This window comes from Nonomuraea recticatena, assembly GCF_039533245.1.
Classification (GTDB): Bacteria; Actinomycetota; Actinomycetes; order Streptosporangiales; family Streptosporangiaceae; genus Nonomuraea; species Nonomuraea roseola.
Genome location: NZ_BAAATE010000010.1, coordinates 1 through 55036 on the forward strand (window position 1 = coordinate 1; position 55036 = coordinate 55036).

At 63.2% G+C, this 55036-nt stretch carries 60 protein-coding genes and 13 tRNA genes (1 of these 73 cut by a window edge); 22 read left to right on the forward strand and 51 right to left on the reverse strand.

What is annotated here, in order from left to right:
- Positions 1 to 29: 29 nt before the first annotated feature.
- Complete coding sequence (locus tag ABFX50_RS20455; protein ID WP_346148595.1) at positions 30 to 260, reverse strand: GntR family transcriptional regulator; 231 nt, start codon at positions 258 to 260, stop codon at positions 30 to 32.
- Between the two features lie 270 nt (positions 261 to 530).
- Here ABFX50_RS20455 and ABFX50_RS20460 point away from each other — a divergent pair, with 270 nt between their 5' ends.
- The 15 genes from ABFX50_RS20460 (at position 531) to ABFX50_RS20530 (ending at position 10952) form a co-directional block, all read left to right on the forward strand.
- Positions 531 to 788: a hypothetical protein gene (locus ABFX50_RS20460; protein WP_346148597.1), complete on the forward strand. Its 258-nt coding sequence runs from the start codon at positions 531 to 533 to the stop codon at positions 786 to 788.
- Positions 785 to 1231: a hypothetical protein gene (locus ABFX50_RS20465; RefSeq protein WP_346148599.1), complete on the forward strand. Its 447-nt coding sequence runs from the start codon at positions 785 to 787 to the stop codon at positions 1229 to 1231. The genes ABFX50_RS20460 and ABFX50_RS20465 overlap by 4 nt, the downstream gene beginning before the upstream one ends.
- 2573 nt (positions 1232 to 3804) lie before the next feature.
- Entirely contained in the window at positions 3805 to 4212 is a 408-nt protein-coding gene (locus ABFX50_RS20470) for a hypothetical protein (protein WP_346148601.1), read from the forward strand.
- Positions 4213 to 4599: 387 nt separating this feature from the next.
- Complete coding sequence (locus tag ABFX50_RS20475) at positions 4600 to 4827, forward strand: hypothetical protein (RefSeq protein ID WP_346148603.1); 228 nt, start codon at positions 4600 to 4602, stop codon at positions 4825 to 4827.
- A gap of 14 nt (positions 4828 to 4841) precedes the next feature.
- Complete coding sequence (locus ABFX50_RS20480; protein ID WP_346148605.1) at positions 4842 to 5333, forward strand: hypothetical protein; 492 nt, start codon at positions 4842 to 4844, stop codon at positions 5331 to 5333.
- Positions 5334 to 5427: 94 nt separating this feature from the next.
- Positions 5428 to 5712, forward strand: coding sequence for a hypothetical protein (locus ABFX50_RS20485; protein ID WP_346148607.1), 285 nt, complete (start codon positions 5428 to 5430; stop codon positions 5710 to 5712).
- Between the two features lie 15 nt (positions 5713 to 5727).
- On the forward strand, positions 5728 to 6054 hold the full coding sequence (locus ABFX50_RS20490; RefSeq protein ID WP_346148609.1) for a hypothetical protein: 327 nt from the start codon (positions 5728 to 5730) through the stop codon (positions 6052 to 6054).
- An 85-nt stretch (positions 6055 to 6139) separates the two neighbouring features.
- The gene (locus ABFX50_RS20495) at positions 6140 to 6466 is read left to right on the forward strand and encodes a hypothetical protein (RefSeq protein WP_346148611.1); all 327 of its coding nucleotides are present in this window, start codon (positions 6140 to 6142) and stop codon (positions 6464 to 6466) included.
- 135 nt (positions 6467 to 6601) lie between these two features.
- Complete coding sequence (locus tag ABFX50_RS20500) at positions 6602 to 6745, forward strand: hypothetical protein (protein ID WP_346148612.1); 144 nt, start codon at positions 6602 to 6604, stop codon at positions 6743 to 6745.
- Positions 6746 to 6931, forward strand: a complete 186-nt coding sequence (locus tag ABFX50_RS20505) for a hypothetical protein (RefSeq protein WP_346148614.1) — start codon at positions 6746 to 6748, stop codon at positions 6929 to 6931.
- A 95-nt stretch (positions 6932 to 7026) separates the two neighbouring features.
- Complete coding sequence (locus ABFX50_RS20510) at positions 7027 to 7548, forward strand: hypothetical protein (RefSeq protein ID WP_346148616.1); 522 nt, start codon at positions 7027 to 7029, stop codon at positions 7546 to 7548.
- 139 nt (positions 7549 to 7687) lie between these two features.
- Positions 7688 to 8233 (forward strand): hypothetical protein, encoded by a 546-nt coding sequence (locus ABFX50_RS20515; RefSeq protein WP_346148618.1) that lies wholly within the window; start codon positions 7688 to 7690, stop codon positions 8231 to 8233.
- Between the two features lie 132 nt (positions 8234 to 8365).
- Entirely contained in the window at positions 8366 to 8941 is a 576-nt protein-coding gene (locus ABFX50_RS20520; RefSeq protein ID WP_346148620.1) for an Lsr2 family DNA-binding protein, read from the forward strand.
- 100 nt (positions 8942 to 9041) lie between these two features.
- Positions 9042 to 10544 carry a DUF3987 domain-containing protein gene (locus ABFX50_RS20525; protein WP_346148622.1) on the forward strand — a complete coding sequence of 501 codons (1503 nt, stop codon included), beginning with the start codon at positions 9042 to 9044 and terminating at the stop codon, positions 10542 to 10544.
- A 12-nt stretch (positions 10545 to 10556) separates the two neighbouring features.
- Positions 10557 to 10952 carry a hypothetical protein gene (locus ABFX50_RS20530; RefSeq protein WP_346148624.1) on the forward strand — a complete coding sequence of 132 codons (396 nt, stop codon included), beginning with the start codon at positions 10557 to 10559 and terminating at the stop codon, positions 10950 to 10952.
- A gap of 96 nt (positions 10953 to 11048) precedes the next feature.
- Here the strand turns inward: ABFX50_RS20530 and ABFX50_RS20535 are convergent, their stop codons facing one another.
- Genes ABFX50_RS20535 through ABFX50_RS20635 form a run of 21 tightly spaced genes read right to left on the reverse strand, consistent with a single transcriptional unit; the run spans position 11049 to position 30964 of the window.
- Positions 11049 to 11270, reverse strand: coding sequence for a hypothetical protein (locus tag ABFX50_RS20535; RefSeq protein WP_346148626.1), 222 nt, complete (start codon positions 11268 to 11270; stop codon positions 11049 to 11051).
- A complete protein-coding gene (locus ABFX50_RS20540) occupies positions 11270 to 11959 on the reverse strand; it encodes a C40 family peptidase (protein WP_346148627.1) in 690 nt (229 codons plus the stop codon). Before ABFX50_RS20540 ends, ABFX50_RS20535 begins: the two co-directional genes overlap by 1 nt.
- Before the next feature lie 17 nt (positions 11960 to 11976).
- Positions 11977 to 12255, reverse strand: coding sequence for a hypothetical protein (locus ABFX50_RS20545; RefSeq protein ID WP_346148629.1), 279 nt, complete (start codon positions 12253 to 12255; stop codon positions 11977 to 11979).
- Positions 12256 to 12264: 9 nt separating this feature from the next.
- Complete coding sequence (locus tag ABFX50_RS20550) at positions 12265 to 13359, reverse strand: hypothetical protein (RefSeq protein WP_346148631.1); 1095 nt, start codon at positions 13357 to 13359, stop codon at positions 12265 to 12267.
- Between the two features lie 10 nt (positions 13360 to 13369).
- Entirely contained in the window at positions 13370 to 14539 is a 1170-nt protein-coding gene (locus tag ABFX50_RS20555; RefSeq protein ID WP_346148633.1) for a hypothetical protein, read from the reverse strand.
- A complete protein-coding gene (locus tag ABFX50_RS20560; protein WP_346148635.1) occupies positions 14539 to 15573 on the reverse strand; it encodes a hypothetical protein in 1035 nt (344 codons plus the stop codon). Before ABFX50_RS20560 ends, ABFX50_RS20555 begins: the two co-directional genes overlap by 1 nt.
- A gap of 13 nt (positions 15574 to 15586) precedes the next feature.
- A complete protein-coding gene (locus tag ABFX50_RS20565) occupies positions 15587 to 16609 on the reverse strand; it encodes a hypothetical protein (protein WP_346148638.1) in 1023 nt (340 codons plus the stop codon).
- Positions 16609 to 18210 (reverse strand): Gp37-like protein, encoded by a 1602-nt coding sequence (locus ABFX50_RS20570; protein ID WP_346148640.1) that lies wholly within the window; start codon positions 18208 to 18210, stop codon positions 16609 to 16611. The genes ABFX50_RS20565 and ABFX50_RS20570 overlap by 1 nt, the downstream gene beginning before the upstream one ends.
- Positions 18203 to 19162 (reverse strand): phage tail family protein, encoded by a 960-nt coding sequence (locus tag ABFX50_RS20575; protein ID WP_346148642.1) that lies wholly within the window; start codon positions 19160 to 19162, stop codon positions 18203 to 18205. The genes ABFX50_RS20570 and ABFX50_RS20575 overlap by 8 nt, the downstream gene beginning before the upstream one ends.
- Positions 19163 to 19174: 12 nt before the next feature.
- Positions 19175 to 23641: a hypothetical protein gene (locus tag ABFX50_RS20580; protein WP_346148644.1), complete on the reverse strand. Its 4467-nt coding sequence runs from the start codon at positions 23639 to 23641 to the stop codon at positions 19175 to 19177.
- A 9-nt stretch (positions 23642 to 23650) separates the two neighbouring features.
- Positions 23651 to 24043 (reverse strand): hypothetical protein, encoded by a 393-nt coding sequence (locus tag ABFX50_RS20585; RefSeq protein WP_346148646.1) that lies wholly within the window; start codon positions 24041 to 24043, stop codon positions 23651 to 23653.
- A 56-nt stretch (positions 24044 to 24099) separates the two neighbouring features.
- Positions 24100 to 24378, reverse strand: a complete 279-nt coding sequence (locus ABFX50_RS20590) for a hypothetical protein (RefSeq protein ID WP_346148647.1) — start codon at positions 24376 to 24378, stop codon at positions 24100 to 24102.
- Between the two features lie 31 nt (positions 24379 to 24409).
- Positions 24410 to 25000: a phage tail tube protein gene (locus tag ABFX50_RS20595; protein WP_346148649.1), complete on the reverse strand. Its 591-nt coding sequence runs from the start codon at positions 24998 to 25000 to the stop codon at positions 24410 to 24412.
- An 8-nt stretch (positions 25001 to 25008) separates the two neighbouring features.
- The gene (locus ABFX50_RS20600) at positions 25009 to 25374 is read right to left on the reverse strand and encodes a hypothetical protein (RefSeq protein WP_346148651.1); all 366 of its coding nucleotides are present in this window, start codon (positions 25372 to 25374) and stop codon (positions 25009 to 25011) included.
- 28 nt (positions 25375 to 25402) lie between these two features.
- Positions 25403 to 25738 carry a hypothetical protein gene (locus tag ABFX50_RS20605; RefSeq protein WP_346148653.1) on the reverse strand — a complete coding sequence of 112 codons (336 nt, stop codon included), beginning with the start codon at positions 25736 to 25738 and terminating at the stop codon, positions 25403 to 25405.
- Positions 25738 to 26055 (reverse strand): phage head completion protein, encoded by a 318-nt coding sequence (locus ABFX50_RS20610; protein WP_346148655.1) that lies wholly within the window; start codon positions 26053 to 26055, stop codon positions 25738 to 25740. The genes ABFX50_RS20605 and ABFX50_RS20610 overlap by 1 nt, the downstream gene beginning before the upstream one ends.
- Positions 26045 to 26392, reverse strand: a complete 348-nt coding sequence (locus ABFX50_RS20615; RefSeq protein WP_346148657.1) for a head-tail connector protein — start codon at positions 26390 to 26392, stop codon at positions 26045 to 26047. Before ABFX50_RS20615 ends, ABFX50_RS20610 begins: the two co-directional genes overlap by 11 nt.
- Positions 26393 to 26422: 30 nt before the next feature.
- Complete coding sequence (locus tag ABFX50_RS20620; protein WP_346148659.1) at positions 26423 to 27295, reverse strand: phage major capsid protein; 873 nt, start codon at positions 27293 to 27295, stop codon at positions 26423 to 26425.
- Positions 27296 to 27311: 16 nt separating this feature from the next.
- Positions 27312 to 27893: a hypothetical protein gene (locus ABFX50_RS20625; RefSeq protein WP_346148661.1), complete on the reverse strand. Its 582-nt coding sequence runs from the start codon at positions 27891 to 27893 to the stop codon at positions 27312 to 27314.
- A 30-nt stretch (positions 27894 to 27923) separates the two neighbouring features.
- A complete protein-coding gene (locus tag ABFX50_RS20630; protein WP_346148663.1) occupies positions 27924 to 29357 on the reverse strand; it encodes a phage portal protein in 1434 nt (477 codons plus the stop codon).
- An 11-nt stretch (positions 29358 to 29368) separates the two neighbouring features.
- Entirely contained in the window at positions 29369 to 30964 is a 1596-nt protein-coding gene (locus ABFX50_RS20635; protein WP_346148665.1) for a hypothetical protein, read from the reverse strand.
- A 105-nt stretch (positions 30965 to 31069) separates the two neighbouring features.
- On the opposite strand from ABFX50_RS20635, the gene ABFX50_RS20640 reads away from it, so the two are divergent.
- Positions 31070 to 31897, forward strand: a complete 828-nt coding sequence (locus ABFX50_RS20640) for a TIR domain-containing protein (protein ID WP_346148667.1) — start codon at positions 31070 to 31072, stop codon at positions 31895 to 31897.
- Positions 31898 to 31907: 10 nt separating this feature from the next.
- On the opposite strand, the gene ABFX50_RS20645 is transcribed toward ABFX50_RS20640, so the two are convergent.
- The 18 genes from ABFX50_RS20645 to ABFX50_RS51335 form a co-directional block, all read right to left on the reverse strand.
- Positions 31908 to 32312, reverse strand: a complete 405-nt coding sequence (locus ABFX50_RS20645; RefSeq protein WP_346148669.1) for a hypothetical protein — start codon at positions 32310 to 32312, stop codon at positions 31908 to 31910.
- Between the two features lie 25 nt (positions 32313 to 32337).
- Positions 32338 to 32409: transfer RNA gene (locus tag ABFX50_RS20650), tRNA-Gln, on the reverse strand.
- A 4-nt stretch (positions 32410 to 32413) separates the two neighbouring features.
- Positions 32414 to 32486, reverse strand: a tRNA-Asn gene (locus ABFX50_RS20655).
- Between the two features lie 195 nt (positions 32487 to 32681).
- Positions 32682 to 32754 (reverse strand) — tRNA-Asp (locus ABFX50_RS20660).
- A 1-nt stretch (position 32755) separates the two neighbouring features.
- Positions 32756 to 32831, reverse strand: a tRNA-Phe gene (locus tag ABFX50_RS20665).
- A 113-nt stretch (positions 32832 to 32944) separates the two neighbouring features.
- A tRNA-OTHER gene (locus ABFX50_RS20670) sits at positions 32945 to 33017 on the reverse strand.
- A 142-nt stretch (positions 33018 to 33159) separates the two neighbouring features.
- Positions 33160 to 33231 (reverse strand) — tRNA-Glu (locus tag ABFX50_RS20675).
- A 41-nt stretch (positions 33232 to 33272) separates the two neighbouring features.
- Positions 33273 to 34409 carry a hypothetical protein gene (locus ABFX50_RS20680; RefSeq protein WP_346148671.1) on the reverse strand — a complete coding sequence of 379 codons (1137 nt, stop codon included), beginning with the start codon at positions 34407 to 34409 and terminating at the stop codon, positions 33273 to 33275.
- 30 nt (positions 34410 to 34439) lie between these two features.
- A tRNA-Val gene (locus tag ABFX50_RS20685) sits at positions 34440 to 34511 on the reverse strand.
- Positions 34512 to 34515: 4 nt separating this feature from the next.
- A tRNA-Leu gene (locus ABFX50_RS20690) sits at positions 34516 to 34588 on the reverse strand.
- Positions 34589 to 34746: 158 nt separating this feature from the next.
- Positions 34747 to 34817: transfer RNA gene (locus ABFX50_RS20695), tRNA-Pro, on the reverse strand.
- Between the two features lie 4 nt (positions 34818 to 34821).
- Positions 34822 to 34894: transfer RNA gene (locus tag ABFX50_RS20700), tRNA-Thr, on the reverse strand.
- 4 nt (positions 34895 to 34898) lie between these two features.
- Positions 34899 to 34971 (reverse strand) — tRNA-His (locus tag ABFX50_RS20705).
- 2 nt (positions 34972 to 34973) lie between these two features.
- A tRNA-Met gene (locus tag ABFX50_RS20710) sits at positions 34974 to 35044 on the reverse strand.
- Between the two features lie 239 nt (positions 35045 to 35283).
- Positions 35284 to 35496, reverse strand: coding sequence for an Acb2/Tad1 domain-containing protein (locus tag ABFX50_RS20715; protein WP_346148673.1), 213 nt, complete (start codon positions 35494 to 35496; stop codon positions 35284 to 35286).
- Complete coding sequence (locus ABFX50_RS20720; RefSeq protein ID WP_346148675.1) at positions 35486 to 35710, reverse strand: hypothetical protein; 225 nt, start codon at positions 35708 to 35710, stop codon at positions 35486 to 35488. The genes ABFX50_RS20715 and ABFX50_RS20720 overlap by 11 nt, the downstream gene beginning before the upstream one ends.
- Positions 35707 to 36150 (reverse strand): phage terminase small subunit, encoded by a 444-nt coding sequence (locus ABFX50_RS20725; protein WP_346148677.1) that lies wholly within the window; start codon positions 36148 to 36150, stop codon positions 35707 to 35709. The genes ABFX50_RS20720 and ABFX50_RS20725 overlap by 4 nt, the downstream gene beginning before the upstream one ends.
- 110 nt (positions 36151 to 36260) lie before the next feature.
- Entirely contained in the window at positions 36261 to 36602 is a 342-nt protein-coding gene (locus tag ABFX50_RS51335; protein ID WP_379505466.1) for an HNH endonuclease, read from the reverse strand.
- 421 nt (positions 36603 to 37023) lie between these two features.
- Between ABFX50_RS51335 and ABFX50_RS20730 the strand changes: the two genes are divergently transcribed.
- Positions 37024 to 37665, forward strand: a complete 642-nt coding sequence (locus tag ABFX50_RS20730) for a hypothetical protein (RefSeq protein WP_346148679.1) — start codon at positions 37024 to 37026, stop codon at positions 37663 to 37665.
- A gap of 523 nt (positions 37666 to 38188) precedes the next feature.
- Here the strand turns inward: ABFX50_RS20730 and ABFX50_RS20735 are convergent.
- The 3 genes from ABFX50_RS20735 to ABFX50_RS20745 all read right to left on the reverse strand — a co-directional run bounded on the left by ABFX50_RS20735 (position 38189) and on the right by ABFX50_RS20745 (position 40521).
- Positions 38189 to 39337: a tyrosine-type recombinase/integrase gene (locus ABFX50_RS20735; protein WP_346148681.1), complete on the reverse strand. Its 1149-nt coding sequence runs from the start codon at positions 39335 to 39337 to the stop codon at positions 38189 to 38191.
- A gap of 99 nt (positions 39338 to 39436) precedes the next feature.
- Positions 39437 to 39616, reverse strand: a complete 180-nt coding sequence (locus ABFX50_RS20740) for a hypothetical protein (RefSeq protein WP_346148683.1) — start codon at positions 39614 to 39616, stop codon at positions 39437 to 39439.
- A gap of 53 nt (positions 39617 to 39669) precedes the next feature.
- Positions 39670 to 40521, reverse strand: coding sequence for a spermidine synthase (locus ABFX50_RS20745; protein WP_346148685.1), 852 nt, complete (start codon positions 40519 to 40521; stop codon positions 39670 to 39672).
- A gap of 53 nt (positions 40522 to 40574) precedes the next feature.
- Between ABFX50_RS20745 and ABFX50_RS20750 the strand changes: the two genes are divergently transcribed.
- The 4 genes from ABFX50_RS20750 to lat all read left to right on the forward strand — a co-directional run bounded on the left by ABFX50_RS20750 (position 40575) and on the right by lat (position 44736).
- Complete coding sequence (locus tag ABFX50_RS20750) at positions 40575 to 42110, forward strand: penicillin-binding transpeptidase domain-containing protein (protein ID WP_346148687.1); 1536 nt, start codon at positions 40575 to 40577, stop codon at positions 42108 to 42110.
- 20 nt (positions 42111 to 42130) lie between these two features.
- Entirely contained in the window at positions 42131 to 42784 is a 654-nt protein-coding gene (gene trhA, locus ABFX50_RS20755) for a PAQR family membrane homeostasis protein TrhA (RefSeq protein WP_183656827.1), read from the forward strand.
- Between the two features lie 71 nt (positions 42785 to 42855).
- Positions 42856 to 43380, forward strand: a complete 525-nt coding sequence (locus ABFX50_RS20760) for an HdeD family acid-resistance protein (protein ID WP_346148689.1) — start codon at positions 42856 to 42858, stop codon at positions 43378 to 43380.
- A gap of 84 nt (positions 43381 to 43464) precedes the next feature.
- Positions 43465 to 44736: an L-lysine 6-transaminase gene (lat, locus tag ABFX50_RS20765; protein ID WP_346148691.1), complete on the forward strand. Its 1272-nt coding sequence runs from the start codon at positions 43465 to 43467 to the stop codon at positions 44734 to 44736.
- Between the two features lie 175 nt (positions 44737 to 44911).
- Here the strand turns inward: lat and ABFX50_RS20770 are convergent, their stop codons facing one another.
- On the reverse strand, positions 44912 to 45094 hold the full coding sequence (locus ABFX50_RS20770) for a helix-turn-helix domain-containing protein (RefSeq protein WP_379505471.1): 183 nt from the start codon (positions 45092 to 45094) through the stop codon (positions 44912 to 44914).
- A 1062-nt stretch (positions 45095 to 46156) separates the two neighbouring features.
- On the opposite strand from ABFX50_RS20770, the gene ABFX50_RS20775 reads away from it, so the two are divergent.
- Positions 46157 to 46510, forward strand: a complete 354-nt coding sequence (locus ABFX50_RS20775; RefSeq protein ID WP_346148693.1) for a hypothetical protein — start codon at positions 46157 to 46159, stop codon at positions 46508 to 46510.
- 285 nt (positions 46511 to 46795) lie between these two features.
- Here ABFX50_RS20775 and ABFX50_RS20780 read toward each other — a convergent pair whose 3' ends face one another.
- From ABFX50_RS20780 to ABFX50_RS20810, 7 genes are all read right to left on the reverse strand, one after another.
- Positions 46796 to 47305 carry a C40 family peptidase gene (locus tag ABFX50_RS20780; protein WP_346148696.1) on the reverse strand — a complete coding sequence of 170 codons (510 nt, stop codon included), beginning with the start codon at positions 47303 to 47305 and terminating at the stop codon, positions 46796 to 46798.
- Between the two features lie 584 nt (positions 47306 to 47889).
- Positions 47890 to 47965: transfer RNA gene (locus tag ABFX50_RS20785), tRNA-His, on the reverse strand.
- Positions 47966 to 48029: 64 nt separating this feature from the next.
- A complete protein-coding gene (gene orn, locus ABFX50_RS20790) occupies positions 48030 to 48626 on the reverse strand; it encodes an oligoribonuclease (protein ID WP_183656840.1) in 597 nt (198 codons plus the stop codon).
- 72 nt (positions 48627 to 48698) lie between these two features.
- On the reverse strand, positions 48699 to 49952 hold the full coding sequence (locus ABFX50_RS20795) for a DUF2510 domain-containing protein (protein ID WP_346148698.1): 1254 nt from the start codon (positions 49950 to 49952) through the stop codon (positions 48699 to 48701).
- Between the two features lie 39 nt (positions 49953 to 49991).
- On the reverse strand, positions 49992 to 51329 hold the full coding sequence (locus ABFX50_RS20800) for a protein kinase family protein (protein WP_346148700.1): 1338 nt from the start codon (positions 51327 to 51329) through the stop codon (positions 49992 to 49994).
- 24 nt (positions 51330 to 51353) lie between these two features.
- A complete protein-coding gene (locus ABFX50_RS20805) occupies positions 51354 to 53024 on the reverse strand; it encodes a serine/threonine-protein kinase (protein WP_346148702.1) in 1671 nt (556 codons plus the stop codon).
- A 52-nt stretch (positions 53025 to 53076) separates the two neighbouring features.
- Positions 53077 to 55036, reverse strand: partial view of a serine/threonine-protein kinase gene (locus ABFX50_RS20810; RefSeq protein WP_346148704.1) — the 3' portion only. It continues 380 nt past the right edge of the window; only the last 1960 of its 2340 coding nucleotides appear in the window; the start codon falls outside the window, past its right edge; the stop codon is at positions 53077 to 53079.

Consider the following 55036-nt stretch of genomic DNA (forward strand, 5'->3'; position numbering starts at 1 on the left):
ACCCGTCTACCAGGGGCTCTGCTACGTCATCAGGCGAACACCGGACCCGCGATCATGCCGTGATCAGCACCCGCCGCCGGAGGATGAAAAGGGGTCACTCTTTGAGCCGTGTTGTTGCTGATTCCGTAGATCTCGATCAGCGCATTGATACCGGGCACCTGGTCACCAGGAGCGAGTTCGCCCTCTTCGATCTGGCGCGTGAGTTCCCTCACGATCTGGGGCCAGATGGGTTTGCGCCTGTCGATTTGATCACCGCTCACGGGGACAGGCTAGGTAGCTGGACCAGGCCAAAGGTAGCGAGGGCTCGCCTGAGCTAGACAAGCTTTGCCCTGGCTAGATTGAGCTAGATAGGGCACTATGGACCCCATGGATCAGTCCCATGGGGCACAGGCCCCACACCACGACGAGGACCAGGACGAGGTAATTCACCTCTGTCTAGAGTCACCGACCCACCTGAGTGCATCGGCTGTCGCACTCCTGGACCAGGCCCGCGCCGACTACCTCGACAGCCTTCGGCTTCGGGAGGCGCTGTGACGCACCCTGCGGACGGATGGGAGCTGTCAGACGACAGGCAGTGGGCCGTCCTCAAGCGAGACAACCGAGTGCGCATAGCCGTACCTACGGGCGTGGACCTCTCGCAGCCCGAGCACCTGGTGCTGAAGGCGGCCCTCGAAGAGTTCCGGGACGCAACGCCGGACGTCGACGAGGCCGGGAGGCTGGCGCCCACGGTCACCGAGTGGGTTAAGGGCCAGAACGAAGCACCATTCAGCACGGGGGAGCTGCGATGACCCTCAGAATCAAGCGAGCGGCGCCCGCGAAGTCGAGCTTCAGTCAGGGCAACTCGAACTGTGTCTATGTGGGCACGCGTGGCGTCGGCCCGTGGGTCTACATCTGGGAGTCGGAGAACGGCCCCGGCACCTCGCACGGCATCGATTGGAGGGTGATGGAGTCCTGGCTAGACGACGTCGCCAACGACCGCTACGAGCCGACCCGCCTCGATGGTGACCGCCTCATGGTCCACATCGTGACGGACGAGGACGGCCGCAACTGGCTGGACCGCCCGCACGGGTGGAGGCCCGCACGGTTCGAGACCACTCAGGAGAACTGGGAGGCGTTCGTGGCGGGCGTGAAGCGCAAGGAGTTCAGCCGGTTCATCAGGGAAGCCCAGGACAACGAGGAGGCCAGCCTCAAGCGGATGGCCGCCTACAAGAAGGCGAGACAAGTCGCCTGACCGATCTCCCTCCTGAGGTCTGAGGCAAGAGAGTTGCTGGTGCCACTGGTCCGAAAGGGTGACCGGGACAGACCTCAGGAGGGTTCGAATCCCCTGGATGGATACGCCAAAGGGCTGTTCGTCCAGGGGACTTTTTGTTTCAATGCTCAAACACTTGATTCATCATTCGCAGCGGCTTCGACACATGCTTCGACGGCTCCGAATCAACAGGCCGGCGACCCGATCGCCGTATGTAATGCCCCATCACCCCGCGTAATGCCCAGATTTGCGCGCAAATCGAAAGACCTCCACCGCCGGGGTTAAGCCATTTGGCATTTAGGGGTATACCCCACCCCCTTTGTGCTGGGTAATGACGCAATGGACGCATTGATGGTTTGAATGGCTGTATTGGGCCTATTCGGCGTATGTGATGGGTGTTCGTGGTGATGGCGCGTATGGGTGTTCGTATTCGCGGTTGATGTGTGATGAATCATTTGGTTGATGTGCATCAATGATCGTTGTTTCGTTGGCGAATGATTGTGTGAATGTGATTGACCAATGGGCGCATTACTGGTCAAGGGCAGGCGTTCATCACCATAGGTGGTGGTGCTACCTATGTGGGTGTGCCGGGTATGGGGCTATGCGTCAGTGTGACGATAAGAGGTCTATATAGGGAAGCTGTGTAGGGCCCTGTGGGGCAGGGGTTCCGTGGGGGTATCGAACTAGCGTTCTATAGTGGGAGCTGTTTTTCGAATGGCTTTCGAGCCGGGGCCGTTGATTCATCATTCGCAGGGCCCCCGTGGGGATTCGCCCATTGGGGGATCTTTTCGGACATTCCTCTAGAAGGTTGTTCTGTTAGGCGCTGACAAGTTTGTCAAGGCCGGTGGTATGTCCGTTTAGAACAGACTCGAATGTGGGTCAATCGAAGTCTTTATTAGGTCCCATGTGGCAGGAACGGGTACGAACCGGACAGACAGGGTCTAGGGACGCATGGCGACACATGGGGACAGGAACCACAGCCTCTTTGTAACGGCAAGGTAACAACCTCAAACAGAATTATGTTTCGTTTCCCCAGGTCAGAGCGTTACCGCTGTGGGACCTACTAAAGATCCGCAGGTCACAGGGGTTCTGACCTGGAGGGAAGAGATTTGGTGGGGCAAAACCGCAGGTCAGGCTACGGGACCTACTAAAGAATGCCTGATCACAGGGTTATCTGACAAAACACCCTGACTGGCTAATGTTCTGGTTGTCGCCACGACGCCCCGGCCGCAAGGCAGGGGGGACGTGAAGCCGACAGGTTGCTTGATTCATCTACATAGCGTTGCGCGTTCTGTGAACGGTCGCCGTTCTGAACCCGTTTCTGGGACCTACTAAAGGTTTCGCGGGTTAGGCCACCTAGTAAGGCGCAACGTTCGCCGAATCCGAAAGGTGAAGCGGGAAAAGAGGCCGTGACCTTACGACCCTAGCCAAGGCTAAGTGAGGGTCACGAACAAAGCGCAGAGTCTTGCGTCGCACTCGTCCGCCTGCACTTTCGGTGAGATACGGCTCACAAATGGGTGCCGTTCCCTTGGTTGCTTGCAACCTTCCCCGAATGCCTTGGCAGGACGGGAATCCGTAAGGGATGCAATCCCGCCCATGATGCGAGCGCGTCTCAGTGTGCATCCGATGCTTGAGAACTCAATAGTGAAACGAATCAGGGTAAAGGGACTTAGCTGATTCGGGAGCTGGCCAGCAACACGGGAAGGCCAAAGCGTAAGGGTTCAAATCCCTCCCGAGATCAGGGGCGCGACAGTCTGGCGATTGTCACCCACGCGTTCTATGTGGTGTCGGGTTCGATTCCCGACGTGCCCACGACCGCACAACAGTGCGGTTGTCCCTCCTACCCGAAAGGGGAATTCGTGGTCAAGTTCATGATGGCTACGGCCGTCATGTTGGGGCTGACAACCCCAACGCCATTCCCTCCAGGCGATACGGCTACGCCTAGTCCCGTCATTACTGTGACGGTCACGGCGGACCCGACCGTTACACCAACCGTCATAGTCCATACGACGTCGACGGCGACGGTTACGGCGACTCGCACGGAGTATTCCGCAACCCCTTCCCCGTACCCGGTGCCAACCGTCCAGTACGTGCCTACGCCCGTTGCAGGGCCCACGGTCACGGTGCCTGGACCAACGGTCACCACGGAGGTACGGACAACCGTGATGACGACAGTGTCCGCACTGTCAACGGTTCGCGAAACGGCAACCGAATGGAGGAGCCACACGGTTTCTCCGATGTCGGTAAGCGCGCCTGTAGTCGATTCTGGGATGCCTATGCCTCCGTCCGGGGGATTGGTGCCCGTGCCGACTATCACGGTCACAGAGACGCCTACAGCGACTCCTTCCACCACTGATCAACCGGTGAATGTCGCACAGACCGGTTGGCCAGGAAGGGCCGTCGAAGTTGGGCTACTGGTGATACTCGCCGTGATCATGGCGGCGATGACACCACATCTCGTGAGGAAGGCGCGGAGAAAGTGGCGTGAGCGTCACTTCAGGCGAATGAACGCCTGATGAAAGCGGGAGGGGCGGAATCATCCCACCGTCCCTCCCGTGACCACGAACGCCCCTGGAAAGGGGTTCAACGTGCGCAACTCCGTGACTTACAAGTCTCAGAGTGACGACAAGTTCGACGACGTTAAGGAAGCCGTTCTATCCCTCCGGGGACGTCTAGACGACGTCGACAACTCGTATTACGAGATTGCCACACGCCTTACGTCCTTTCACGCCCACTGTTCGGAGTGCTTTCAGAACGAATGGTTCTGGCGGCTGCACGTCATCAACGTGACGGACAATCACCGCATCTTCGTGGATGCCTGGTGGCATTCGGAAACGCATCCGGTCGTGGTTATCCGCGACCTGGACCGAAAGGAACTTTACCGGTCCACGATGCGCCGTATCGGCGGCGTCTACCCGGCTTATCGGTTCGTCGAACGCATTCTGGAAACGGTGGGGTCCTAATGGGGATCATCATTAGCGTCCGTTCGACGTTCGGGCACCAATTCACCCCTAAGGGTGACGGCCTCCAGGAATGCGACTGGTGCGGCGGCACGTGGCGAATCGAGGCAGAGCCCGACCAGGAAGGTTCGGAATACCTGGTGGGCCATTACGAGACATGGAACGGCGACGACCCTTCCAGTTGTCCCGGTACGTCTCGCATGCATGGTGAAGCGCCATGCCAAGTAGGCCGCGACGGAAATCGGTGTGAGGCCGCGCAGGAAGGCCCATGCCAGCACACACAACACGGCTGCAACTGCCTGTACTGCACGGGTTGACAGGAACGGACGAGCCCACCAGACACAGGGGCCTGGTGGGCCGTCTCCGTACCGTCAAACGAAAGGAGAGTTCATGACGGTCAAGGTGGTTAAGCCATGGAAGTACGGCTACCAGCTCGAATTCGAAGGGGTTCAGTTCGACGTCACCAGTCCTCCCGGCTGTACCCCCAATGGCATCTCATGGATGTCCGATTGGGGCGTGCTCCGCGACTGGATTAACCGGGGCCTGGTCACCGAAAAGTTCATACCCAACAGCTATAACGACGCAGACCAGATCTGGTCTGGCCCGATGCCCGAATAGGAAGGTAGAACGGCATGAGCGAAACCGTCCTGTATCGGAGGAGCGTTCCGGCTCTGGAGCTGGAACCCGGAATGGTTCTGAGATCAGCCATGGCATACCTGATCGAAAAGATCGGGGTGATAGGCGGGTCGACTGAATGGAAGGTGCGCCGGTACGACGAAGAGAAGCAGTCCTTCGTATACAGCGAGTTCTACATCCCGCACGGCGCGGTAATCGACATCGTCGATCAGGTCGACGTCAGCGGCCTGGTTCGGCCGACCGCGAATCATGAGATGCGCGTCGGTGCGGTTCTCGAATTCGATCGGGGACCGTTTCAGGTCCTCGACTTCCGCACCCTCGACGGCGTCCACATCGCCCTACTGTTCGGCGAGATCGGCATCTCACAGTTCGTGGTGTGCATGTTCAAGTCCACCGACCGCGAATGGTACGGGGGCGTGTACGGGAGCAACATCACTAAGGCTGTCGAACGCTTCAACCTCGCCTTGAAGCGGAACGGCCTGGAGTAGGACTAACCCACCTGACGGGTTCCCCGAATTCCGTAAGCACGAGATCGGGACGTGCCGGGGGCGCAGCCATGCCCAAAACGAGAAAGGAAAGCAAGTGGGAGCAAGCGGAGCAAAGTTCGTCGTCGGCACGCTGATTTACCGCGTCGCCCTCATCAGAGCGCGCAACGTCAAAAAGGATGACCTCCTGATCAATGACCACCTGTACAAGGTGTCGCGTTTCCCGAAGGTGTGGCAGGCCGTCACCGGCCGCCGCCCGGAGGCGAGCGCAGCCGACCGCTGGACGCGAATTCTCGACGAAAACGGTGTGGAGCTGGCCGCCGCACACGCTGATGTCGAGTTCCTGGTCCTCCGCCCCTACAGCGTCGTACCCGGCAACTAGGAAGGGAAAAGGCCAATGGACTACCTCATCGAAGAGACGTGGGTTCCGTCTTCCTGCCGTTGCAAATGGGAGGAACACAAGGACGCCTATCGGTTGACCGTCCGGAACAAGACGTGCCCCGACCATCGATGCCGAATGTTCGGCACAGTCGACGCGTGCGAAGGAGAAGTCAGCCACAGGCTTTCGTCCGGTGAGACGTGCTTCATCTGGGAGTGCAGCAAGCACGCCGACGAATCGGCCGAACGGCTGAACCGGCTCAACCGCAACTATCCCGACTCTGATACTCCGCCCCACTGGTTCGACCCGTCGTATGCGGGCGAGTCCTGGAATGACGACTACTAGGAGACGGCGAATGGCGAACATGGAAAGCGGGCCCTGCCCTAAGTGCAGGAAAAGGCCCTGCGCTGCGCTCCGCACGGATGCGCGAGTGAAGTGCGCCGAGTGCGGCCTAGAGCTGGTCCGCGAATGGGTGCCCGGCAAGGGATTCACCCTGTGGGCGCGAGTCCAGTACTTCATCGTCACGCACAAGATGAAGGTCAATGGCCGCTGGCACGAATACTTTCGGCGGATAGAAGGCAAGAGTGCCGCCGAAGATGTCGCGGCCTTCCTCCGACACTTCGGCTCGAAAGACATCAACATCGAGCCGGAAGAAGACGGAGGGGAGGTGAAAGCGGATGAACCCGCAATGCGAACGGAACTTGAGCGACGGATACCCGATCGTGCAGTGCCCGAAGACAGCAACGCAGGAGATTGACGGCGACTGGTACTGCGACGAACACGCCGCAGAGCTTGACGACTAGGTAAGTGGTTAGCCCGCATCTGGTGATCGTAGGCAGGGTTCGATTCTCTGCGCGGGCGCGCTCCATCCCCCCGAAAACAAGGAGCCATCATGAGGCCAAACATGTTCTTGCCCGTTGTCTGGCTATTGGTCTACCGGGAAGCGCTCGCATTCGCCGCCTGGTCCGCGATCTCTGCCATGTTCGCCGTGCGGCTGCTCGCGCCCACCCTGCGGGTACTCAAGGAAGGAAATTAAATGAAGCTCGCGGAAGACCTTGTGAAGGGTGACCTCCTCGACATCGGCACCGATGAGACGGGCCTCGTCGTACGGCGCAAAGTCGAGGACGTCCGCCTCAAGAGAAGGTCGGTGTGGGTCCACGTGGAAGACATCTACTTCCCCATCGTTCTCATGCCAGCTCAGCGAGTGTCGGGCGTGTTCTGACGGTTGACCTTCGGCCCCCGAATGGCGTGATGCTGCCGGATCGAATCCGGCCGGGGGCTCTTTCATGCCCTCAACCAACCAGGAAGGAGCTGTTAGTGGCCGAGAGGGTGCCGACGCGCATCATCGAGAGTCGGCAGATAGACGAAAGCCGGTGGCAATACATCGTCGAGGCGATGAATACCGGCCAGCGTCGCGTGTGGGACCGCGCAATCCGGGAGTGGGAGCCCCGCGAACGCCTCGATCTGAAGATCGGATACATGCAGAGCTGGGACGCCGAAGGATGGTTTGCGCTGCCCATGCATGAGGTTCAGGGCGAATACGACTGGTCGCGAACGAAGACGAGTCGGCATCTCTTCGAAGTAGGCGCGGAGATCGAGGGCGAGCTAACCATCGTCCACACGTTCTCCACCAAAGAGACCCGCGACCCGTATTGGGGATACCTGTTCGTCGACGACTTCGACAACGTCCTGAAGTGGTTCGCGCCTGAACCGATCCCCAAGTTCAAGAGGGGCAGACGGGTCCGCATTAAGGCGGTCGTGAAACGGCACGACGTCAACCCGAAGACGGGCGTGAAGGTGACGGTCCTTAAGGACGTGTGGGGCGGTGTCATCAAATGACCGCGATGACGCTCTCAGGCAGGAGTAGGTCCGCAGCCGGCCTCAAGCCGTTCTGTTCATGCTGCCCCCTCCTAAACATGAACAATCCGCGGGATCGGCGCATCCTGCGCCACGTCATCAGGCGGCGCGAGGAGCGCCAGTGGAGAAGGGAAATGCTGTAATGCTCGAATTCCGTAAGGGCCTGGGGACCGGCCTCACCGAAGTGTGGGAGGACGGCGACCAGATCGGCGTTCGCCGACAGCGGTTCAACTGGTCCATGGACGTGATGTGGACAGACACCTGCCACGCCTGCGGGTGGAGCGAAAACACGTTCTGGTCCAAGTCCGCCGAAGAGGTTCCCGACCTTCCCGACCATTGGATGAAGAAGCACGCGGGCAAGCCGGTACAGCCGTTGCTGTACCCGTATCACGGGCGGTACGCATCCCTGCCGGAAATCATGGGCGAACTGGCCGAATGCCTGAAGGGCGAAGGGTTGAATCCGACTCTTTCGAGCCAGGTTTTCGTGACTGACAAGGGTGTCGACATTAAGCCCGTGATCTACATGTTCGACGGGCGGACAGTTCTCTACTGGGACGAAGGTCACGGCGTGTTTGTCGGCACGCACGGCGGCGAGCCATTCCGGTCGCTGCCCTTTACGTCGAATCCCGCCTATATCGCCCGACAGGTAAGGATGTTTGGCCAGTAAGCAGAACGGCCCTCGTGAACGTCAGGCGTGCAATCCGCTGCGAGAGCGGACGAGGGCACGACGCGATCGACATACACGAATCGCGTTCCCCCAATGTGATCGATTGGTCACACCCCCTCGAAGGAGAACATAGTGAAGATCGAACTCAAGGTGTGCGCTATCTGCTACCTCGGTGGCGAAGGGGTGGTCACCCCTGTCCAGGACACACCGCCGCTGAACTTCTCCTACTCCTACGACGAGGAGACGGGCGAATTCAGCGTCACCTTCGCCCCTATCAAGCAGGTCGACAAGTCGCAGCTCGGCGACAGGTCGATGGCGATGTGCCAGAAGCACGGCGACAACTTCGGCGGACTGTTCGAGACGTTCCGTCAGAAGGTGGCCGCGCTGGAGCTGCTGGCCAGTAAGCAGGACGGCGACTATGTCGAGCCCGAGCAGGACGACGAGGCCGACGAGTACGACCAGGCCGACGAGGGAACCGACCCGCTGGCCGCTGTCGCCGACCTGGTGAACGAGCCCGAGCCGCAGCCGGAGCCCGAGCCGGAGCCCAAGCCGGAGCCGGTCCGCACCAACCTGCGGAAGCGGCGGAACAGGTCCTCGGAGACGACCGAGATCCGTGCGTGGGGCAAGGCGAACGGGTGGGACGTCGCCGATCGTGGCGCCCTGCCGATCGACCTGGTCGAGCGGTACAAGGCCGCCCACGACCTGTAAAGCGCACAACCACTAAGGCACCCCCCATCCGGGGGGTGCCTTTCCCCTGGTCGGGTGGGTGGGTCAGATGCCAGGGGTTCCGACTAACGAAAGGGAGATCATGAAGAAGCCGGTACCGGACGAGATCATTTATCGCGGCATCATCGGCGATGCTGTGCGCCTGATCGATCCGCACACCGAAGCGGACCCGGCCGCAGTATTCGCCTCCGGGCTCACCTACTTCAGTCAGGCTGTCGGCCCCAGGCCGTACGTGAAGCAGGGCGGTTTGAAGCATCCGTTGATCCTGTGGGCGCTCATCGTTGGCAACTCGTCTAAGGGCAAGAAGGGTGAGTCGCGCCGCAGCATTCACAGCCTGTTCAGGCAAGCCTTCGAAGAGTACTTCGAAGATGACGACAGCCCTTTCATGATGGACGGCATCCCGCAGTCGGGGGCGACGCTGGTCCGTACCCTTGCGGAACAGCAGGAGATCGCCACCGAAGAACTTTGCGTGTGGGACCGGCCTGACGGCTTCCCCGTTCTCGCTTTCGACGAGGAGTGGGCGACCGTCATGCAGGCGACGAAGAAGGACAAGCCGCTAGCGACGTACCTTCGGAAGCTGTGGGAGGGCAAGAACAAGATCTCTCACCGCATCTCGCAGAACGGCAAGACGGTAAGGGCGACCATCGACAAGCCGCACATGTGCATCCTCGGGCACATCACCCCGGAGGAGATGCGGCTCACGCTCGGACAGGCAGACATCGCCGGTGGCACGATCAACCGGTTCCTGTGCTTCGCCTCCGAGAAGTCGAAGAAGCTGCCCTTCGGCGGCGGCCTGGACGAGAAGGAACAGGCGAAGTTCGCCCTGCGGTTGCGCCGGTTCATCGAACGCGGTCAGCGCGTGGCCGCCGTCGAGATGACAGCCGAAGCAGCCAAGTACTGGGTTCAGCTGTACGACGAGCTGGACGCCATGATGGAGCAGGGCCAGGAGATGGAGAAGTGGATTGGTCGCGCCCATCCGCAGGTGCTCCGGATCGCGGGCCTGTACGCCCTGACGACGCATGAGGGCGTGGACCCGCCCAAGGTGACCGTCGACAACTTCAAGTCGGCGATGGCTCTCCTTCGCTACTCGATCGAGTCCGTGAAGTACGCCATGGGCGACATCGGCGGGAACAAGCGCGGCCAGATCGCCGCGAAGATCCTCGACCTTCTGTCGGAAGGCCCGATTAACTCCGCCGACCTGAACAAGGGTCTGGGTGGCCGCACCCCGAAGACGGTCATAAGAGCCGCCATGGTGGAGCTGCGCGGAAGGGCGTTCGTGTACAACAACCCGAAGCCGTCAGGTGGCCGCCGCGGATTCATGTACTGCCTCGCAGACGACCTGCCCGAAGGGGTTGAGGTGCTTTCGTATGACGACGTCGAAGACGAGCCGGGCGGGCCGGTGTACGAAGGGGAGGTTGTGAAGGACACGGGCCTCACGGTGAAGGTGCGCCCCTCCAGGACGAGGGAGCCCGAGCCGCCCCAGGAGCCCGCACGCGGCCCCCTCAAGGTCATCATGGGGGCAGTCGAACCCAAGCCAAAGCCCAAGCCTGACAGCCCCTTCGGGGCGCTCGACGGCCTGATCTAGAGGGGGAACCGAATGACGGGCTACAAGGTGAAGCGACCCGCGCTCATCAACGCGGGGGACGTGATCGAGATCGGCCAGGCGGGAGATGATCCGATCCTGGCGACTGTCGAGTCGGCATGGATTCGGCACCGAAAGGTGAACCCTCGCACACTCAAGCATCAGATCGTTGAAATCGCGCTGAAGCTGAAGGATCACCACTGGAAGTTGCAGCTAAGCAACACGAACGATTGGGTGAGGGTCTACAAGGAAGTGGACCCGTTCGCGGGAGCGGATCGAGACGGCGTCGTCCGCTACGCCACCCAGCTCGGGTTGAGCCTCAAGCCGGAAGACATCACGGAGGACGGCGACAGCTTCACGATCGACGGCATGCCAGCCGTCGAGTGGATCGAAGCCATGACGATGGACTGACCTACCCTGTAACGCAAAAAAGCCCCCAGGCGATCGCCTGGGGGCTTTTTTGTTTCCCATCCCAAGGAAACTTGATTCATCCTTCGCAGGCGTCGCCTACAGGGCCGGACGCACCTTGTTGTGGGCGTACGTCACGACAGCGGTAAGAACCGCCTGGCCGCACGACACCAGCACACCCTTCCAATCGGGTTCAGACCCGAGCGTGGTCAGCACAGTGCCGACAGACACCAGAGCGGCCACAGCCGCACCCTGACCAAACGTCCGCCAGGCGCGCACCAGAGCGTCAGACGCCATGCCGGAATCAGCGTTGTGAACCATCAATCCTTCTCCTTCAGTTCGGACAGCACCTCATTGGCCTTCGCCCGCGTGGCGGGGCCGACAATGCCGTCATCCTTCAAACCGTGCTTGCGCTGGAACGCCCGCGTCTTCGTGTGCGTCACCGAGTCGAACTCGCCATCAACCGGGAGCCGGAACCCGGCCTCGTTGAGGACGGTCTGCCAAGCCTTCACCGCGGCGCCCTTGTTGCCCTTCTTGAGCAGGGGAGAGGCGCGGCCGGCCGAACCCTTCTGGTCGTACTTCGGGTAGCCGAAACCGTGGATGCGCGGGGAGTCCTCGTCGACCCACTTGACCGCTACGGCGTCGCCTTCGGCATACTTGCCGTCCATGTAGCCGGACGTGTTCCCGCCGACCGTCTTGAAGCGGCCCTTCTCGACCGCGACCACCAGCTCGACGTGAGTGCCGCCAGACGGGCCGTAGTAGACGACCGCGCCCACGCGAGGAGTCGACCCCCACTGCTTGCGTGCCTTGAACCAGTTCGCGCCACGCACGCACGACGCCGTCAGCGGCACCAGGTCGCGGGCGTCAGCCTTCATGAACACCCACGAAATGAACGTGCTGCACCATGGGTCGTCTTGCGCCCACGCCAGGCCGGGCACCTGCGGCGCGTACTTCTGATGGTTGTTGCCAGTCTCCTTGTATCCCTCCTCCCGGAGGGCCACGTTGATCACGTCTTGTTCAGTAGCCATTACGGTCCCTTCGTCGAGAAGAATACGGAAACGACAGAAATGATTGCGGTTACGGGGATCGCGTACATCCACCGTTCGAGAATGCGTAGCCGCCGCTCATGGTCTTCGTCCTTCTTTTGGGTTTCCAGCACCCTGATGCGCTCCTCGTGGTCCTTGTCGGTGTCGCGAGACTCCTTCAACTCCTGAGTGAGCTTCCGCACCTCCGAAACGAGCGCCTTCAACTCGTCGTATACCTCCTTGAAGGTAATTACGACGCCGTTGTGTTGTTCGTCAGCCACGGGCCGCTCCTACCATGGCGAAATGCCGTTACAAATGTATGTGACGTGAAGATGCAGATAGTGGTACGCCTTCCAGTCGTACGTTGCACCCTCGAAAAGAATGAGGCCGTCCGGCCGGATGGCGATGCGGGATACGGCGTTAGGCTCGGACGAATTGTTGCTCTGAATCCAAGCGGTCGCTTGCACGCTGAGGCTGACCGGACGATAGGCATTGTTGTCGATGAGCGCGATTTGCTGCCCACTGGCAACGCCCCAGGTTTGCGACGTGGGAGGGCCGATGATGAGACTCAATTGCGCGACCCTGCCCCAGCAGATGAGCGACTGCAACAGGACATGCCAATTGATGCCCGTGTTCTCCGTGCGGATGGACGCGTTAGCTGAGTGGTACGTCATGCTGTGGGCGTGGCTCTTAGCCGCCCAACGGGCGTCGCCTCGACTCGCGGTGTAATACATGCTGTGAGGGTCGGCCCCGCCCACGTGGCCATTCAGAGACGTCTTGACGCTGGCGAGTTCCGCACCGGAGGCGATGTAGTCCACGCTGGAGCCCTTAACCAGGTTCCAGCGGTCAAGGGACGGCTGATAGGCGATCGTGCCCGCAGGGTGTCCGCTGGTGCCCTCGTCGACCCGCATACGCCTGCCCACGTACTCGCGATTGTCGGTCACGTCGACCGGGGCGACAGCGTTCGAGTTGCCTCGCACAATGAAGGTGGCGAGCGGAACCTCTGGCGTCTCCCACGAACGGTCAACCGGTGGCGGCGTAGGGCTGGAACTGGGAATGCCCTGCTTGATTTCGATCGTGACCTTGTTCAGTTCCCGATTCAGGCGAAGAACGACACGGTCAGCCCGCGGATTCGACGACGCATTGTCGGCGAAGAAGATGCTCTTGAGCGCTGTTAGATGGAAATGGAAGCCGCTTAGGAAGGCGTGACCGGGCTGCACTAGCAGCGTGAGCGGATCAGTCTGCGACGACACCTTCAGGGCCGTATCGGATGGTCCGGAAGCTTCGACGCCGTTGTCTTGCCAACTGCGCGTCATGAACGACCATTGGTCCTCGTTGATGGCCGAACCGTCGCCACTATCAAACGGGTAGCTGAATTCAGCCATGCTGTGACTCCTAGATGCGTTCGAGCTTCATGTGTGATCCCGCCATGATGTTCGCTGGCGTAGCCGACCCGAAGTAGGTGGCAGTGACCTTTCCAGCGGTTCCCGTCAGGTTGGTGATTGCTCCCCAGAAGGTCGCGAAGTGGCGTACGGAAGCCACAGGGCAGCCGAAACCGCCGAGAGCTGTACCGCTACCGCCTGTGCTGCGAAGCAGGGTCGCGTTAGAACCTGTGTGGTATTCCATACCCCACACAGTCAATCCGGGGGCAGAAATGGCCAGCGTGGAGCTGGCGCCCACAGCGCCGTTGTAGAAGACAACGCCCGAAAAGACGTAGTTGGCTACACCCACGGGGAAATCCCAGAAGGTCTCTACGACACTGTTCGAGACGGGCACGGAGAGGGACGTGTTCCGCGTGGCGATGTGCTGGTTTTGGCGGGTGACGCTCACCCACGCCGCGTCGGCGTAGACCAGCGTGCGGTTGGTGTCCGTCTCGTAAATGTGCCGCCCCTCCACAGGGGCCGGCCTCGTGGTCGAGGTGCAATGAGTGATCACCTGCTCGACAGGAACCTCACCACCACCGCCGCCACTGCCGAACGCCACAGGGCCGTTAGCAACGTCAACGCTGTAGAACGTGTCATCGGCCGGGTTGTAGGCGATCGTGCCCGCAGGCACCGACGCGAGCGAGCTGGTGACGCGCGTGCGCCGCCCGATGAACTCGCGGACGTCGACCACGTTGGGGGAGCCTGGCGGGATCGTGCCCGAGGTGGGGCCGACAAGGATGGTCGCTAGAGCAACCTCATAGATGGGGGCCGTCCTGTTGAGGGCGGGCGCGGCCGGTGTCGGCGCGGGCGTGCCCTCCGTGATGAACGCCTCGATCCGGTTGTTCGTCCGATCCAGCCGAAGGCCGATCAGGTCGATCCGGGCGTCCGTGGTGTGAGCGTTGGAGGTGAACGGGATCACCAAAGGTTCGCTGTTGTGGTACGCGAACCCTTGAATGAACGCCCTGCCGGAGGCGACAACAATCTTGTTCGCTTCGCCCGTGCTGGTGACCTTCAGGTCAGGGCTGGAAAGGCCGGACGCTATGACTCCGTCGTCCTGCCAAATGCCTGCCAGGTTCGACCAATCATCTTCGGTAATGGCTGCGCCTTGGCCTCCATCGAAAGGGTAAGAACGTTCAGTCATCACGCCACCTTGAAAATCGAAAGGCTGGAACCGGCGTTGATTGTGACGCTCACCGACCCGGCACCATGCCAATACAAGACAGGTTCTAGTTCCTGCCCCGCCACGAGTTCAGTTAGCCCGCTCGTTGTGAGTCCGAATGTGCTGGCGCTAGAACTGGCCGTCGCTACGGCGATGATGGTCGGGTTTCCGCCCCAAACGAATCGAAGCGAGCCGGTGTTAGAGCAGACTCCCCACATGTTGACGGCACAAAAGTACGTGCCCGAAGTGTCGATCTTGATTTCTTTGGAGCCGCCGAAGGCGTCAACGGTACTGATGCCGACAGCCGCGTGAACCCGTTCCGTCTTTATCGTGGTGAGCGACTGCGTAACGTTGTAACTGTTGCTGGCAGTGGTGGAAAGAAGCGCGTACGGCATGGTTGTTGGCTGCGGCGTTGAGCCGCCCGAGCCGAGTTCCTTAACGTCCGTCGCGTTCTTCCCGTAAAACTTGCCGTCCAAAGGGTTATAGAAGATCGACCCGACAGGAAGTTCGACACCAGACCCGGAAACCCTGATCCGCTTACCGATGTACTCGCGGGAATCCACCAGTTGAGGGGCATTGTTGGGGACGCTCGTAGCGCTGGGAGCCATCGTGATCGTGGCTAGCAGAACCTCGTATGACGTCGGCGTACGATCCACCGATGGAGGTACCGGAGTAGCGGCCGGCGTGCCCGTCTTGTAAACGGCCAGAATCTCATTCGTCGCCAGATTCAGCCGAAGAACAACAATGTCCTTCCGCGACTGGGACACGTTGTCGTTTGGAGGAACCGACACGGGTAGCTTCGCGTCATTCACGTAATGGAATCCGCGAATCTTCGCCTGACCCGGTTCGACGTACACCTTTCCGGCCTCGTTCAGGCTTGTCACCTTGAGAGCCATCGAAGGCGGACCATCGGCGACCACGCCGCTATCCTGCCAAGCCTCCGCGAGGTAAGACCAATCGGCTTCCGTAATGACTGCACCCGATCCGCCATCAAAAGGAAAGCTTCGCTGAACCATGTGGGAGCCCTCCTTAGGCGAGAGTGGGCCACGTGCCCATAAGGTGAATGACACCAGTCGAAATCGATGTCGAACTGGAGTAGCCGTCAAGGTTGATACGGCCATCGGTGTACAGCCATGCCCGAATAACCACTTCGGGAGCTGTGTTAATCATGAAAGACAGCGGGACCTGATACGGCGGGCGGACGCTGGCCGGGATAACCGACATGTTCTTGCCGTTCGTCAGAGTGGCCGTCACGTTCATCATTCCCGTGAGTGTGCACATCCCCATGTTCGTCTTAATGACGTACGCGCCATTGGCAGTGAATCCCGTAGAGGCCGTCAGTTGCGCGTACGAGACTTGTGCGGGATGCGTGTGCGAGACGGGCGCGTACCGGTTGTTGCCTCGCGCCTCGGTGAGGTACTGCGTGTGCGGGTCGGTGGCGCTCGTGTGGGCGCTCACCGCCGACGCGATCAGCGCCGTGTCGGCGAGCTGCTTCGTGGAGCTGGCCGCCGTGCCGTGCCACGTCTGATCGCTAGGCCGGTACGTGATGTCGCCCTGGACGGCTGATAGGGCCTCAGAGACGAGGAGTCGACGACCGATGAACGATCTACCGTCGAACAGGTCGCCTGTCTCTACGCGCGATGTGGAGCCGCGTACGCGCCACGTGGCCAGGAGCAGTTCCGTGGAGGAGTCGACCGCAGGAGGGACAGGCGAAGACGCGGGCTGGCCCGTGCGTACGACCGGCTGTATCTCGTTGGCCGACAGGTCGAGCCGGAGCACCAGGGCGTCAATGCGGTCCTGGAGGGCCGTGTTGCCCTCAACGAAGATCGACGACTGTGCGCCTAGGTTGTAGTGGAAGCCGTTCAGGGTTGCCCTGCCGGGCGACAGCCACACCGTGTTGTTCTCGACAAGGGTCGAGACTCGAAGGTCCGAAGTCCACGGGCCTGCGGCGTGAACGCCGTTACCGGTGGAGTCTCTGACGAGCTGCGACCACTGCGTTTCAGTGATCGCAGAGCCGGGGCCGCCGTCGAACGGGAAAGACTCTCCAGCCATCAGGAACGCGCCTCCAGCTTCTTGATCGAATCCCAGATACGGCGAACCTGCCGATACAAGGTGGGGGTTTCAGTGGCTCCAGACGAGCCGAGTAGCGGCGCAACCCTCGGACCCTCAGAGGAGCTGTCCGACAGACGTACCTCTCGGAGAATGTCCGAGATCGGATTGCCGTCGATGTCGACGGTGACGCGGTCGCCGAGCCCGTAGTCGCGTCCGAACTGGAGCTGATCGGAGTCGATCGGGGACATGGACAGGGCACCCTTCGGGGCCAGGTCTTCCCACGCCTCGCGTTCGGCCTGGTCGAGCTGAAGCATGTACTCGCCCGGCACGGCCGGGGCGCTGGTGTCGGGGTTGATCGGCTCGCGGTTGAGGTTGTACGCGACCGGGATGTCACGACGGTCAATGAACCGTTCGCCGTTCATCCGCCAATTCGTGTTCGAGAGTCGCTGATCCAAGATCTCGAAGTAGTCGACTGCGCTGGTGCCCGACTGGTGAACGAGAGTGATCGTGTGCTGCCCGTACGGCAGGTTGCCGCGCTCGTACCCGAGATAGCGGGGAACCACGGTGGAGTCGCCACGCGTGGGGGAGACCGTCCCCTGAGACTGCCCGTCGATGAGCACCTGGACGGTACCGCCGCCCTGCGCGCTCGACGCTTGCGCCTGACGTGTGAACCAGCGAACGCCCGTGCCGGTGAAGTTGAGTGTGGCCGTAGAACCAGCTACGACAGTCCGCTGATACTCGTTGCCGTAGTCGCCGATCGTGGATACCTGATTGGTCCACGTACCCGCGTACACGATTCGGCCGGCGTCTGAGTTGAGGAGTTCAACGACATCCGCCTTGTAGTCGCGTTGAACGACATACCGGTACTTGCCTTCGCCCTGACACGCCATGATGATCGTGTCCGCCTGCGGCGCGGTCAGCTTCCACTCATAGCTGTTGATGTTGCTGTACTGCTGGCCGAACACGGCCTCAACAGACCGGTCCTGAGGGACGAACACCTCGAACCGCAGGCGGTCATTGATGCCCTGACGGACCCTGAACCCGAGCCCGGAAGCTAGGGCGATCTCCTGGCACTTCTGGCCCAAAACGTCGAAACGTGTGTTGGTCGATATGGTGCTTCCACTCGCTGAGGCAAGCGTGTCGAGAGCGTCATACCGGCGTTCAGGGCGGGCGCCCGCGGCTGCGTTCTTTGCGACCAGGTCCACCAGGACGGAGCCCGCGATGCCGGTAGCGACGTAGCGGTCAGCGGTCTGGTTGAGGACATCGTTCGCCGGTACCGGGTACGTGATGCGCTGCCACAGCAGCCACTCGTCCGTGACACCCGAATAGGTGATGGAGCCGGGGCCTGGATCGTCGGCAGACCACTTGCGCGTCTGGCTGGTGATCGGGCCAGAGAACAGCGGCTCGGTTTGCCCGTTCAGCCGGACGATGATGCCGTGACCCGGCTGAAGTAGAGCGGCCTCCTTCGCGTTCGCTGGCACTTCCAGCGTCCACGTGCCGACATCGCAATACCGGATGATCGCGGTGAAGTCGGTGTACTGCTCGACCAGGCCAATGCGCTGATAGGCGGGCCCACGGGCCTCGATGATGAACTTAGGCACTGTAGAACCTCGGTCGGTACTTGAGGTTCACAGACGACGTGGAACCTGATTCGTTCATGGAGATGGTGACGAGGTTTTGGGTACCGGCGACGACAGCCCAGAAGGCGTCGCCGACGTCGAGAGACTCCCAAATGTTGTCGCCCTGGGTCGGGCCGCCGCCGTCCGGGTCGACGAGCGTGATCCGCCTGCGGCCTGGCCGCGTGTCGATGAACACCTGTTGTCCAGCGTTCAGCTGTAGATCAGACAGGCCGAACTTGCGGATCGTGGCTCCGGCCTGCACCTCGAACGTGATGCCGTTGCACGGGCCGGTGATCAGCCACGTGGGCCACGTGTCGACGTCGCCGGTGATCTCCAGGGTTACGCCCTGGTTGATCGAGTGCGTCCGGTTGATCGCCAGTCCGAAGAACGGCGTGCCGAAGAACGGCTTCATCTGCTCGGACGCCGAAGAGAAGTTGTATTCGACGACGGACCCGGCATACCAGTACGGGTCAATGGCCCTGAAGGTCAGCCCGTACTTCTGCCACAGAAACCCAGAGTCCTCTTTCCCGTAGGAGCCTTCGGCCCCGCCCGAGTAGATGCAATCCAGGTAGCGGGCCGACGAGTCGCCTTCCGTCACAGTGAGACGGCCTAGGCCACGCGCCGGATTCAGCATCCGTAGAAGGTTCCGCTTGTTCGTCAGGAACGCGTTCCTGTCCTCGCCGAAGATCTGGACAGGGATGAACACTTCGCGCGTCATGTTGCGCGCTTCGCGGAAGTATCCGCCGTCCGTGTTCGATAGTTCGTCGTAATAGATTTGAGCGGGTGGAGCGTCAAACCCTTGAATGCCCTTCAAGGTGACAACGTCCGGGCCGCCGGTCAGCATCACTGACGCTTCTGGGATGGGCTCGGGGTTGCCTGCGACGGTAGTCAGGTTTGCCCACTCAATACGAGTGGAGGGCCAACCGTACGGCATGGGCAAACCTCCTTATTCGTCGGGGTACAAAGCGTCGGCGTACTTCAGTACGTTCGTGATCTGACGCTCTGTGGGGATAGTTGGGGCCGCGTTAAGGGTGATGTTGTAGTTCTTGTCACCGCGACCATTCGGGGCCGCTAGCGGCCGATACACGCGCTGTCCCGCGTAGGTGCCGCCCTGCGGCATGTCCAAATTCGGAAGCTTGGATTCGATCGGAAGAACCACCTTCCCCCACGAACCAGTAACCGAATCCGCCATGGACTTCGTCGCCGAAGCGACCATCCCTTCGGTGGATTGGAGGCCAAGCACAAGGCCCTCACCAACACCGCGACCGATCGCGGCCATCACCCTTGAGGGCGAGTTGATCCCAAGAACGCGGCGGGCGATCTCAGAAATGTTGTTGATGTTGGCGTTCCACCAGTTGATGAATTCGTTCCACTTGGCGGCTACGCCGTTCCACAGCCCTTGAATGATGTCGAAACCGGCACGCCACAGCCCTGGACCGATTCCAGTGATCGCGGCCAAAATCCACGGACCCCACTGGTACACCCAATTGAGGGCATCTTGCAGGGTGCGGGCAATGTCGTCCTTCATGCGCGTGAAGTTGCTGACCGCGTTACTCCAGACGCGCGAAGCGTAGTCGGAGATGGTGCGAGAAATTCCATCCCAAGTCCGGCTAGCGGACGACGAAATGTCATTCCAGGTACGGGATGCGCCGCTCTCCAAATCCCGCCAACGGTCATTCACCCACCGAGTGATGTCACTGGACTCACCGCGGAGTGTCCTAACGATTTCGCCGAACGCGTGAACAACGTTCTCACTCAGAATGTCGAACGCCCTAGAACCGGTGTTCTTGATCTCCTCGAATTCCTTCTCAGAGATGCCAAGCGCCTCAGGGAGCGTCTTACCGAAAACGTCCTTACCGATCCGCGAAATCTTGTCGGTGACAGTGCCGAACGTTTCGCCGAGAGCCTTCGTGTCGCCGGTGAAGAACCGCAGGCTTCCGCCCACGATGTCCACCAGGACGCCAAGATGCTCCAGCGGGCTGGCAGCACCATCAGCCTTCAAGCCGAGCAGCCCGAGGACGCTGCCGAAGGCTTCGACGAGAACCGCCGTAGCTTCGATGACGTCGGCGAACGCCCGAATAGTGATGATCAGGCCATCGCCGTTGTCGCCCGAGAACGCCTTAGCGAGCTTCACCACCGCAGGTAGGAAGTCCTCGCGCAGGGCCTTCAGGATCTTCGAAAAGTCGACATCGTTACCGAGGTCGAAGAACGCCTTAGCGATGTCCTTCACGAGCGCGAGGAGTTCGCGCATGACGTCTTCGCCCTTTTTGAACCACTCTTTGAGAGTCTGCTTTCCCTCAACAGAGTTCACCCAGTCGGCGAACTCCTTAGCGGTATCGCCGATAAGGTCGAGCAGTCTCTTCCCTGACGGGTACGCGGTATCGAAAATGCCGTACAGGGCGCGCCCGAGATCCCACGCGATTTCCGCAGCCTTATCGATGGTGTCGCCGACGCGGTTAAAGAACTTCTCCAGCTCCCCGTTACGGGCAGCTTCGTTGATCAGATCCTTAACCCTGCCGACAAGCCGGCCGATGAGGTCGCCCATCCTTTCCAGGAAAGGCGAAGAACCGTCAACGAGCGTGAGTGTGGCATCAGCCGCATCAAGAGCAGCGTCACTCAACCGGGCAAACAGTCGATTGTTGGAATCGAGAATCCGGCCGATCTTGTTCTTAGACTCGTCGGTGTTCAACCAGTCGGAGAACCGCAGAGCGAAACCACCGAAGATCGTGGCCGTGTCGGTCAGCTTCACCTTGAACAGGTCGAGCAGGCCATCAGATTGGGCTAGCGCCTGTTGCAGCGGCGGAAAGAACGCTTCCTGAATCGACCACTGGATCTCCCGGAGCTTCGGAAGAAACTCGCGGTCCAGGAACAGAACGAACTCTCGCGCTGCCGGAGACAGCTTCTTCAAAGCCGCTTCGGCGTTGCTCGCCTGCACGCTCTGCTTCTCGCTGGCCTGCGCAACCGCTTCCATCGCCTCGCGAAGGCTGCGCTGCGCATCCTCGACCTGACGTGCCCCGTTGACGCGGGCATCGGCTAGGGCACGCTCGGCGTCCGCTACATCGCGGGTGCCGGACTTGCGGGCGTCGGTGAGCGCCTTCTCGGCGGCCTCAACCTGCCGGACGGCGTCCTGGCGGGCGCGCACGGCGGCCAGCTCGGCGTCCGCGATCTGCTTTGCGCCGTCCTCGCGAGTCCTGTTGAGGGACCGCTCGGCCTCGGTGACGCTGCGGGCCGCGTCCTCGCGGGCATCCCGAAGGGACTTCTCCGCGTCGAGGATCGCCTTAGCGCCGTCCTGACGGGCACGGGCCAGGTCGCGTTCCGCGTCGAGGATGCCGCGAGCCGAATCGTCTCGGGCGTCCTTCAGATCGCGTTCAGCGTCGATGATGCCTTCGCTCGCCTCGCGGCGGGCGTCGACTAGAGCCTTCTCAGCGTCGATCTGGCGTTGAATGGCCCTCTGGAGGGCGTCCTTCGCGGACGTCACCTCTCGTGACCCTTCGACGCCTTCTTTAGACGCCTTCTCCTGCTCCTCGCGAAGGTCGCCGTTCCGCTCCTGAACCTCCCGAAGCCTTTGAACGGCCTGACGGTAAGCGAAATCGGCTTCCGCCTTTTCCTTGTCCGTCGCCTCAGGATTCAGGTTGAGATTCCGAAGGTGTTCCGCGGCTTCGTTCACCGCATTTCGTGCGCTCTCCTCATCGAGGGCACCACCAGAAACCGCAAGCGCCAAATCCTCAAGTCGTTCCCGCGCTTCCGCGCGAGCCTCGTTAAGGGCGTCCTGGGCTTCCTTGACGTCCTCGATGGAGCGCTTGTAGTTGCCTTCGGCGGATACGACGCGACGGGCTCCGTCTTCGTGCGCCTTCGCTAGACGACGCTGCGCGTCCTCGATACGGCGGGTCGAATCTTCCTTAGCCTGCGCAAGCCTTTCCTCCGCAGACTGAATGCGCTCGTTGGTCTGCTCGATCGCCTCGGAAAGACGCTCTTGGGCGGCTCGGATTCGCTCGCTGCCGTCTTCCTGGACTCGCGCTAGTCGTTCGGTCGCATCCGCGATGCGGTCGCCTACAGACTCGCGTACATCGGCAAGACGAGCGTCAGCTTCGATAATCCGCTCATTCGTGGAGCGGACAACTTCGGCTACACGCTCTTGCGCCCCCGAAATGCGCTCTGAGACGGTTTCAGCGATGCGCTGTAGATTCTCTCGGGCGTCCGCTATACGGCGGGCAGAATCGCTCTGAGCGTCCGCTAGGGCTCTCTGCGCTTGCTCCGCACGGCGTGACGCCGCCTCGATCGCGGCTGCCATCGTCGCGGCGGCCTGGCCGCTCTTGTCCTGCTCGGCCTGGAGGGCGCCAAGCGCCTCCTGCACACCGAAGAACGCGAACCCCATGACAGAGGTCGCCTGGACGATCAGGCCCATGACGGCCGGTAGCGCTGCCAGCGCACCGAACGCGTACACGGCCTGAGAGCCGAGAGCGGTAAAGCCTGCGGCCAGCGAGCTGACGGCCGACGCCAGGGGAGCCATGGCGTAGCCGAGACCCGCCAAGGCCAGAGGAAGACCGACGACGAGACGGGCCAGGCCGAAGCGGACCGTCGTGTCTACCGCGTCCGCGAGAGCGCCACCGAACGAGCGACCGGCCTTCTGGCCCATGCCTGGAAGGTCGATGCCGTTGCCGTCAGCGAAGCTCTTGAACGCCTGAGCGACGTCCGTCAGGCCCTTCGCGCTCGCTTCCTTGAAGCCGAGCTTGACGGTCTTCTCAACCGACAGGATGCCGCGCTCAAACTTCGAAAGAGACTGGATCGAGTCGTTCGACATGGTGCGGATCGCTGGCGCGATCTTCGCGAACTCGGTCCGAATCGACTCTGTTTGGGTCTTGGTGTTGCTGGCAACCAGCCGGTTCAGGGCCGACATCTCGTTGACGCCGGAACGGATGATCGAAACCTGCGAATCGGTGTATTGGCCGATGTCGTCGGCGAGGTCCTTGTACGCCGAACTGACAGTGTTGAGACGAGCGCGAACGCTGTCGTCACCAGCGGGCAGAACACCCGCCTTGATGGCGACTTCCGTCTCGCGCATCATCCGCTTGATGTCGTTCGTGGCCTGCTTGAACCCGTCCGCCAGGCCGTCGCCGGCCTCGGTACCGGCCTGCGTCGCCGACACGGTTACGTCGCCGAATGTGGCCGTCAGATTGGTCTTGTCGAGGCGGACACGAACGGCAACAGTCAGACCATCAATGACAGTGTTGAGATCCTTCTGAATCTCCGACTGCCAGCGCTTCGTGATGCCGGAAACCTTCGGCGCGACCTGAAACTTGGCCTTGTCCAGCCCGTTAAGCCTGGATTGAATCTCGCGAACTAGATCCCGGTTGACGCCGGTAACCTTCGGCGTGATCTCGATATAGCCTTCGCCGACCTTGATACCGGCCATTGCACCCCCTTAAAGCATTTGGCCCGGAACGAGCGAGGAGAGAACCCCGTGAATTTCCACTGCCGTCGCGAACTGCTCGGGGGGCGGGGGATCGTAAGTTGATTCATCATTCGCCGGTTCGGCGGAATGGCCTGGACGCCTGTACGGCGGCGGTGTAGGAATCGACGCCTGATCGTCAGTGCGATGCGCTGTAACGAACATCCAGTTGCCTACGGCGATTTCGTCGTACAAGTCGGCGAGAATGTATTCTTCGTTGCTCCACGACGCGGCCTCGCCCAACAGGGCGACAGCAAGAGCTGACTTTCCGAGCATGCCGAGTAGCCGGTTAACCAGAACGAGGATGCGACGGAGCGTCAAAGTGCCGTCGAACAGTCCCTCGATGCGGATACCGGGGAAGTGCATGAGTAGGTCGGATTCAAGCTCATCCGAGTGCCGCGAAAGGACGCGGGCAACGAGAATTAGTTTCCCGCGTCGCCAGCCCCAACGTTGGAGCTAATCGCCTCCAGAAGGGCCAGGGCTTCCTTCATGGACGGGTTCATCGACTTGAACCGGGAGTACTGAACCGGGCCAAGCATGCCCGCAAGACCAGACGCATACTTGTTGTCGCCCAGGTTCTCCATAGTGTCGAAAGCCCATTCCATCGGGTCGGTCTTCACAACGAACTCAATGTCGCGGAAAGGCACCTTCACCGAATCGGGGCGTTCAACGTCGGCCTTCACTGCATTAACGTCAGACATGGGTTTCTCCTTGGGATGGGGGAGAGGTCAATTAGGGGGTTGGGGGAGTAGGAAGCTCGATAGTCGCGTTCGTCAGGATGTAGCCGAGACGACCACCCGAGTCGAGCGCGTTCAGAGTGACACCAAGCTTGTTGTTGTCATTGCGGACCAGCTTGAGGCCGTCACGCGCGGAAACAGACGCCCGCGGAACAATCAGCCGGTTAGTGACAGTGGCGTCCTTCCATTCAACGATCATCGCCGTTTCGGCCAGAGCCGGAGTCGACGAAAGGTCAAGCTGGAAAACGCCAGTAACCGGGGTGCCGCCCGCGCCAGTGGCCTGCCGGAAAGACGAGCCGAAATACAGTTCGACGGATTCCTTGTCAAACTGGTGAAGCGTGAACTTCAGTTGGAAAGCCGCCGAAGTAACCAGGTACTTGATGGGCACACCCGACTGCCACGCCTCTACAGGCTGTGTCTCGATGGATGGTGTTAGCTCGACGCCGTTTGTGTCGACGTAACCAAGGGCCTTCCACGTGTCCGAAGGAGCGGTAGCAACGTCAGTTGGGGCAGCAGTATCAACAGGGGCAACCCAAATGGTGCCGTTGGACGCGAAGCGAATCGCCCCCGAGTTGTTAGCGGACAAAAGTCCTCCTACACTTCGTAGAGATAGATGGTGATGCGGTGGATAAACCGCTGCTCCCTGGACTCCATATCGCTGTCGTCTCTAGGGGCCGAGTCCTCTTCCACGTCGCTTACGGCAATGCCGTTGTGGACGGTGTTGCGAAGCTTTTCGAGGACGAATTCGCGTATGAGAAACGCGAGGTCCGACGCGTCTGCCTTAGAAGAGGCATACGAGTTGATGGAGAACCGGAACGCGTCTAGACGGTCCTCGACCTTCCTAAAGCCGCCCTCCAGGGCGACCACGACAGCGCGCTGACCGACCGTGTGAGCTGTCATGTCTGCGGAAACACGAACGCCCCCAGGCAAGCCGGGGGCGTTTCTGATTCGGGCAACCATGTATGGGATCGGATTTATACGCAAGGCATCACCCGATCCTGTGTTTGAGAAGTGCGTTCGTCATGATGTACAAGCCTTGGTGGGGCTTTTCGTCGCGCCATTCGCGCCAACCGAATTCGATGAACCGCCACTGGAAGCGCTCGGCGATCAGGTACACGCGATAGCCGTCCTGGACGCTGTTGCGGGTAGTCCAGATGCGGAAGTGGTCGCGGTAGCTGTAGGCGTGCTTGTACGTCCTGGGGGCCGTCTCGTAGATCTCGCGATAGATCGAGTGAGCGGCGGAAACCATCTCGTCGCGTACGGCTGGACTGTTCACGGCGATGGCGTGGATCTGGTCCAGGTCGAGACTCGTCAGGGCGCCCATTACGAATGCCTGCGGGCGCGTACCCGCATGTAGCTCGCCGTGCGTCCCTTCCACGTGATCGGCTCGCCCACCACCTCGAACCACCGGCCCTCGTACGTGAGGCGGTCGGTGGCCTGGACGTCCGTAGGACGTAGGTAGACCGACACTGTGAGCGTCGTTGTCTCCCTGTCCGGGTCGTCGGCCTCCGTCGACGTGGCGGGGAGGACGATGGCGGGGAACGTCCCCAGCTCGCTGGCGTGCTCCCAGTCGCGGGAGCTGCCGTATGCGTCGTCGACTACGGGAGCCCGGTAGACGGTGACCGTGTCGCTAAAGACCAACCGGCACCCCCTTGGCCGGCACCGACGCGATACGCCTGCGATACGGCCTCAGGACTGCTCTCGCATCAGACGAGAGCCCGAACCTGAACGCCGAATACCGGGTCGAGATCTCGCCGATCTCCTCGGCGATGATCCCCGGATTCGAGTTGAGAAGCCGGATCACCTCAGAGCACGTCGTCGCCTTCACGTCCGCTGGTACTGCCGGGGTGAAGTCCTTCCGGCAGTACGTGATCACGAGAGCCGACACGTCCTCGATGAGGGCCTGGACGCGGGACGCTTCATCGACCGTCAGGGGGCGGCCTAGCCGTACCTGGACGTCACTTACTTGGGCCAGCATTAAGCCACCCCCTTTCGATACGAGGGCGACTTACGGGATGATCTTGCCGACAACAAGGTGTTCAGGTCGCATGACCTTCGCGCCATAAACGTGGAGACCACGCACCGCGTCGGCGAAGAACTTCTCTGGCCGGTAGTACTCGATTTCAGTGATCTGATCCGCGTACGTGGTCGCGATCTGGTGGCCACCAATCATGTGAACCGTTGCAGGCATCACGTTGCAGGTAGCGACGGTGAAACCGAGAATGCGACCGATGACACCGTTCTTGATCGGCGCGTCCGAGTCGAACCGGGAAGCGTCAATGAACCGGTTGTCGTTCAGCAGGATGCCGTACAGGTCGGGGGAGACAACCATGAACCGGCCCGACTGCGGCGTGTTCGTCTTGTCGAGTTCAACCTTGGCCTGAATAAGCTGCTTGTAGACAGCGTCATTCGTCGCGGCAAGGTCGATGTCGATCAGACGGTTACCGGCACCGGAAGCAAGGGCGGTGACAATCTTGTCGGCGACGTACCTGTCGGCGTCCTCCGCGAGCTTGCGGCCCGCCCGCGTGGTGCCGTGATCCATGAACTGACCACCGATTTGCGACTGCACGCGGGTGATGTCTTCAACCCTGAATCGGAAGCTGTTCGCCTTCTCAATCTCAAAGGTGAGCGAGTTGGAAATCGGCTCGGCCGGGTCACCAGCGAAACCCACCAGCGGGTCATACGGCGCGGTCGCAGGGTCCACAACGGTCGGGATACGAACGGTGTCGCCAGCACGCTGGATCTCACCTTCGTAATCTCGGTTCACAACAAGACTGGAACCAATAACAAGGTTTGCGTCAATAGCTTCGAAGATCTGGGAGATCCAGATCTCGGGGATAAACCGGGCCTGCCTTGCGGCGGCGTTAAAAATCGTAGGCAAGACTAACTCTCCAAAGTTACTCAATGCCTAGAAGGTTGTTCAGACGGCCGTCACGCTTGGCCTGAGCAATGTCCTTCCAGTGCATGCTTTGAAGGTCCTTCTGCGAAAGCTGTCCACCCTTGCCGTGCTGCGGCCCAATGCCGCCAACAGGAGGGAAACCGCCGTCGTCGGCGGGAGCAAAAGAACCAATGACCTTGGCAATCGCGGTCGCATTCGGGTGCCCGTTCTCGTCGACGAGCTTCGAGAGGTTCAGAACCTCCGCAATGTCGTCAGGGAGCGAGACGCCAGCCTTTGCGGCCTGCACCTTCAGTTCGGCCTCAACCAGGCGCGAACCAACCTCAGAAAGGGTTTGTGTACGCGCTTCGGCCTTCGCCTTCTCGATTGCCTTTTCGGACTCCGACATGGCAGCCTGCTCAAACTCGGAGAGCTTCTTAGAGGCTGTTTCGTAGTCCTTCTCGTGCTTCTTCGACATCGCCTTCCACTTGTCCCGTTCGGCAAGGAGGGCGGCGACGTCAACCGTGTCGGTCGACTTCTGCGGATCAGGTCCGGTGTTGCCTTCGCCAGTCGGGGGAATGGTCGGGTTCTTGTCGTCACTCATGAATTGATCACCGTGTCCATGTCGGAGCCGTTAGCCCTGTCGGCTATTGGCAGTGGTGTCTTTCGTGTTCTTCATCTGCGCCGGATTAGTGCCCCCGGCAGGGCCTTGAGACGGAAGCGCCTTGAGCGCCATAGCCGCCTTCTTTTCGGCAAGCTCGTCATCGATCTTGCGAAGTTCAGGGAACCGTTCAATCTGCTGGGGCGAATAGCCAACGTCCTGCCAAAGCTGTGGGCGAGGCACGTCGAGGCCAGCCGCGAGCTTCACCGCGGAGTCGATGAGCGCAGACTGCGAACGGTATTGAGGGTCGGCCCACATCGTTTCGGCGTTGAACGCTTCCGCGCGCTTGTCGCGCTTCACTGCGAAAGCGAGCCGCATAACCGACTCCCAGGATTCGCCGAAATACAGCATGCGTTCGGTCGCCTTAGCGACGAGGCCGGCCTCTGCCGAAGTGATGGCTTCACCACTCGGTGGCTGCCCACCACGACCAATCAGGAAGTAGTGGAACGGGATACGCGAGATCGCGGCGAGCGCCGCGATGTATGAATCAATGAGGCGGACATAGTTGCCGAGATCAGCGGCTTGGAACTGACCGAACACCGTTTGCGGGTCTTCGGCCATCAGAACCTTGTCGATCGCCATTTCGAAAGGCGACTTGACCTTGCCCTGTTCGTCTTCCTCGATCTCCATACCGGCGACGTAGCGCATGGGGAACGCTGCGAATTCGGAGGCGACAAGAGCGTCAGCCGCGATCTTCGAGATGGCATCGGCCAAAGGCACGATCGGCTCCAGCTCGGAGAACGGTTCGTCGCGCAGCCGCGTCCTGTTGGAGAGAGCCACAATCGGTACCCGCTTGAGCGGGTTGCGCTTCCTGGTGGCGTCGGCCCACGTAAGTCGATTGCTGCCTGTGGTCCTGGTGGCAACGGACTCGTAGACGGCCTTAGGCGTCCACAGGGTCGCGTACTCGCGGCCCCAGTCATCCCGGTAGCGCTTGAGGCCCGCAAGGATCTCTCGGCGGCTTCCAGGCGCGTACTGGACGTACATGTCCGTAGCGCTCTCAGGCGTGATGAGGGGTTCGCCGTCCTTGTCGCCCCAGACGGTGACGAACGACTGTCCGAGCGCCAGGGCGTCAATGTGGGTGGCATTGCTGTCGGCGTCCATGACGTTGCGCTGCCAGATATCCCAAGCGTCCTTGTCGGCCTCCGGCTCGTCCGTCATGCGGAAGCCAGTCACCTGGAGACGTTCAGAAATCGAGTCGATGATCAGCGGACAGAAGTTGACTTGCCAGCCGGTGAACATGTCGCCGAAAGCCTGCTTGAACCGCTCCTGCATGAATTGCAGGTTGCTGTTTTGTGAGTCGTAGTAGTCGGCGTACTTTTGCGCCGTACCTCGCTGCCCCGTCAGCTTGGAATCGAGGTAAGAGATCCACTCTTCCGGAGTCGTCGGGGGTGCCCCCTGTTGCTGCAAAAGGACCCTCCCTAGAATCCGTGTACTCGTGCCCTCCGCTTCTTCAGGCGGCCATCAGCAATGGCGTCGCCGCGCGCCTCATAAGCGAGTACGGCCGCAACGCAGGCGTCAATCTTCTTCTTCGATCGGGGCGTTTCCTTGCGGATCAATACGCCGGATCGGGCAATGCGCTTACGCGCGTTCATCACGTGCCGGCCGATGGTTCCATTGCCGTCGTGAAGGAGCTGACCGGTAACGGTCGCGGTGTGGAATCGTTCAAGGGCCTGCGCCATCCTGGTTTCCTTGTTGGTCCAGAATTCGAAGACCTTCTTCTCGCCGAATTCGGCGGCCCATCGGCCGACGATGTCTTGCCAAAACATGGGGTCGGCGTAGACCCATTCGACCCGGTACGTTTTGCAGGCGTCCGCCATGACGGCGTCCACTTCCAAAACGTCGACTTCCCAGCCGTCAGCCTGTTCGGCGCCTTCGGGTTTCTCCCAGATGCCGATCAGGAACAACTTGCCGTCACGCAGACGGCAGCCGACGAGAGCTGTCGAGTCGTCGCGGATCGAACCGTCGAAACCAATCGCGATCTGATCGCGCGGCATGATCGGGTCGTCGTCGTCGCGACGCGCCTTCCAGGCGGAAAGGTCCATCCATTGGTCAGAACCGGCAACCACCTGGTTCAGGAAGTACCTGCGGGCGTCCTCTTCGTCGGTGGCGGGGTTGCGGATCTCCTGAACGATGCGGTCCAGGTCCATCACCTTCGCGAAGGAGCCGTAGACGTACGTGAGAGCCTCTTTCAGCTCCTTGTCGTCGTTGATGTTGACCCACGGGCCTTCCCGGTGATCCATCAAGACGCCTTGGTCCTTGATGAGCCCTTCGGACACCTGGCGGAAGTACTCGTGAGTCGTCTCCGCGACGCTGCGCTCTCCGGGCGCGTACATGGTCGACGTCTCAAGCGACCAGGGCTCGGCGGCCTTCCTCTTCACGAGGTTGCGGCGCACGGTGTTGTAGGTGCGCTTCAGCTCGGGCGTGGTCCACAGGTGGGTTTCGTCGTAACAGACCCACGTTTCCTTACCGCCGTCCTTAGAGGCCGCGGTGGCCGTCGAGGGCGTGATCTCGCCGCCGTCCGGCAGGATGATCCGGGTCAGGCCCGCGTCGATCCCAGGGACCTCAGAGAGCGGGCCATGCTCGAAGTTGTGCCGGATGACGTCGTAGACGTTGCCCGCCTGGTTCTCCTCCGTCGCCATGATCCGCAGATAAGCGACCTTGACGGGCTTCCCCACCGGGTTGCCGTCGTCGTCCCAGTAGTCGAAGCGGACGGGGCCTAGCGCTTCGCCGCAGCCGATGAAGCCAGCGAGTTCGGACTTTGCGCGGCCCTTCGGGCGGCTGAGGAAAGCCTGATTGACGACTCGCTTACCTGTCCGATCAATCTCGTAAGCGTCGACAATGAAACGCGCGAACTCGACATCACGCCATCCGTTCTCATCGGGCGTCAGAAGGTGGACGGGTTCGCCCTGGACGTCGCCAGGGCCGTGAACACACCACTCTTCGATCCAGAGGCAGAGGCCCCATCCGAGCGAATACTTGGGAGGCTTCCAAGTGCCGTCTTCTAGGTACGGCAAGGCGGCCCCCTTTCATTAGTAATCGCTTGGCAACGGATCTCCCATCAGATGGCGTGGGCGTATCATTAGTTGAGACGGAGAGCAGGTCGGAATCTGGGGGAGTGCATGCCTAAGAAGAAACCGCCTCGGGTGTTCATTTCCTATAGCCATGCCCCAGGCGAGACGCACAAGAAGAAGGTCCTTGAGCTGTCGGAATGGTTGCGGGGAAAGCGTCCACCCGTCGACAGTTGGCTAGACCAGTACGTGACATCTCCATCGCAAGGTTGGCCGGCCTGGTGCATTGATGAAATGGGCAAGGCCGACTACGTGCTTGCAGTGTGTGAAGCGAAGTACAAGGAATGCTTCGACCGCCACCAGCCTCTTAACATTGGCCGCGGAGTAGCCTGGGAAGGTCTGATCATCGTCGACTGGCTGTATGAGCACGTTGTTGCCGGTCAAGTTAAAGTGATCCCCGTTGTGCTGAGCAAAGACGATATGCGTAACTGCCCGACCGTTCTCAAGAGGTTCACCATATTCAATGCCGGTGATACCAAGGATAGAATTAAGCTCTACCAACACTTGATCAACCAGCCCGCTATAGTTCCCGCGAAGTTGGGCAAAGGAGCCGCCGCGGTTGCTGTCAAACCAAATAATCCAGCTCCCGTAAATGACGCACGACTGAAAGCCTTTAAATATGGGGCTCGCGTACGCGCCAGGACCCGAACTTGTAGACTGTACGCAGAGCAATTGCAAACTGACGTCTATGTGGCGGAGGGGTCTACTGGTATCGTCTCTCAGACGAGTATGGTGCGCGACACCTGGCGATGGTCTGTTGAGTGGGATGCTTCTACCTTGTATCTCTTCGGTGGTGGTATCGGACATGTGTCGAAGAAGAACATAGAAACCTCCGGCCTCACAGCAGAACAGGTGATGACGTACCTCGAAGTGATTTGAGACGCGCTAACTACCAGGACGCAGTCTCACATACGACCTTGTTGTCACCCTCGTGCAGACGGTAATTAATGGTGACGAAGAGTTCCGTACACCACTGCTGGCCGCCAGCCTCGTCATACTGGCTGACCTTCGGATACCATGCGCGGCCACCGGAAACATACTCGGCGGATGCCGAGTCCGAAACGATCGGCGTCGCAGCATTGTTCTTTAGGGTTACCGTCCATTCGATGATGCTCGAATTGAGGTTGTAGCAGTAGACGCTTCCCTTGCCGGTTACCAGGCCACCGCTAAGCGTTGGCGCGTTGGCAACAACTTCACAGTACGGTTCGGCCGAAGCTTCAACAGGAGCGGTAAAAGCCAGAACGGAAACAAGGACGGCAGCGGCGCCGGCCGCGAAACGCTTAAACAAGTACATCCCCCGATGTAGTAGTGCTAGAAAGCTCCCCGCGAGAGATTCGAACTCCCATACCCGGAACCAAAGTCCGGTGTCCTGCCGATTGGACGAACGGGAAAGGGCTGGCACACCTGGATTCGAACCAGGAGTCAACTCTTTAACAGAGAGCCGCTTTGCCGATTAAGCTATGTGCCATTGCTGGGGCTGCGCCCGACCACGATGGGACGCATTCAATCCGTCGCGAGAACGGAACCGCTTTGCGTTCTGCCTCTGGCGGAGCCCTGTGACCGGACGTTCCGGCCGCCAGATAAGTACGAGCTATGTGCTTCCGTTACACCATGACCCGATGAAGCCGGGTCACCGGGATTTGAACCCGGACCTTAGCTCTCGCGCTCACGATCGGATTTGAACCGACGCCTTCCGCCGTGACAGGGCGGCACTCTCACCACTGAGTTACGCGAGCATGGTCGGAACCCTAGGAATCGAACCTAGAACCCATGGCACTTCACGCCATTGCTCTGCCAATTGAGCTAGATTCCGTGGCGTGCCCCCAGCCGACGAATCGACTGTGTTTCCCTACTAGCCGGTTTCTACGGTCTACGATCGCTAACCAAAGACCTGTCTTTCGGTATCCCCTGCTACGGGGGGCACAGCGGGCGATTGAGGATTCGAACCCCAGACCTCCGGGCCTATACCCGGTGCTCTCCCAGACTGAGCTAATCTCCCTTTGCGGGATGAACGGATTTCAACCGTTACCGCCCGCCCATTTCAGTCGGGAGCAACCCGACTTACTAGGGGCCGGAGTGCTGGCACACCCCATCCCTGAGGGCCGTTCAGCCGGTTTGCGAGACCGGCCTTAGTCCCTCCGTACCCCGTGCCGGGATCGAACCGGCCTTGTCGGATTGAAAGTCCGGTGTCCTAGCCACTGGACGAACGGGGCAGTGAAGGGCGGGTGAATACCCGCCCTTTAGTAGGTCCCGATTAAGCGGAAATCCACTCGATTTCAAACCGAGACGTAGCGCCACCGTAGACGTTGCACACGCCGGAGCCCGTGTGGAAGAACTCGACGTCGAGGTAATCGCCAACGTTGCACTTCATCAGACCCGACGCGCTAAGCGGCACAACGGTCGAACTTGTCGGGAACGCCTGCGCGATAATGTTTCCGTTCATGTTGCTGTTCTTACGAACGGCGAGCTGACGGTAACCGCCCGAGACGGGCGAGCAGGACGCGTTGATAGACACCCGGTACCAACCGGCCCGCTGGACCGTGTACTTGCTGTTGGCGCTGCCAATGGTCGTGTGGCCACCCACGTTGTCAACGTCTTCAAGGTCCCACGCCAGGATGGCGCTAACGTTCGCCGAGGCCCCCTGCTCGATGGAGTGCCTCAGAACCGCCATAGGCGGCTTGCCGTTGATGGGCTGGAAGGCACCAAAACGAAATACCAGCATGTTGGTGGTGTCGGTCTCATAAATGAGCTGACCATCGGCGAGGTCAGTGGGGCGCGTAGTCGACGTGCAGAAATGCACGCGCGTATCAGAAAGGCGGGCGATCGGCTGACCGTTGCCGACGCTGTCGTTCATGTAGAACTTGCCCGAAACAGGCTGGTAGTAGATGTTGCCCGGAGCCAGGTACCAACCGTTGTCGGTGATCTGAATGCGCCTACCGGTGAACGTCCGCCTGTCGGCGAAGGTCGAAACCGCGCCCTGGTTCGGCGGAAGGGTTAGACGGGTGAGCGGAATCTCGTAAATCGTGTCGTTCTTCGTGGCGGTCGGCTCGGGGCTGCCAGGCGTGCCCTGCTTCACGACCGCATACACCTTGTTCAGGTTGAGGTCGTGCCGTAGAACAACGAGGTCATAGCGAGCCTGTGTTGTGCTGGTGTTCAGGCTGATTGGCAGACCCATATCGGTGTCTAGTACATAGTGGAATCCGCGGACGTTCGCGCGGCCGGCCACAAGCAGAACTTCGTCAGGTGCGAAGCCGTTAGTGACAGTCAGGGCGTTGGAGCCGTGATTATCAACAATTACGCCGTCATCCTGCCAGGTGCGAGCTAGCTGGCTCCAATCCTCGTCGGTGAGAGTGCTGAGGCCGCCATCAAACGGAAAACTACGCTCGGTCAAGTGAAATCCCCATCGTCGTGGAATCTTGCGTACCGATCCGAGGGATCGAACCTCGAACGTCCTGTTTGTAAGACAGGTGCTCTCCCATTGAGCTAGACCGGCTGGGTGCCTTTCCAGAGATTCGAACTCTGACTGACGCGCTCCTAAGGCGCGTGCCTCTACCGTTGGGCTAGAAAGGCTTGAACGCTGCCCTATGTGCCGCCCAAGGACGAGGGACCGGAAATTGTGCCCGGATTTACCAGCGTTCCGCTGTTATGAGAGTGGGATTCGAACCCACGGACCCCTTGGGGCCGCCCGTTTGACCGGGCTCCGTTAAACCACTCCGGCATCTCATAAGTGCGGAATGAGGGAATCGAACCCCCGTCGCCTGCTCCCAAAGCAGCCGTGATGCCACTTCACTAATTCCACGGAGAGCCTTCGGTCGGACTCGAACCGACAGCCAGCCGCTTACAAGGCGGCTGCTCTACTAATTGAGCTACGAAGGCGAAGGTTGACCGAAGGGATTCGAACCCTCGCGTTACCGGCTTCACAACCCGGCGCTCTACCGTTGAGCTACGGTCAACATGGCGGAACCCGGATTCGAACCGGGAGCACTGGAGAATGAGTCCAGGATGTTGCCCTTACACCACTCCGCTAAGTGTTCACAGGGTGTGAGGTTTAAGAAGCCTGCCCGAGTGATCAGCCCGAGTAGGGTTCCCCTGTTTAGTCGTACTTCGGTAGTCGCTTATCCATTGCCCCGTTCCCCTTCCGCTTCCAGTAGGTATCCCATCTGCTCCAAATGTGGAACAGGGGCGGGAACAGAAACGCCGGGACACCGAAAAGCAGGAAGACCATAAACATCACGCCGAACCCGAACCCCAGTGCGCGGAGGTATTCACTCATTGCGGGCAATCGCGGCGTTGGCCCACATGAGTGCTTCCTCAAGATGGGTCATCATGAGGGACTTCTCGCGGCTCTCCGGGACTCTCTTGTCGAGCAGGACGGCGACTCCATACACGACCTGTCGGACGTACTCATGAGCACCCCTCGTCTCGTCGTCCTTCGGAGGGTGGTACTCGAACCGGTTCGCCAGCTCGTCAGGACTCATTGGTGAACCTCCCGTAGCTCTGGCGAACGCCAGGAGCGGTCTTGATGTACTCGACCCGATCGGCCGGAATGGTGATGCGGAGCGCAGGCCGGCCGATGAAGTCTTCAGTCAGGTCGACGTCGTCGAAGAAGTACGGGAAACGCTGATCGTCGATGTACAGCTCTGGGGCTCCCTGAAGGTCATGGACGGTCAGAACGCCTGCGGTCTTGGTCACTCGTCCTCCAGGTTCATCAGGTGGGCCTGACGGCCATTCAGGGGCCGTACAGAGGCGAGTGCGCGAGGCTCGTCGTCCTCGTCCGGTGGGGTGAACTGGAGGCGGAGGCGCGCCCTGTCCTCAGGCGTCGCGCCGAACTTGGCGACCCGTAGGCGAAGCTCGGAGGCAACGGCCAGGTTGCCGCTGAAGAACGCATTGGCGATAAAGGCCGTCTCGATCAGGAACATCCAGTCAGTTGCCGTGAACATGTGCGCCTGTGGGCTGTGGGTCCACGTCTCCCACCAGCGGAGAGTTGCAGGCGCCCAATCGAAATCGGGCAGGTCGGGGACGTCTCCGTCAAAGGGCTTGTCCGGAATCTTGATCGCCTTGGAGTCGATGCGCCGCGCGGTGTCTCTGGAGCGCTGGTGCGTCTCCTTGGGGGCAGCTCCTCGTCCAGCCATGCGAACCTCCCCTCGGGCGTGTTATTGTCGTTTCGCGTATCTCAGATAGGTACGTAGAAGCCAGTAAAACAATGCTCGCATTGTTTCGTTCGCAACTGGTTAGAGCCTCCCTACGGGGAGGCTCTTTTCGTTTGGCGCTCTCGCGCCGATTTCGGATCATGACATTCGGTACAGAGAACCTGTAGGTTCTCCATCGACCAGTCGCCGCCACGGGCGACGGGGATGATGTGATCAACGATGAACGCACCCTGTTTGCCGCACGAGCGGCATGTGTACTTGTCTCTGCTGCGGACAAGGTTCCGAATGGTGTTCCAGTTCGTTGGGCGTTCCTCGTTGCGGGCGCTACCGGCCCACGGGGCGGGTGCGTGTTCGGAGCACTTGCCTCGACGGACGGCGACACGAAGGCACCGAACGTTCGGTTCGCCGGAGCAGATCGAGCGTGCTCTAGGCATCGGACTTAGTAGGTCCCACGGCGTACGAATGATGAATCAAGTTCAAGATCGTCAGAGTGTTTGGTTCAACGGGTGATGAGTGAGGGGCCGAAGGCCCAACGTACGTACGTACATGATCATTACTATAGGGCCGAAGGCCCACTTGATTCATTCATCATCAATATATGAGCCCGAAGGGCTCTATGTATCAATCATTAGTATGTACGTACTATATATATGAGCCCGAAGGGCTCTATGAAGTATGTATTAAATATTGTACGTACTTAATGTTTGTAAGTACTTAGTACATCTTCACCCCGAAGCCCCAACCCCCCTACCCCCCTTCCCCACCGTATGCTGTGTCACAGGTTCTGTCACAAGTCCTTGCCCCTGTGACCATGATCACAGCACCGCAGGTTTAGTAGGTCCCACTTTTTCCTCTATGGTCATCGGCATGCAGGCAATGACAACCGCTGACAACCTCTCACGGGGCCTCTACAACGCATTGTTGTGGGCTTCCAAGAGCGCTCCATGGGACATGGGGCTGGTGTCTCTCATGCCCGATGGCGTGAGGATCATCACATCCGACTCCTACTCGACCACCATGATCACTGTCCCCGGCGACGTCACGCCGCGCGAGGCGTACACCTGGGTCAAGGTCACCCGCGATGGCCTGACGGACATGCTCACGCTCTCCACCAAGGCAGCCAAAGGCCGCGTCTCCCTCTCCTTCGCTCCCGGCGAGAGCCTGACCGTCAAGGGGGAGACTGGCGACCTGGTGCTTGCCGACCTCTATGAGGAGGGCCAGGGCGAAGAGTCGTGGGACGACATCACGTACCGGATCTTCGTCGAGCTGCTGGCCGACCGCATGACAGAGGTCGACTCGCACAAGTTCATGGTCAACCCGAAGTACCTGCGCAAGGTCGCGCAGACCAAGAAAGAGGCTCCGGACGTCTGCGCGGACTTCTGGGTTCACGGGGACGAACCTGTGTTCATCAGGATCGGCGAGTTCAGCCAGACGATCGTTCAGCCCGTAGACCGCACCCGACACGCCGACGTGTACGGCGAGGCCGCGCTGTGGTGACGACGTTCACTACCCGTCGAGTTCTGGTCGAGACGGATGCGGCTGGAATGCCGTGCTGCCTTCACGGCCCGATGATCCGTATGAACGACGGCTGCAACTCCCGTACTGGCGTCACGTACGGGGCGTACTGGCGATGCGCCATCACCAACCGGTACGCGCCCGCGTTCTGCGGGATCGTCCCCATCAACGAAAGCCCGAAAGGCCCATGACACTCCCCAAAGATCCCGACTGCTGGGTCTACCTGCTTGCCCGTCTCTGTGACCGTGTGAACGACTTGGAGGCCGAGAATGCTGAACTCCGCGCCCGAAACCGATCGATGGCTGACCGTGAAGGAGATCCACGAGTACACCGGTTTGGAGGAACAGTGGATCAGGCGTCACTCAGCTAGGTACGCCTTCCCGCTTGTTCGGGCGGGACGCTATCTCCGCGCGAAGCGCAGTGAGATCGATCAGTGGATGAAAAGCAACCCCGTAACACGATGAAAAGGCCCCCGCTACGGCGGGGGCCTTCGGCGTTTCTGGGATTATGCGACGGATCGGAGATTCCCGGCATTTGGTAGGTTCGCGGACAGCGCCGCGAACGCCTGGTCGAACCTCGGCCTGAGAAGGTGCGCGTATGTGGCGTAGGTGATCCGGATGTCCTCGTGTCCGAGGATCTTCGCCACCTCCCAAATGTCGACACCCGCGGCGAGCATCTTGGACGCGGCGTAGTGGCGGAAGCCGTGAAGAACAATCTTCCCTTCAAGGTCGCCGATAGCTGCGCGTGCGACCCGCAGCTCGTTGCCGATGACGGCCTTGGTGATCGGAAGGTCAGCGTTCTTGGGGCTCCAGAACACGAACCCGCTGGGGGACTCCTTCAACCGGCGCTTGATGATGTCGCGCACCTGAGGGGGCATGGGTACGTCGCGGAAGAAGCCTTCTCCCTTCATCTTGAGGCGGACTAGCCCGCCTTCGCTTTGGTTCCACTGTCGGGTGATGCGCAGAGTGGTGCCGTCGAGCACACAGCTCGAATCGAGGGCGAGGATTTCGGACAGGCGCAGGCCGGTACCGGCAGCGATGATGATCGCGTCCCGGCATCGCTCCTTGGCGACGGCGACAATGGCCGCCAGGTCCTCATCCGTGGGGATGTACTTGGGGCGGTGCGTGACGTTGTGGTCCACCTCAGCGCCGGTTGCAGGGTTTCGGCTGACAAGCCCGTCCGTCATCGCGCGGTCGTAGGCGTACCGGATGATCGACACGATCTGACCGATCATGTGCTTGTCGACGTCTGTCTTGTACATGGCGTCGGTGATCTCGGTGAGCTTCAGGCTCGTAAAGTCCTTTACCTTGATGCCCTTGATGTACGCCGCGAGGTGGTTGCGCAGGTGGCCGTCATAGCGGCTCCTGCTCGCGGCGGAGAGGCGTCGGCGGCGCGAGGTGACCTCGCGGAGGTAGGCGAGCAGATCCATGTTGGGGATCGACACGTCTCCGAACACGCCGCCCTGCTTGAGCTGCCAGACCTCATCGAGGCGCTTCTGTGCCTCCGTCTTCGTGGGGAACGTCTCTTCGACGGGCTTTGCTCCGGGGTAGGGCCGGTAGCGGGCGACGAAGGGGCACTTGCAGCGCTTACCGCACTTGGCGGGGTCGTGGTAGCGGGGCCTGGTGGGGGTGCCTGCGGACGTCTGTCGTGGCATTGATGAGTCGCGTCCTTCCCTGGGGATGCCCATCGATGAGTTATCGATGAGTCCGGGAGCTTTAGTAGGTCCCGGAGCAGGCAAGACGCTAGCACCTATCTAGACGAACGGATCCAGGTGGCGATAGTTGATCCCGGCGAACGCCCGACGGACGGGGAAGCCCTCACCTTCAAAGCCACTCGGCGCGGTCGTCACGGCCAACACAGTGCGAGCCACGGCATCAGCGGGCGCGGCCACGCGGGGCAGGGTCAGCGGGTTCTCTACAGTTACGGCGGGCATCTCGGGCTCCTTCCCTGGAGTACTCGCCCCCTCCAACCCAGTTTAGTTTTCAACTATTCCAGGCCGAAGATCGCAGGGGGAGGGACGGGAGCGAGAACGGCGTCGCCCTGGCGGATGGCAGGGGCGCCCGCCACGAAGTTCGTCAGCGCCTCGCCGTACACGCAGCGGGCCTGGGTGAGGCCTCCGGCGGCGCGGCGGGTGAGCAGGTCGACGGGCAGTTCGGCGGGGGAGGCGGCGACGATCAGGTTGCCGAACCTCCTGCCGCGCATGACGCCGGGGTCGGCCAGCAGCGCGACGTGCCTGAAGGTGCCACGGACGGTGGCCACCAGCCGTCTGGCGAAGGCCAGGCCCTTGCCGTCGGCCAGGTTGATCAGCAGCGTGCCGGTGGGGCGCAGGACGCGGGCGAGGTCGGCCATGTACTCGGCGGTCGCCAGCTCGACGGGCATCGTGGCCCCGGTGAAGGCGTCGAGCACGAGCAGGTCGGTGGAGTCGTCCCAGATGCCGGCGATGGCCTCGAGGCCTCCCTGCAGGCGCACCTTGAGCTTGGGCACGGAGCGCAGGTCGAGCTGGGAGCGGACGAGCTCGACCAGCGCCGCGTCGGGCTCGACGACGATGTGCCTGGAGCCCGGCCTCGTGGCGGCGACGTAGCGGGGGATCGTGCAGGCCCCGCCGCCGACGTGCACACAGTTGAGCGGGCCGTCGGGCAGGACGTCGATGACGTCGGCCATCAGCCGCACATATTCAAAATCCAGATATGTCGGATCTTCCAGATCCACGTACGACTGCGGTACACCATCCTTGGACAGCATCCATCCGTGCTGCCGATCAAGATCCCTCAGCAGCTCGACTTCGCCGAAGGTCACCGGATAGCGGCCGGGCATCGGCTCCCGCGCTCCACGTGTCACTTCCGGCTCCCTTTCTGGTAAGACGAGGTGGAACTTGTTCCTGGGAGAACCGTATGCGTAGGCGAAGGCTGGTCGGGCTCCTGGTCGCCCTGGCAGTAGTCGTGGGGGCGGGGGCGTTCGCCTTCGTGGCGGCCTCGGGGGTGAGTGGAAGCGCCATGGCGACGGCCGATGCCTATCTGGCCGCGTGGCAGCGCAGCGACATCTCCTCGATGGAGCGCATGGTGGCCGACCCGCCCAAGGACTTCACCGACAGGCATCTGGCCTTCGCCGAGCAGTTCAGGGTGAACGCCCTCACCCTCAGGGCGGGCGCGCTCAAGGCGACGGGGGAGGAGACGGCGGAGCTGCCGTTCACCGGAACGCGGCAGCTGACGGGCATGGGGCCGTGGGGGTTCACGGGGACGTTGCGGTTAGCCGTCCGCGAGGGGGCGTGGAAGGTGCTCTGGGCGCCCGAGACGCTGCATCCCGCCCTGAAGGACGGTGGCGCCCTCGCTCTGGAGGAGATCGAGGTCTCCGGGGTCGAGCTGGTCACCAGGTCGGGGGCGACGTTCCCGCACGACAGCGCCGCCGAACCGTACCTCGACGAGCTCAAGGAGCGGCTCGGCGAGACGAACACCGGCTGGGCGATCAGGGCGGCCGCTCGGGGAGCGAAGCCCAGGACGCTGGTGGTCTTCCAGCCACCGCCCGCCAGGCAGGTGCGCGTGACGCTGTCGCGGCCGGTGCAGGCGGCCGCGGCCAGGGCGCTGGACGGGGTGGCGAGAGAGGCGGCGATCGTCGCGATCAAGGCGAGCACCGGTGAGATCCTGGCCGTGGCCGACAGGCTGGGGCAGAAGGCGGCCTTCCAGCGGTTCTTCCCTCCGGGCTCGACGTTCAAGGTGGTCACGTCGGCGGGCCTGCTGAAGGCGGGTCTTTCGGCTTCCAGCGGGGTGGCCTGCCCGTCCTCCTTCACGATCCCGAACGGCAGGACCTTCAAGAACGCCAGTGAGAGCGTGACGGCCTCGTCGCTGGCGGGCGCCTTCGCGGTGTCCTGCAACACCACCTTCGTCGAGCAGGCGGTCACCAGACTCGGCGCGACGCGCCTGGACGAGGTGGCCAAGGAGTGGGGCTTCGGCAGGCGGGTGCTGCCCACGGGGGTGGGCGGGCTGTGCGGGGCCATCGATCCGACCACCAACCCCGACAGGGTGGGAGAGAACGCGATCGGCCAGGGCTCGGTCAGGGCCTCGCCGCTGTGCATGGCCACGCTGGCCGCCGCCGTCGGCAGCGGCACCTGGCGCGCGCCCAGGCTCGTCACCGCCAAGGCGGCGAGGAAGCTCGACGGCGCTCCGCCCGCCGAGATCGCGCTCGACCAGCGGGTGGCGGGCGAGCTGCGGACGATGATGCGGCAGGTCGTCGCCGACGGCACCGCCAAGGGCGCGGGGCTCGGCGCCGACGTGGCGGGCAAGACGGGAACGGCCGAGGTCGGCGACGGCCCGCCACACGCCTGGTTCGTCGGCTACCGGGGCGACCTGGCCTTCTGCGTCTTCGTCAAGCACGGGGGATCCGGCGCGAAAGTGGCGCTTCCCATAGCCGCCAGCTTCCTCGGAGCGCTGTAACCTACGCTACCGTAGGTTTCATGACGAGTGTCGCCACCTTCACCAAGCCGCGGCTCCGCGGCTGGCTGCACACCGGAGCCCTGCCCGTCGCTCTGGTCGCCGGATTCGTCCTGGTCGCCCTGGGGCCGACCACGCAGGCCAGGCTCGCCTCCGCCATATACGCGATCACCTCCGCCCTGCTCTTCGGCATCTCGGCCACCTATCACCGCAGCACGCTGGGCCCCCGCCTGGCCGAGGTGCTGCGCAGGTTCGACCACGCCAACATCTACCTGATCATCGCGGGCACCTACACGCCCTTCGCGCTGCTCGCCCTCGACGGGCTGCCCAGGATCGCCGTGCTCGGCGTGACCTGGGGCGGAGCGCTGGCGGGCGTGCTGTTCAGAATGTTCTGGATGTCGGCGCCCCGCTGGCTGTACACCGTCCTGTACCTGGCGCTCGGCTGGACCGCGATCTTCGTGATGCCGCAGCTGCTGCAGGGGGCGGGGATCGCCGCGGTGACACTGGTGGCCGTCGGAGGGGTGCTCTACAGCGCGGGCGCGATCGTCTACGGCCTGCGCAGGCCCGACCCCTCGCCCCGCTGGTTCGGCTTCCACGAGGTCTTCCACGCCCTCACCGTGGCCGCCTACCTGGTGCAGTACATCGCGGTCTCGATCGTGGTCTACTCCCATGGGTGAAAACGCCCTGATCACCGACATTTGACCAGGCAGGGGGCTGCTCGCGCCGCGATTGTGGATAGCAGAGCGGTATGGAGCAATTGGCGAGCACCTGGTGGCTCATCCTCATCCGAGGTATCTGCGCGGTCATCTTCGGCATCCTGGCGATCGTCTGGCCCGGCATCACCCTGTGGGTCCTGGTCATCTTCTTCGGTGCCTACGCCATCGTCAGCGGCATCTTCTCGCTGGGCGCCGCCTTCCGCCACGACTCCGGCTCGAAGGCGTGGCTCATCATCTCGGGCGTGCTCGGCATCCTGGCCGGAATCGTGGCCTTCGTCTGGCCCGGCATCACGACCCTGGCCCTGCTCTACGTCATAGCCTTCTGGGCGATCTTCACGGGGGTCGCCGAGATCTTCGCGGGGATCCGGCTGCGCAAGACCATCGACAACGAGTGGATGCTGATCATCGGTGGGCTCCTCTCCGTGGTCTTCGGCATCCTGCTGCTCACCTGGCCGGCCTCCGGCGCCCTCGCCCTCACCTGGCTGATCGGCGTCTTCGCCGTCATCTACGGCATCGCCATCATCGTTCTGTCGGTAAAGGTGAAGAACCTCGCGTAAATCGGCATTTTGGACGAAAAGTCTTTACATGCGAGCGGGGTACGGGGGAACGTATGTCGTGATCCGGCTCGAGGGGGAGATGACATGGACGTACTCGAAAGGCTCGCCCGCCACCTGCTCGTCGATGGTTACCGGCTGGTGCTCGATCTCGACCGCAGCCAGGGCTCCTGGCTCGTCGACGCCCGCACCGGCCGCCGCTACCTGGACTTCTACACCTTCTTCGCCTCCGCCCCCCTGGGCGTGAACCCGCCGCTCGACCCCGGGCTGCTCGGCAGGGTCGCGCTGAACAAGCCCGCCAACCCCGACATGTACACCGAGGAGCTGGCCGGTTTCGTCGAGACCTTCAGCCGCGTGCTCGGTGATCCCGCCCTTCCCCACCTGTTCTTCGTGGAGGGTGGCGCGCTCGCGGTGGAGAACGCGCTCAAGACCGCCTTCGACTGGAAGAGCCGCCGCAACGAGGCCGCGGGCCGCTCGCCTGAGCTCGGCACCCGGGTCATGCACCTCACCAGGGCCTTCCACGGCCGCTCCGGTTACACCCTCTCGCTGACCAACACCGAGCCGCTCAAGACCGAGCGCTTCCCCGCCTTCGACTGGCCGCGCATCGAGGTGCCCGCGATCCACCACGGCGACGTGGAGGCGGCGGAGGAGCGGGCGCTCTCCCAGGCCAGGGCGGCCTTCGACCGCCATCCGCACGACATCGCCTGCTTCATCGCCGAGCCGATCCAGGGCGAGGGCGGCGACAACCACATGCGCCCCGAGTTCCTGCGCGCCATGCAGGACCTGTGCCACGAGCACGACGCTCTGTTCGTGCTCGACGAGGTGCAGACCGGTGCGGGCACCACCGGGACGCCATGGGCCTACCAGCAGCTCGGCCTCGAGCCGGACATCGTGGCCTTCGCCAAGAAGGTACAGGTCGGTGGCGTCATGGCGGGACGCCGCGTTGACCTCGTCCCCGACAACGTCTTTGAGGTCAGCGGGCGCATCAACTCCACGTGGGGCGGCGGGCTGGTCGACATGGTCCGCTCCCGCGGCCTGCTGGAGATCATCGAGCGCGACGCGCTCATCCCGCGCGTCGCCCAGGCGGGCGTCCAACTGCTCGAAGGGCTGGCCAAGCTCCAGGCCGAACGGCCCGAGCTGGTCTCCAACGTGCGGGGCAGGGGCTTCATGTGCGCCTTCGACCTGCCGGACACCGGCCGGCGGGGGGCGCTGATCACCCGGCTGCGCGAGGAGGAGGGCGTGCTGGTGCTGCCCTGCGGGGAGCGCTCGGTGCGCCTGCGGCCCGCGCTCAACATCGAGGACGCCGACCTCGAGCACGGTGTGGCGGCGCTGTCACGCGCACTGTCCCGCCCGCTGTGAAGCTCGCGCCCGCCCGCCGTACCTTCGTCCGTACGGCGGGCGGGCGCGCGTAGGACGGCGGATCTTCGTCCGTAGGGCGGGCAAGCGCGCGTAGGACGGTGGATCTTTGTCCGTACGGCGGGCAGGCGCGCGCGTAGGACGCGGGCGGGCGCGCGTAGGACGGCGGGCGCGACGGTCAGGTGTCGCGGTTGAGCCAGAGGCCGATCGCGGTCATGCGGCAGTCGGCGCCCAGCTTGGCGTAGATGCGATTGACGTGGTTCTTGACTGTCTTCTCGCTGAGAAACAGCCGTTGTGCTATCTCGCCGTTGGACTGACCCGTCGCGATCAGATCCATCACCTCGGCCTCACGCTTGCTCAAGCGTGCTGCGTCTTCGACTCTCAATCCGGCCTCCGGAACAGCGAAGTCGGTCAGATCGCCGATTGGCCCCCGTGCTTCCGGCGTAAGCGGTTGACAGCGAGCATAACTCGCATTGTCCGGATTTGGGGCCAAAGTCACCAGAGAAAAGCGAAAGACCGGTCCTGTTCCACGCTTCTACCCATGGGCCTGGGCCCGCGTCGACGCCGACCAGCGCGGCCGGCGCTGGTCGGATTGGCGCCGTCGTCGGCGGGCCACAGCCCGGCGCTGCCACTACCGGCGCAGATCCGAACCATGATCGCGCAACGTCGCTGGAGTACTGGCTCCCCTTCACCAGGTCAGCAATCACTGGCGACATAGATCCCTCGGCCTGCGGGTGCCCCGGCGAGAGCATACTCGAACGTCTTGAAACTGTAGCCGGAGACTGTAGACAGCCCCTGATCGGGCCAGTTCGGCATATCCACACAGAAGGCCCTCGGCGTCACGAAGTGTCACTCGGGTACCAGGCCTCGGCGAGCAGACCCGGCGGCCGCCTCCAGCGGCTCCCGATCCGGCGGTCAACGGCGAGAAGGTCCGGCGGCGCCTGGCGCGACGGCAGATCGTCACCGGTCGTCATGCCCGGCTCGTCCTGCCCGGCTCGTCATGCCCGGCTCGTCATGCCCGGCTCGTCATGCCCGGCTCGTCATGCCCGGCTCGTCATGCGCGGCTCGTCATGCCGGGCTCTTCATGCCCGGCTGCACGGCCAATCTCGCCCGTCCGCCGTGACATTATCTGCCGGTTCTTCCCGGCAATTCCGATGATTTCTGTCTTGTAAGGCTTCCGTGCGAGGCCAGGGATGCCCCAAGTAGTCAACTCTCTGCCAGCGGGGAGCCAGCATTCCGGCGACCTCTACCTAAGGTGGAGTTTTCTGGGGCCCAAGGGAGGCAAAATGAACAACGCCCCTTTCTCGAATGCGAGTAAGGAATGTCCTTCATGCACAAATTTTCCGGCCCCCGGTCCGGAGGAAGAGCCCGTGGGACTACCGAAAGAATACTGACCTTTGGTCCGGGGAGGACGGGACTCTGCTTGAAAGCCCGCGACGAATGGCACATTATGATTGCCGAGCGCTTTGGTGCTCTGCCAGAAACAACTGACGGCAGCGGTAATCCGCAGGCCATCTCAACGGAGGACACAATCATGCTTCGTCGCATTTTCGTCGGTGCAGCGATCGCCAGCACCATCTTCGCCGGCACGAGCGCCGCTTACGCGGACTACAACAAGCCGGAGAAGGACAAGGAGGTTGAGTGCAACCAGACCAACTCGAACGGCGGCCTCGTTCCCATCCTCAACCAGCTGCTCAACCTGAACAACAGCCCGGTCAACGTCAACGTCCTGGGGATCCAGAACCAGCAGTTCGAGTGGTGCGAGGACCAGGACTAGTCTGACGCTCGTTGAACGCGAGAATGTTCTGACACTTATCCGTCCCATTGAAACGAATTGCAATCCCCCTCCTGGCGCAGTTCTTTCGGGTGTCAGTCGGGCGGCCCGCTTCTCCAGAGCGGGCCGTTCATCGCGGCTCAGCATGGCACGAGGCTGGACCCGCCGTTCAGAACGGCACACGCCTGGGCACCCAGGCAGTTCAGGTGACGACGACCAACGCTCTGGAGCGATTCGTCGTCACCTGAACCGGTACGTCAGCGTGTCCGTCCCGCTCGGGAACCCCGGTCATCCGGCAGCGGCCTCAGAGGTCGTCGGAGCCGTCTCAGCGGGGCGGACCGCCCCCATGTATCCGCGCCTGACCAGCGGCGCGAAGGTCACGAACCCGCCCGTGGACGGCGCGTGAACGATCCACTCCCCGTCGACGGCGATGCCCACGTGCTCGGGTCCCGGTGACACCGGATTGCTGTCATAAAAGACGAGATCTCCCGGTCGCACCTGCCCCTCGGGGACCGGCCATCCGTTTCGCCACTGACCGCGCGCCGTGCGCTTGATGCGCACCCCGGCCCGCGCCCACGCGTATTGTGTGAGGCCCGAGCAGTCGAAACCGACCGTCGTGGCGCCGCGCCCGATTCCGAAACTCGGACCTTTCGCCCCGCCACCGCCCCACGAATATGGGACTCCGCGCATTTCCAGTGCGGCGTTCAGCGCCCGCTCCCCGGCATTCACGTTCTCGTACCCGCTTCCCATGCAGCAGAAAAGCAGGACGGCGGCCAGCGCTGGTCTTTTCCTGGTCATCTGTTCACCACGCGATCCTTCTCCGGTGAAAGCCCTACTCCGCAACCCTCACATGCGACACGCGGGGCGTTTGTCGCCAGCAGTCGGATAATTGACGAGAGAATGCGCGTTTCAGTGGCGGCTTGGCGTGTGCGGGGGGTCGTCGCGGCGCGTTCCTGGCCGCCGGGAAGCAACTGGTTGACTTCTTCAGAGACACTCGAGGTTCGCGACGAATGACCATGCAATCGAGCAGGCGGATACGTTATTTTTTTCCTGTCCACCGAAGGGACGGCAGCCTTGCCCGTTTGATTTCAACGGGCAAGGCTCTGTCCCTTGCTCCTCTCCGGAGCGACACGGCACCCGACGCAGGCCTCAGCGATGATCCCGCTGTCAGCTGGTACGGCCGGTCCGCAGTACGGCCGGCTCGGGGACGCTCTCGAGTTTGTGCGTGGCGAAGAACCACGGGAGCGTCCGCTCGACGAGGGGAGGCGGCCGCGAGGGCCGCCCGACGACGCTGTGGAGGCCGGGGCCGCTCCCGCCTCGGAGACACCCGGTCACGCAGAAGGCCCGATCACCGGAGTGATCGGGCCTTCTGGCATTTCACCTGGGGTGAGTGAGGGGACTTGAACCCCCGACATCCAGGACCACAACCTGGCGCTCTGCCAACTGAGCTACACCCACCAAGCTCGCGCCGCCGCAGCAGCACATGGAAAAGTGTAGCGGTCTTCGCGACCCTTTGCGCCACTCAGTTACGCGACACACCGTCAGCGAGGGTTCGGGCGGTGGCCGAGTCGGGCCCCGGCTGCGGCACGAACACGGTGGCGCGGTAGTAGCGCAGCTCGCGGACGCTCTCGGTGATGTCGGCAAGAGCCCTGTGCCCACCCTGCTTCTCGGGCGCGGCGAAGTAGACGCGGGGGAACCAGCGGCGCACGAGCTCCTTGATGGAGGAGACGTCGATCATCCGGTAGTGCAGGTAGGCGTCGACGGCAGGCATGTCGCGGGAGAGGAACGTGCGGTCGGTGCCGATCGAGTTGCCGCACAGCGGCGCCTTCTTCGGCTCAGGGATGTGACCGCGGATGTAGTCGAGCACCAGCGACTCGGCCTCGGCGAGCGTCACGCCCTCGCCGAGCTCGGGCAGCAGCCCTGAGGCGGTGTGCATCTCGCGCACCACCTCCGACATCTGCTCGAGCGCCTCGGACGGGGGCTTGATGACCACGTCGACGCCTTCGTCCAGCTGCCGCAGCTCGCTGTCGGTGACGACGCAGGCGACCTCGATGAGCGCGTCGCGCCCCAGGTCGAGCCCGGTCATCTCGCAGTCGATCCAGACCAGCAAGTCACTCATACGATCAATCTCCTCGCCCAGCGGCTCGGAGCTATCCGCCGCTCGCTCATTAACCCCAGCCTAGTGCCCTGGTCAGGACAGCTTGAGAGAGTTCAACACCTGAGTGACGACACCGGTGTCCAGGTTGTCGGGAACCGAAGCGTACAGCAGCGCGGGGCGCTTGCCCTCGCCCCTGTCGACCACCACGACCGCGCCCCGCTCCTTCTTCCACTGGTAGCCGTTCTTCTCCGACTCGGCGGTGAAGTCCAGCTCGTACTCCAGCACCCAGCCCTTGTGGCCGTCGACCGTGATGGCCTTGTCCTGGAGGATCTTGCGCTCGTGCTTGATCGGGTAGAAGCGGCTGCCGAAGTCGATGAAGACGGTGGCGACGGTGCCACGCAGCCCCTGCACGCCCTCGTAGGGGTAGATCGCGTGGAGCTCGCCCGAGTAGATGCTCCCCGTCCAGTCGCTCTGGCCGTCGTACTTCTCGTGCGAGATGGCCCGCGACCCGGCCAGCCACTGCTGGGCGTTGGGGTCGGGCGAGTTGATCTCGGCGGACTTGGGGACCTCCCACGGGTCGCCTGGAGCGGCGAAGGACAGGCCGGTCCTGGGATCGGTGATGCGGCCGCCCGAGGCGGGGGGCAGCTCGGCGCCGGGGCTCTGCGGCGTCTGCGTGGGCGACTCGCTGGGTGTCGGGCTCGGCGAGGGGGCAGGCTCGCTCTGGCTGGCGCTCGGGACCGGCTCGGGGGTCGGCTGGGCCGTCGTCCCGCTGCTCCTGTTGACGAGGAAGATCGCCGCGCCGGCGATCAGCGCGAGCACCAGGACCACGCCGATCCCGCCGAGTACCCACGGCAGCGCGCCGCCGCCCGACTTGGGCGGCTGGCCGAAGTCGGGCCTGGGCATCTGCGCGGTTCCGCCGCCCCACGGCTGCCGGCCGTACTGCTGGGTGGGGGCGGCAGGCCAGCCGCCGCCCTGCGGCGCCGGCCCCTGCGCCCAGCCTCCGCCGGGCGCGGGGTGCTGCCCCTGCGCCGGGTACGGCTGCGAGGGGGCGGCGTTGCCCCCGTGATACGGCGTGCTCCCCACCACGGGGGCGTGCGGCTGGTGCGGGGAGCCCGCCTGCGGAGGCCCCGCCTGAGGCGCTCCTCCCTGAGGCGACCCTCCCTGAGAAAAGCCTGCCTGAGGAGACCCCGGGGGCGGTCCTGCCTGCGGAGGCGTGGACTGCTGGGCGCCTGACGGCCGCTGCTCCATCGGGTGCGTGGCGTCGGTCCACTGGGCCCCGTCCCACCACCGAAGCTGCGGCGAGCCGTAGGGGTCGGGGTACCAGCCTGCGGGGGTCTGCGTGGTCATGGCCGTCAGACTAATAACAACCGCTTTGTCGTGGGTAGATCAGCACTTATAGGTGAATGTCGCTTTGTCCTCGATCTTCTGTCCCTGGGGGATGGGTGACAGGACGCGTAGGCGCGCCGTGAGCTTGGCGGTGGCCTCGCCCTTCACCGTCCACCTCAGCTGCACCGTGTGGGTGGTCTTGCCCGAGGGCACGGTCTCGGTCTGCTCGATGGGCTCCTTCCTGTCGCTGCGCAACCACTGGAAGGTGACCCTGCCCGCCTCGCCGTTCGTGACCAGGCTCCCCGTGATCGTGGCGGTCCTGCGGCAGCCCAGCGTCTTGGGCGCGCTCACCGTCGCCGCCCGCACGACCAGATCGGGTGAGGAGCGCACAGAGAGCCACGCCAGCACCGCGCCCGCGATGACCAGCGCGAACACCGCGGCCGAGACGACCGCTCTACGGCGCCTGGCTCTGCCGGCCTTCTTCGCGCGCATGCCGTGGCGGGCGGGACCTCCGGGTCTCGAGCCGTCCCTCCAGATCTTCTCCGCGGTGGTCTCGCCGTGGGCGGCGGCGGGAGTGACACCAGGGCCGAAGTGCACGGGCTCCTGCGTGGGGCCAGGGACCCTCAGCATCGTGGCGATCTCGCCCTCGTCCCTGACCTGCGGGCCCGCGCCGCCAGGCGAGGCGGGCGGCGACCAGCGGCGGGCGGTCTCGGCGAGCAGGTCGCGGCTGATGAGGCCGCCGGGCAGCGCGTCGCGTCCGGCCAGCAGGCCGTCCCTGGCCGCGGGCAGACCGCGGGTGGTGGCGGTGACCGCCGCCCGCTCGAACAGCTCCGCCGCGCCCCGCGCGCCCGAGGCCCAGGTGGCGGCCAGCCCTCTGGCCAGCGCCGCCCAGGCCGTGACGTCCCGTTCGGGAGCGGGCGGTAACCCTCTGACCGCGTCGGCGAGGCCGCGCTCGCCCAGCAGGGTGGCCCCGTCCTCGGCGACCAGCACCGTGCCAGGGTGGAAGGAGCCGTGGGCCAGCCCCGCCGCGTGCAGGGCGGCGAGCGTCTGCGCGCTCTCCACCAGCACCGCCGCGGCGCTGGCGGGGTCCATGGCGGGCGCGCTCAGCAGCTCCGACAGCGTGGGGGAGACCGCGTGGGCGGCAAGCAGCCACACCTCTTCCCCCGCCGTCACCAGGTCGGCGATCGGCACCAGCCCGGCCATGCCGCTCTCCGCCAGCCTGCGATCGACGATCACGGCCTGGACGAGGCGCTCACGCGCGCCCGGCGTGAGCAGAAGCCCGGGATCGAAGCGCAGGGCGCCCGCCCTGCGCCCGTCTGGCCCCGTCGCCTCGACCCACGTGCCCAGCTCCGTCGCCCTGATCCTGTCGGAGAGCAGGAATCCGGCGATCATGCTCATGAATCCCCCGGTCGCTCGCCCCCGCTAGCTCTTTCTCCTGTGCCGCCCCGCGACGCGGCGTTTCACCGCCAGTGTGACCGGTACCGCGCCAGACGTCACCAGTCCGAGCGCGAGCAGAGCGGCCGGCGCCTTCGCGATCACCTCCGCGGGGCTCTCGGTGACCCTCGGCCCGTCGGTGTCCTTCGAGGTCGGCTCGCCCGGCGACTCGCCGGGCGACTCCGGGTCAGGGGTCTCTTGCGGCGTCTCGGAGGAGCGCGTCTCCGAGGGGCTCGGCGGGGGCGGAGGGGGAGGCGGAGGGGCCGCGGTCGTCGCGGACTGCGAGGGCCTGCTGGACGGCGGCGGCGCGTCGTTGTCCGCCTTGCCGCGCAACGAGGCGTCGGGCGTAGGCGTGGGAGTGGGTGTCCTGGTCGCCTTCGGCCGCGGCGGCGGGGGAGAGGCCCTGATCGGCCGCTTCGACGGCGTGGGCGTGGGCGTGGCGGTCGGCGCGACCGCGGCCACCGTCGGTGGAGGCGTGGTCGTGGTGGTGGGTGCCGCCTCGGCGGTCGGTTCGTCCTCCGTGGGCTCCTCCGAAGCCGGCTCCGAAGCCGACTCCGACGGCGAGGGCGCCTCGATCAGCGAGGTCGGGGCGCTCGGTGTCGCGGGTGAGGTCTGCGCCCGCAGCGCGGGGTCGTCCTCGCCCGAGGTGAGCAGCACCGTGGTGACCGTGCCGATCACCGCGACCAGCCCGATGCCGACCATCACCTTCACACCCAGCTTGGCCAGCAGGCGCTGAGGCTCGGCGAACGTCGTCTCCGCCAGCGACGTGCCGGTGTCGGCAGGCGCGTCCGGCGCCTCGGGGAAGAGCACGAGCAGCAGCCCGGCCAGGCGGGCCAGCCGCCGCCTGCCCCGCTCCTCCCAGTCGGGACCGAAGGCTCGCGCCGCCACGCTCTCCAGCTCGGCGAGGAAGGCCTCGGCCGAGGGCGGACGCTCCATCGGATGCTTGGACAGGCCCCTCTCGACGAGGGGCTGCAGCGCCTCCGGAACCTCTTCGATCGGCGGCGGCGTGACGTGGTGCTGCCTGGCCAGCGCGGGAACCGTCGCGGCGCGGAAGGGCCGCATGCCGGTGAGGCACTCGAAGAAGACGATCGTCGCGGCGTAGACGTCGCCCGCCGCAGTGGCGGGGCCGCCCGACCACTGCTCGGGCGCCATGTAGGCGGGCGTGCCCGCGGCGTTGACACCCTCGCCCTGCCGGACGGCGATGCCGAAGTCGACGAGCTTGCTGCTGCCGTCGCCCTGGACCATCACGTTCTCGGGCTTGAAGTCACGGTGGACCACGCCGATAGCGTGCGCCGCCGCCAGGCCCTGCAGCGCGCCCTTGAGCACGACCAGAGCCGCCTCGGGACCCGTCGGCCCCTCGGAGTCGAGCAGGGCGCGCAGGGAGACGCCGTCGATCAGCTCCATGATGATCGCCGCGCCCTGGCCGTCCTCGACGTACCCGATCAGGCGGACGTTGTGCGGACTGCGCATGCTGCCGAGCAGCCGCGCCTCGTGCCTGAACCTGGCCACGAAGCCGACGTCGTCGCGCAGGCTGTCGGACAGGTACTTGATCGCGACCTCGACGCCGTCGTGCTCGCGCCGAGCCAGGACCACCCGTCCTGACGCGCCGGTGCCAAGCTCGCGCACCTCGGTATAACCGGGGACCCCCCACCGGTCCATCAGACCACCTCGGATCTATCTGGGCCCCCACCCGTATCAGACGGAGCGTAGCTTAACGGCCCAGACCAAGATCAGGGGTGGAATTGTCGGTATCTGGCCGCTGATCGTCTGGTTTTGGACTCTCGGTCTCGGTCTGCGGACGGCACGCCGGGGTCTTCCCGCCTGCCGAGTCGCTCCCGTTGGCCGCCGCGGGGCTGGTGGAGGCCGTCACGCCCCACGCCGATCCGCACGGCGTCCCCGCGAAGGTGAAGCTGACGGTCCTGGTGTAGGCGGTCTGTCCCGACAGGTCGAGCGACTCGGTGTGCTGGACACCTCCCGCGAGGGTGAAGGTCACGCTGAGCCGTACCGGCTGGGTGCCGGTGGTGGCGACGCTCACCACGGCCGTCGCGCGGCCCCTGGCGTTGAGCGAGGCGCGGGCGACGGAGACCTGCCGCACCGCGGCCTCGCACGGCACCGCGGCCCTGGCGGTGGCCTGTCTGCCGCCAGCCCGCACGGTGACCGTCACCGTGCCGCCGCACGGGCGCCGGGCGAAGGTGTGGGTGACGTCCTTGGCGTAGGCGTCGCGGCCGGACAGCGAGGCGGAGGTGGTGGACACCCGCTCGCCGTTGAGCGCGAAGGCGGCCCATAACCCGACCGCGCCGGTGCCGTTCGTCGCCACGGAGACCCGCGCGGTCACGGCCCTGCCCGGCGCCTCGGCCATGTCGAGCGAGACACGCAGCCCCGTGACGTCCGTGGGGCAGGCGGGGACGGCCGCGCTGACCCTCGTCCGGCCGCCGGGAGCGGCGGGCGAGGTGGACACCGTGAGCCTGACGGTCTTGCCGCACGCGCCCTCACCGAGGTTGTGGCTGAAGGTGCGGGTGTAGGACAGGGCGCCGCGCACCTGACTGGTCGCGGTGCGCACGACCTGGCCGTCCACCGAGAAGCGCGCGGTGATCGTGACGGCTCCCGCGCCGCTGGTGCGGAGGGAGACGGTGGCCGAGGCGAGGAAGCCGGCGTCGACCGTCAGCTTGCCGACGTTCAGCGCCGACACCGCGGTCGGCGGCTTGGGCGTGGGTGTGGGGGTCGGCGCGGGCGTAGGTGTGCGTGTGGGAGTCGGGGTGGGGGTCGGGGTGGGCTTCGGCGTCGGGGGCTTGGCCGTCGGGGTGGTCTCGGGGTCCGGGTTCGGGGCCTCGCTCGTCGCGGGGTCCGGGTCGGGGGCGCCGCTCGCCTCACCGCCCGCCTCGCCGGTGGGCTCGCCGGTGGGCTCGTCCGTGGGCGCCCCGCCCTGCTCCCCTGCGCCACCACCCGTCTCGGAGGTCTCGGAGGGCAGCGAGGCGGGGCTTGGAAGCTCGGGGGAGAGGGACGGCGCCGCCGCCACCGTGTCCACCGTCGTGGCGGGCGGCTGCTGCGCGCCGGCCAGCACGTACAGCGTGGCCCCTGCGGCGACCACCGCCGCCGCGCCGCCCACCAGCAGCCGCCTGCTGTTGCGCCGCGCGGCGTCGAAGACCGTGCGGAAGAACGTCGAGCCCGCGGCGGGAGGAGGCGCTTGCGGCAGCGGCAGCAGGAAGGCCAGCAGGGCCACGAGCGCGGCCAGCCGCCGCCTGCCCCGCTCCTCCCACTCCTCGCCGTAGGCCGCCACCGCGGCCTCCTCCACCTCGGTCACGAACGCCGCCGCGCTCGTAGGGCGCTCGGCAGGATCCTTGGCCAGGCCGCGCCCGATCAGCTCCCGCATCTCCTCCGGCGCGTCATGGACGGGGACAGGCGCGTGCAGGTGCTGGTAGCCCAGCACGTGCGACTCCGTCGAGCGGTAGGGCCTGTGTCCTGTCAGGCACTCGAAGAAGACGACCGTGGCCGCGTAGACGTCGGTCGCAGGGGAGGCGGGCTCGCCTGACCACAGCTCGGGCGCCATGTACGGAGGGGTGCCCGTGGCCCTGGTCGCCGTGCCCTGCCGTACGGCGATGCCGAAGTCGACGAGCTTGCTGACCCCGTCGTCCCTGACGATCACGTTCTCGGGCTTGTAGTCCCTGTGGACC

Coding starts and splice junctions, on each gene's coding strand:
- ABFX50_RS20465 (WP_346148599.1), top strand. CDS start 785: ATGACCCTCAGAATCAAGCGAGCGGCGCCCGCGAAGTCGAGCTTCAGT.
- ABFX50_RS20740 (WP_346148683.1), bottom strand. CDS start 39,616: ATGCCCGCCGTAACTGTAGAGAACCCGCTGACCCTGCCCCGCGTGGCC.
- ABFX50_RS20605 (WP_346148653.1), bottom strand. CDS start 25,738: ATGGGCGCCCTGACGAGTCTCGACCTGGACCAGATCCACGCCATCGCC.
- ABFX50_RS20735 (WP_346148681.1), bottom strand. CDS start 39,337: ATGCCACGACAGACGTCCGCAGGCACCCCCACCAGGCCCCGCTACCAC.
- ABFX50_RS20475 (WP_346148603.1), top strand. CDS start 4,600: ATGACGGTCAAGGTGGTTAAGCCATGGAAGTACGGCTACCAGCTCGAA.
- ABFX50_RS20780 (WP_346148696.1), bottom strand. CDS start 47,305: ATGACCAGGAAAAGACCAGCGCTGGCCGCCGTCCTGCTTTTCTGCTGC.
- ABFX50_RS20640 (WP_346148667.1), top strand. CDS start 31,070: ATGCCTAAGAAGAAACCGCCTCGGGTGTTCATTTCCTATAGCCATGCC.
- ABFX50_RS20600 (WP_346148651.1), bottom strand. CDS start 25,374: ATGGTTGCCCGAATCAGAAACGCCCCCGGCTTGCCTGGGGGCGTTCGT.
- ABFX50_RS20535 (WP_346148626.1), bottom strand. CDS start 11,270: ATGGTTCACAACGCTGATTCCGGCATGGCGTCTGACGCTCTGGTGCGC.
- ABFX50_RS20560 (WP_346148635.1), bottom strand. CDS start 15,573: ATGGTTCAGCGAAGCTTTCCTTTTGATGGCGGATCGGGTGCAGTCATT.
- ABFX50_RS20490 (WP_346148609.1), top strand. CDS start 5,728: ATGGACTACCTCATCGAAGAGACGTGGGTTCCGTCTTCCTGCCGTTGC.
- ABFX50_RS20715 (WP_346148673.1), bottom strand. CDS start 35,496: ATGAGTCCTGACGAGCTGGCGAACCGGTTCGAGTACCACCCTCCGAAG.
- lat (WP_346148691.1), top strand. CDS start 43,465: ATGGACGTACTCGAAAGGCTCGCCCGCCACCTGCTCGTCGATGGTTAC.
- ABFX50_RS20505 (WP_346148614.1), top strand. CDS start 6,746: ATGAAGCTCGCGGAAGACCTTGTGAAGGGTGACCTCCTCGACATCGGC.
- trhA (WP_183656827.1), top strand. CDS start 42,131: ATGACGAGTGTCGCCACCTTCACCAAGCCGCGGCTCCGCGGCTGGCTG.
- ABFX50_RS20580 (WP_346148644.1), bottom strand. CDS start 23,641: ATGGCCGGTATCAAGGTCGGCGAAGGCTATATCGAGATCACGCCGAAG.
- ABFX50_RS20800 (WP_346148700.1), bottom strand. CDS start 51,329: ATGAGCATGATCGCCGGATTCCTGCTCTCCGACAGGATCAGGGCGACG.
- ABFX50_RS20645 (WP_346148669.1), bottom strand. CDS start 32,312: ATGTACTTGTTTAAGCGTTTCGCGGCCGGCGCCGCTGCCGTCCTTGTT.
- ABFX50_RS20615 (WP_346148657.1), bottom strand. CDS start 26,392: ATGCTGGCCCAAGTAAGTGACGTCCAGGTACGGCTAGGCCGCCCCCTG.
- ABFX50_RS20575 (WP_346148642.1), bottom strand. CDS start 19,162: ATGCCGTACGGTTGGCCCTCCACTCGTATTGAGTGGGCAAACCTGACT.
- ABFX50_RS20590 (WP_346148647.1), bottom strand. CDS start 24,378: ATGTCTGACGTTAATGCAGTGAAGGCCGACGTTGAACGCCCCGATTCG.
- ABFX50_RS20555 (WP_346148633.1), bottom strand. CDS start 14,539: ATGACTGAACGTTCTTACCCTTTCGATGGAGGCCAAGGCGCAGCCATT.
- ABFX50_RS20530 (WP_346148624.1), top strand. CDS start 10,557: ATGACGGGCTACAAGGTGAAGCGACCCGCGCTCATCAACGCGGGGGAC.
- ABFX50_RS20760 (WP_346148689.1), top strand. CDS start 42,856: ATGGAGCAATTGGCGAGCACCTGGTGGCTCATCCTCATCCGAGGTATC.
- ABFX50_RS20585 (WP_346148646.1), bottom strand. CDS start 24,043: ATGCACTTCCCCGGTATCCGCATCGAGGGACTGTTCGACGGCACTTTG.
- ABFX50_RS20550 (WP_346148631.1), bottom strand. CDS start 13,359: ATGGCTGAATTCAGCTACCCGTTTGATAGTGGCGACGGTTCGGCCATC.
- ABFX50_RS20730 (WP_346148679.1), top strand. CDS start 37,024: ATGGTCATCGGCATGCAGGCAATGACAACCGCTGACAACCTCTCACGG.
- ABFX50_RS51335 (WP_379505466.1), bottom strand. CDS start 36,602: ATGCCTAGAGCACGCTCGATCTGCTCCGGCGAACCGAACGTTCGGTGC.
- ABFX50_RS20565 (WP_346148638.1), bottom strand. CDS start 16,609: ATGGCTGGAGAGTCTTTCCCGTTCGACGGCGGCCCCGGCTCTGCGATC.
- ABFX50_RS20795 (WP_346148698.1), bottom strand. CDS start 49,952: ATGACCACGCAGACCCCCGCAGGCTGGTACCCCGACCCCTACGGCTCG.
- ABFX50_RS20525 (WP_346148622.1), top strand. CDS start 9,042: ATGAAGAAGCCGGTACCGGACGAGATCATTTATCGCGGCATCATCGGC.
- ABFX50_RS20750 (WP_346148687.1), top strand. CDS start 40,575: ATGCGTAGGCGAAGGCTGGTCGGGCTCCTGGTCGCCCTGGCAGTAGTC.
- orn (WP_183656840.1), bottom strand. CDS start 48,626: ATGAGTGACTTGCTGGTCTGGATCGACTGCGAGATGACCGGGCTCGAC.
- ABFX50_RS20500 (WP_346148612.1), top strand. CDS start 6,602: ATGAGGCCAAACATGTTCTTGCCCGTTGTCTGGCTATTGGTCTACCGG.
- ABFX50_RS20725 (WP_346148677.1), bottom strand. CDS start 36,150: ATGGCTGGACGAGGAGCTGCCCCCAAGGAGACGCACCAGCGCTCCAGA.
- ABFX50_RS20625 (WP_346148661.1), bottom strand. CDS start 27,893: ATGAGTGACGACAAGAACCCGACCATTCCCCCGACTGGCGAAGGCAAC.
- ABFX50_RS20480 (WP_346148605.1), top strand. CDS start 4,842: ATGAGCGAAACCGTCCTGTATCGGAGGAGCGTTCCGGCTCTGGAGCTG.
- ABFX50_RS20805 (WP_346148702.1), bottom strand. CDS start 53,024: ATGGACCGGTGGGGGGTCCCCGGTTATACCGAGGTGCGCGAGCTTGGC.